We start from the raw sequence: 57671 nt of genomic DNA on the forward strand, positions 1-57671 counted from the left end.
TATTTTTTTTCATGTTTTCAAATCGGAAACATGTATTTGGCCTGCTTTTTTGTCTGAAAAAGCTGAGTAGTTACAAACTATTTTTAAAAGATTGTCAACAATAATTTTATCTCGCTATTTGTGGGCAGTAAAACTCCTACCTCAAAATTCGGCCGGAGCAAAGAAGTTAGATGGAAGCTTTACTGTCCGTAAACGTCCGATTAGTGAGGGCTGATTAAAGTTTCACTTTATTTCACTTCTAAATCAACATTTAAATTAGATGTATTTCCAGCTGCATCAGTTGCTACAATATGAATAGTATTTTTTCCTTCTTGTAATTGGTTACGATCGAAATAAATGTCGTAACTTTTCTCCCAAGGATTCAGGAACGCACTTTCCCACACACCATTGCCGTTAATTTCATATTGCATTCTCACTGGAATACCAGGTGCAACCCAACCAGATTCTGTCATCCAATCTAGTAGGATATCGTCAACTTTCCCTCTAATAACAAGATTTTCTTGATCAATTTCGTGTGTTAACTTAGGGGCTGTTCGGTCGATAAATACAGCTCCTGTTTGCTTTGTTTCTCCACCCGAGGTAGAAGCGACAGCTTCGATTTGGTATAAGCCATCAGGTAGAGGAGATCCATCAGTTTTTGTACCATTCCATTTGAAAGATTTATAACCTGGTGTTTCGTTTTTACCTTGATATACCGTACCTTGATATGTCACACGGTCTTTCGTGATTAAATTGGCATGAAACGCTATATCTTCAACTGGTGTAACTAAATAGTAATTGATTAGGTTGTCATCTAATATTTTGTCATTATTTGGACTGAAAGTAGAATTAACGATTTCAAGGCCATCAATACGCTTGTATTCTTTCGGATCGATACTAAATGTAAATGGAATACGCATTTCTTCAGTTTTCCCTTGCTCTTTTACATACAGATTCCCTGTATATACGCCTTGCGGTAAGGAGCTATCTACAGTAATAGTAAAAGGTTTTTCAATATTACTATTCGGTTTCATACTAATAGAAGAAGGGAAAGAAGTTTGGATTTTTGTTTTTGTATCTAGTAATTCAATACGAGTTGAAAAGTTTTTCTTTTTGTTAGAAAGATTTTGTAACGTAATATTTTGTGTTAGTTTCACTTTGCCGCTATTCGGTTTAATAAGACCGAAACTTACATTGTTCGGTTTTACTAACGCATCCGTTTGAGCTGCTTTCGGAATGTTAATTAAACCTGATCCTTGTGCCATAACAGGATATGTATTTTCATTGACATCTTTTAATGTTTTTGCAGTGTTGGCAAGAGCAGATTTCAATTGTTCTGTCGTCCAATCAGGATGCATTTGACGTAGTAAGGCAACAGCTCCTGCTACTTGTGGCGCAGCCATACTTGTTCCGTTGTGAGATTCATAGCCACCCCTTGGTACCGTACTAGTAATTTGTACGCCAGGTGCAACAACATCAGGTTTTATGAGCCAACTTCCTTGTGATGGTCCTCTTGAGCTGAAGTTACCAATAAGTTCTGTTTTGTTCGGTTGTCCAATCTTTATATTTTTCTTTCTTTTTGTAATTAAATTTTTCAATTCTTCGCCATTTGTACTTGATAGTTGCATAACTGGAAGAGCTATCTCTTCACGGCCAAAATATTCAGGCATAATATTAATTTTTTTTTCATTAGAAATTAGTAGCACCCCGATAGCTCCAGCTTGTTTCGCTTGTTCTGCCTTTACTAACGTGCTCGAAGTTCCTTGTAAAACAAGGGCGAACTTACCTTTCACATCTTGTTTAGCGTAATCGCTTGAATTACCGTAGCCAACATAGACAAGCTGAGCATCGTTTCCTACTTGGAAATCTGCTTTTGATAACGGTAATCCTTGATAAGATTTATTAGAACCAGCTACTTGGAATGTTGGGAATGGAATAGAAACAGTCGATGCGCCAACAGAGATGACACTACTTGCGTTACCAGGAGCATCAACAGACCAAGGTTTTGGTCCATCATTTCCATTTGAAACGACTGGAGTAACACCAAGTTTTGCTGCGCGTTCTAACGTCATTGTTACAGGTTGATCAGGGACATTCAAATCTTGACCGAGAGATAGATTTAAAACATCTGCACCATCTTGAATAGCGCGCTCAATACCTTGAAGAATATCTTCGGTCGTACCAGTACCGCTATCATTCATTACACGATAGGCTAGAATAGACGCATTTGGAGCAACGCCTTTAATTTTTCCGTTACCAGCAATAATACCAGCTACATGAGTACCGTGTACGTTACCATCCATCGGATCGTTATCTTCATCGACTGTATCATATCCACCGATATAGTTTGCTTGTAAGTCGGGGTGTGTATAGTCTACGCCAGAATCAATAATAGCGACTTTCATACCTTTTCCATCAAGCGGTTTGCCAGATGGATCTTTTAAATTCCATGCTTCAGGTGCACCGATTGTCGGTCCGCCAATATTTGGCGCTTCTTCTTTAGTAGCGCTTTTTGCTGTTTCATGCAATTTATATGTTAAGTTCGGATAAACAGCTTTTACTTCGGGTAAAGAAGCTAAAGCAGCAACTTGATCTCCTGGGATAGAAATAGAGAATCCAGAAAATAACGTGCTATACGTTTCTTTTATCTTTGCTTTTGGTGCTTTTTCTTTAATTTTCTTTGTTGTATCCTCTTGCGCCTTTTTTAGTTGTGCATGGTATGATTGCACATTTCCATTTTTTAAATCTGGAGCATGCTGAATGTTACTTTGTGAAGCGAGCGGAGCATGTTGCAATTCTACAATGACTGAAATTTCTTTTGATGTTTTTGTTTCAACATTTTGCGCGATTTTGTTTTCTCCCCATTGCTCAATATTCGCTTTTAACTGTGGACTAAATTGCTTCTCCTTTTGCAGCGATTCAGCATGCGCGCTTAAAGCTCCAAAACTAGAAAAGACAAGCGCCATACTTAATAGTGCAGATGTAGTTTTTTTCATTGAAACTCCCCCTAGTAAAAAGTGCTAATATTCCGAAAAGTTATCTTACATTTTTGTTCTGAAATATGAAATCGAATGTTGGCTAAACTATACTTTCGACATAATTCATACCAATCCTCTTTGAATTAAAAATTTCTTGGGAAATTTTTTGGAATTATGTCGAATGGCTCATACACAGTGGGGGGAAGCACATCCTTACTGAGTATAAATCCACAACAATTGTGCAATTAATATGGAGCGAAATTAGCATATAGTAAGCGGAATATGAGGAATGCTATAAGAAAAATGGAGGGACGTATGAAAAAAATTATCGTGAGTAGTAGTGTGGTTTTGTTTATTTTTTTATCTTCAATTTTTAGTACTAGTGCGGAACATAATGGGGTGAAGGTTGCTTTTATTCGTCATCATGACCTTTGGATTAAAATTGATGGGAAAGAAAAACAAATAACAAAAGGTGAGTACATAACAGGGCCAAAATGGTCCCATGATGGAGAATGGCTTGCCTATGCTAAAGGAAAGAAGCAAAACACCTTGGAGTTGTACCAACTGGAAGATGGAAAGAAAGTTAGGCCATTGCAATCTGAAGTATCGAATTATCAATGGTCACCGAAAGAGAATATAATTGCATTTGTATTTATGAATACATTAAATACGTTTGATGTCAAAAATAAGAATACAGATTTTGAAAATGTATCGGCTGGTGTAGGTGATTATGCATGGTATCCTGATGGAAAGAAGTTTCTTGTATCTTCTGAGGCACACTTACTTCCAACAGGATGGACAGGAGCTCAGCTATATGAAGTGCAAAAAGATGCACATATGAATCCTCATAAAATGAAGCATTTGTATGCATTACCAAATGAACATGATGATTTTTTAGCACTAGTTGCAAGTGGGTTTGAGTGGTCGCCAGATCAAAGGTGGATTTCATTTTTAGCGGTACCGACAGCTTCATGGTCAGCTGATAGTAATACGCTTTGCTTAGTTCGAGCAGATGGCAGTCGATTTGAAAAAGTAGATCAAATGTTATTAAACACACAATGGTTCAAATGGGCGCCATCCAAGAATATTTTAGCTTATATTGAAGGAAGCGGAAGAGTTGCGTTAGAGAATAAACATTTAAAAGTAAAAGAGCTGCCGGCACTTCAGCAGAACACCTTTACGCCGAAAGGATATGTCGATTGGGATTTTGCATGGAAGAACGATAAAGTAATGATCGTTTCACGAGCAAAAGAGGCAGGGATAGAAACTCCGCCAGAAAAAAGGCCACTGCCATCCTTATATGAGATCGATAGTACAAGCGATAAACAACAGCAAATCACAAAGCCACCTCATAAGCAAGGTGACTATCATCCCATCTTTATGAAGAAGAACAATCAATTAATATGGATACGCTCAGACCGTAAGAAAGCCAATGTATGGCTGTCCAATAGTGATGGGAAACAGGAAAAGAAGTGGATTGAAAATATAGATGTACCAGAATGGTATTATGAGAGATGGAATTGGGGAAATGTTATCTCGGTGAAAGAAGAATAAAAAAACGTGCCTAAAAGATAATTTTAGGCACGTTTTTTATTGTTATTTATGTGTTTTATTTGGCTTTTTTTTCGCGGGGTTTCCGTTCCCCTGACGCTTTCTATTTTGTTCATCTTTTGCTTGTTTTTCATGTAGTGTATCTAAAAAGTCATTCGAGTTACTCATTTTTATATCGCTCCTTTCATTTCGTCCTAATTACTATAACCATTTAGGAGGATAATCATGAGATAAAAGTTAAGCGCTTAATTTTCTTCGATAGTATACGTAAAATATGCCATACGTAATAAATAGCATAGATAAAATTTGTAACTCTACATTTTCTTTTAAAATAGTTGCGACAGAAGATGGTAAGTAGGCTGATGTATTGCTCGTTCCTACACCTAACCATTTGTTTAAGAGGTTAATGAAACAAAACATAAAAACACCAGACCAGCTTGCAATAATTGCCTTCTGCTTAATTTTTGTTTCACGTTCATCATCTGTAATCCAAGGATTAGCAGTTTTATCACTACTAAAAAATCCATTTATATATCCCCATATAATCATTCCAATTAAGATGGTTATCCATTTCATATTTGTGATTCCCCTCTCTCTCTTGTAAAAAGTATTTTACATATATAATTGTAATATTTTCCAAAATGTTATATCAAATATTTTTTACATATTGATTTTTCATATGGCAGGAATAATGGATGAGATAGGGAAGAAATTATGTTGAAGGATTTCATAGCGAGAGGAGGTTGGGTATGAAACTAGTCTTTGTTCGGCACGGTGAAGGAGAACATACAAAAGATTTACCGTCAAGTTTACAAGTGTTGCATCCACCATTGACGAATGAGGGAAGGAATCAGACTAAATTCATTCAATTCGATGTACCATTGCAAGAAACGGATATATTAATTGCCAGTCCTACACGTAGAACTTTACAAACAGCGGCAATATGGAGTGCGAAAGTAGCTTGTCAAAAAATCGTCCATCCATATGTATCCCCACGTATTTTTCCTTATCGAGAAGGAGCGAAAACATTACCATGTGATTACATAGTAGATCAGGGAATGATAACAGATTTATTTCCACATTTTTCGATAGAGAAAAGTACAAATAAGCAGTTATGGACGGAAGGTATAAATACTATTTCAGAGAATCGTTTTCAGCAAATAGTAGATGAATTTCTTCTTTGGTGCTATGAGCTAGGCGCTGAAAGAATTTGCATTGTATCTCACGACGGGACAATTACAGCGTATAGGCAATATGTACAGAAAGTCGTTTTAACTAGATCTGATTTTTTGCAAGAAACAGGTATATATGAAATGGATGTATCTTTTAAAAGTCTGATTGATGAGATCTAATTATAGGATGGAGGGTGTATGTTGAATGTTGCATTAGTAGTTGGTTTTAATTCGGATTTAGAGGCGCAATCAATCCGAGCATCGCTTGAATATTTTGGGGCAAAAGTTGTAACATACTGGATTGGTAGACCGAGAGAGTTCATTAATATTCTTTCTGGAAAGGGTTTATATAATGATATCAATTATGTTATTTTTTGCTTTCATGGTGAGGAAGGAAAGTTTGTCATGGAAGAGTTAGGTGAAGATATATATGAACAAGATGAACCGAGGGGATACTTTGGTGCAGCAGAAATTTATAAATATGCAAAATTGCATAATACACATATTGTAAATAGCGGGTGTACGTTAGGGGAGCGAAAACTAGCAGAATCTTTCTTACATAGTGGGGCGAAATCGTATATTGGATCGATAGATTATGTAGATGGGAATGCAGCACTTATGTTTACAATACGCTTATTTTATGGGCTTATTAGCCATGAAAAAACGTTAGAAGATGCTTTTCAAGAGGCGAAATTAATCGATGAGGAGACACGTACATTTCAATTCTATAAATAGTGAAAACGCATTTATTCTATATTTGAATAAATGCGTTTCACACTTAACTCACATTTTTTTTACATTTTCTTCAATGAAAATGATTATCACCTATGGTATGATATGTTCAAGTTTTTACAGGTAATAGAAGTTACTATATATTAGTATTTAATGTTTTTTATGTATGTCACAAATTATTCATGATTAACATTTTAAAAATAAGTAACTAATGATATTATATTATCTGTAACTAACTTAATTACAACTTTAGGAGGAAGATATGGTTATTCAATTTTTAAGAGAAAACAAAGCAGTTTCTTTTGTGTTGGCAGTAATTCGAGTGTATCTTGGTTATACATGGTTAATGGCTGGAATCGGTAAACTACAAGGAAAAGGGTTCGATGCAACTGGTTATTTACAAGGTGCAATTGAAAAATCTAAAGGAGCACAACCGGCTGTTCAATCTTGGTGGGCATCATTTTTACAAGATTTCGCAATTCCAAACGTTGATCTATTTAATACACTTGTAACGTGGGGAGAAATTTTAGTCGGAATTGGTTTAATTGTAGGCTGTTTAACAAAAACAGCGGTCTTTTTCGGTCTTGTAATGAACTTTTCCTATATGCTTAGTGGGTCAATTGGTGTAAATCCTGAAATGGTTATCCTATCAATGTTCGTTCTAGTCTCTGGTATGAATGCTGGTAAATTTGGAATAGATGGTTTCGTTATTCCGAAAGTATTAGGATCAAAAACTCAAAAGCGCCAAAAGCAAGCTGCTTAATATATGAAAGCGGGTATCTCAAAATGAGATACCCGCTTATGTTATTTTTCAACTTTATTGTTCTTAAAGAATTCTTTTACATAACCTACAAATTCTTGTGGCTCTTGACGAAATGGTGCATGATAACCTTTTTCGATAATATGGAAAGTACTATTTTTTAAGAATTGATGATACGTTTCTCCTTCTTTCCAAGAAACGCTACTATCATTTCTTCCCCATATAATTAAGGTTGGTTGTTTAATTTCATTTGCATTGATTTGAAGACGTCTAGGCCATAATTTCATTTTATTGTAATGCTCTTCATCATTACGCTTGGATTTAACTTTGTTTTCATCATAATCTGCAATAGTAGAAACAGTATTTAAATCAGTCGACAACTGTGGTTTTGGTGAACCTTGTTTATTAACGAATGTATGAGGACCGCCTGTAGCATCAGTTAAAATAAGGTGGGTAACGGCTTCAGGATATAAATAGGTTAAATTAAGAGAAATTTCTCCGCCCATTGAGTGTCCTAGTATTGCAAACGAATCATAACCTAGTTTTTTCATTAATTTATAATACAAATTTGCATGGGTTGGGAAAGAATAGTAAAAATCCATTGGCTTAGATGAGCGCCCGAATCCTAAAGCATCTACAGAAATAATTGTATGATCTTTTGCTAAGTCTGAGTAAATCTTTTGAAAACCATCTGACGATCCTCCAAATCCATGGATCATAAGTAAAGGTGGTTTTTCATTACCAATCTTTTTAAAGTAAATGGTTTGACCATCTATTTCTACCATTTTTTCCTCGGTAGCTAGTTTCGCTGTAAGTGTATTTTTCACTTGTTTTACTTGCTCTACTGGCTTTTCTGCTGCACTACATCCTACTAATAGTGTAAGAGTAAGACAACCTACCATAAAATAGCTAAATCGCTTCAATTAGGTGTCCCCTTTCTAACATAACGCTGTGTCTATCATAGCAAATAGCATATTACGATTTCCAGGAAGTTGGCTACCATTTTTCATCATAAGAGGTGAAAGGAGCGTTTCTTGGGAATTTTCTGTTTGAAGAAATTTACGAAATGAAAATTGTGAATGTGGGACATCAATTCTTACTGTGCCATTCCAACATTCACAGATTCTCTTGAATAATTGAATAGCATCCTTCTCTTGTTTTGCGATAAGTGGAGTGACGCATAATATATTACCTTTTTGTATACATAAGGAAAAAGCTTCTATACAGTTATTTCTCTCAATTTTAAAAGAGTGTATAGCTCTTGGTAATAGCGATGAGTAAAGTAAGGAACGATTAGCTCCAGTTGTAATTTGATCGAGAAAAATAAGTGAGACAAGATCTTGTTCTTTTACTTGTTGTGTATGAGCAATATGTGTCTTAGTAGTTTGTTTTTCAAAACGATGAATCGTCGTTACTGTTTGAAATTCGCATGATGTATAAAGAGGCTCGCCAGCTTTTGTTGCAATAAGTACAATTGGTTGTTTTGGATGAGTGTGTTCTAAGCAACAATTTAGCAAAATACGTCCGATGCCTTGGCCTTGAAAATTAGGATGGACGATTAACATGCCAATAGTAGAAAAACTATCTTTAAAAGGAAATACTCCTCCAGCTGCAATCAGTTTATTTTCATGCATATAACCGATAAGTGTGCCGAGAGAAAGATACATTTCGAATTGTTTTTTCATAAATTCTTTATCTTGTAACCATCCAATAGCTTTACAAAGGTCGAGTAAATCAAAAATAAAAGATTCATCTAGCTTTATTGTTTTCATAAATAGGCCCCACATTTCTATTAATTTTCATAAAAGTAGATTGAAAATGTTAAATAAGAGATTTACGTTACATGAAATCCAACTTGTTTATATTTTAATTGTAAAGGGGAAGAAGGTTGATACGAACAGACAAACTTATACAAATTATAACTGATATTTACATAAGTTAACAAAAAATTTACATATAACTAATTTTCTCTTAATAGTCTTCTATTAAATTTGATAGTGGGAAATGAATAACCTAATTAGGGGGACAAGACAGTGAAAAAGTTTGTGAAAAAAGCATGGCCATTTGCAGTTGTGGCGTCGTTAGCAGTTACTTCGGTGGCAACATGGAATTTTACACGTTCTAGTGAAGTGAATGCAGATGAGAGCGGAAGCAATGCAAAGATTAAAAATGTTATTGTGTTAATTGGAGATGGTATGGGTCCTTCATACATGACGGCTCATCGTTATATGAAAGATAATCCAAAAACATTCGAGATGGAATCTACAGAGTTTGATAAGCATCTTGTAGGAACACAAAAAACATATCCGGAAGATGAACATGAAAATATCACAGACTCTGCATCAGCAGCAACAGCTATGTCAGCGGGAATTAAAACATATAACGCGGCAATTGCAGTTGATAATGATAAAGCAGAAGTGAAAACTGTTCTTGAACAAGCGAAAGAAAAAGGGAAATCAACGGGACTCGTTGCTACTTCTGAAATTACACATGCAACACCAGCTGCTTTCGGTGCGCATGACATTAGTCGTAAAAATATGGATGCAATTGCAAATGATTATTTTGATGAAAAAATTAAAGGGAAGCATAAAGTAGATGTTATGCTTGGCGGCGGTGTAAAAAACTTTGTTAGAAAAGATCGCAATCTTACAGAAGAGTTTAAGAAATCTGGTTATAGCTACGTAACAGATCGAGATCAATTGTTAAATGATAAAAACGATCAAATTTTAGGTTTATTTGCACCAGGCGGTTTAGATAAAATGATTGACCGTAATGAGAAGACACCTTCATTAGAAGAAATGACAAATGCAGCAATTGAGCGTTTGAACAAAAATAAAAATGGTTTCTTCTTAATGGTTGAAGGAAGTCAAATCGACTGGGCTGGACACGATAATGATATCGTAGGTGCAATGAGTGAAATGGAAGACTTTGAAGAAGCATTTAAAGCAGCGATTGAGTTTGCGAAAAAAGATAAAAATACGTTAGTCGTTGCAACGGCAGACCACGCTACTGGCGGATTATCTTTAGGTGCGAATGGTGAGTATAACTTTAAAGTAGATCCAATTAAAGCTGCAAAACGCACACCAGACTTCATGGCAAATGAGATTGCAAAAGGTGCAAATGTAGAAGAGACATTAAAAAAATATATTGATTTACAATTAACACCAGAAGAAATTAAAGCGGTAAATGATATTGCTCCTTCAAAAGATGTAACAAAGATTGATAATGCGATTGAGGATATTTTCAATAAGCGTTCGGTTACAGGATGGACAACAGGTGGACATACGGGGGAAGATGTAAACGTATATGCATTTGGCCCTGGTAAATACTTGTTCTCTGGCGTTCAAGAGAATACAAATATCGCTAAACGTGTCTTTGATATTGTTGGCGGTGGCGATCCGAATAAAGGAAGACGCTAATTATCAAGAAAAGTGAGGCGAAATGCCTCACTTTTCTTTTTAGGAGATGGGAAAGATGAGGACTTTTTTCAGAGGGATAGGAGCCCTTCTAATAGGTGTATTATTGCTAGTTGGATGTCAATCCAAGGAGAATTATATAGAACAAAAATCTACTACTAAAAAAATTGAGGAGAAGGTACAAATAACGAAAGAAGAAGAAAAATCGATTCAAGATGTTATGGAGAAATTTGTACGGACGACAAATGAAAAAAATCTTGCTGAACATATGGAGTTATTCTCAAAGAAGCTGCCTAGTGCTGAAGACTTAAAAACACAAAAAGAAGCCGCTTTTCAAAAGGGAAATAAGAAAATTAAATTGGAACATATAGACATGAAAGCTAGTAAAGCAGGGTATGTTGTAGTTGAAACAAAGGAAAAGGAAATAGATGGGGAGGTCACTCTTCAGAAAAATGTACAGTATGCGCTTGGAAAAGAAGAAGATGGCTGGAAAATTGAAGAGGTTCGCACGATAGGGAAGAAATAAAGTGAAACTTTAATCAGGGAGTCTTACTGCCCGTAAATAGCGAAATAAAAAAGGTTCTCATTGGAGAGAACCTTTTTATAGTGGTAATAGAATTTGATTTGAACATGCTTCGATATCATCAATATCTTGGCGAATTGTTGCCATTTTATTATCAAGATCTTCAGCCTTCATTGCCGCATCATGTAGTTCATCTTTTAAATACTCAGGTATTTTCCCTTCATATTTATAATAAAGTTTATGTTCTAAACTTGCCCAAAAGTCCATAGCAAGTGTACGTAACTGGATTTCTGCAAATACATCTTTTGTACCAGAATTCAGTGATAAAGGATACTTAATGATCATGTGTAAACTTTTATATCCGTTTCCCTTTGGATTAGCGATATAATCTTTTACTTCTATGATTTCCATATCCTCACGCTTTTGAATGACTTCTTTTAAATGATAAATATCTTCTACGAAGCAACATGTAATACGAATGCCGATGATATCTTGTAAATGTGTTTGCGCATTCTCAACTGTCGGTAATAAATTTTTACGTTCAAGCTTTTTAATAATACTTTCAGGTTGTTTTAATCTTGTTTTTATATGTTCAAACGGGTTGTAATCCTCTAAAAATTGAGCTTCCCGGTTCATAATTTCAAATTTAGTTTTTAACTCTTCTAAAGCAAATGTATATGGTAGTACAAAAGCTTTCCAGTAGTTAACTGTTGATTGATTATATTCCATTTATATACACACCTTTTCCTATTTACAAGTGAGGTTGTTATTATACTAAATACCAAAGCATATAAGCGCAAGCAGCAAATGAGGAGATCATAAAACGATATTTAGTTTTCATATTTTCAACTCCTTTCGAGTAAGATTCTATATGAATAAACGTGATTGTTAATAAATTCACTATGTACAATTCTTATAGTAATAGATTCGTGTGAATTTCGTATGAACTAATTGTTTCAGATTTTTGTCTTTTTTTTGTAATTGACAAATAGAATAAACTTATATAACATATAAATCGTAATCATTACGTTTTAGTTTGCGATCTTTGAAAGAAAGGAGAATTACATATGCGTGTAAATATTACATTGGCTTGTACAGAGTGCGGTGATCGTAATTATATTTCTAAAAAAAATAAACGAAACAATCCAGAGCGCATCGAACTAAAAAAATATTGTCCACGATTAAAGCGAGTAACGCTACATCGTGAGACGAAGTAGAAGACTAGAGATATCTCTAGTCTTTTTTGTTTATAGCCATTTAGTTTTATTTGTTATAATTACCTTAAATTGTAATGAAGGAGAGGTATGATGAATCAAAAAGATAAAGAAGGAAAAGGGCAAGTGGCTCATATTATTGACATTTCAGATGATTATAGGCTTGTCGTAGATGATCAAGAAGGTGTGGATGACCCATATCATCTATTATGGTGGGAACATAAAGAGGATGAGGAGAGAACGATACAAATTACGCTGAATAGACATACTGGTAATTTAATCGAATTTAGTATAGATGATAAAAAATATTTTTCGAGTTCGAGTGGTAAGGAAGCGATAGGAGAGAATAAAGCAAGAGAGATTGCAAATGCATTCTTAAAAAAATATACAAAAGAAGGATATGAATTTTATACATATGTAACGGTTAAGGACGACAGGCGTGGTCGGAAAGAAGTAAATTATATGCAAGAAGTAAATGGCTATCCATTGCCGAATACAGGGTGTGTTGTGCGAGTTCATCCTTCAGGGAATGTTGTGCATTTTCGTTATAATGGACAAAAAGCTATCGAGAAAAAACCGTTATGGCCAAGTGAATTTGTTGAGGAGAACGTCGTTTTAGAGAATTTAAAAGCTAGACAAGATATGAGACTTGTATTTGTAGATTTAACACATTCTTCATGTGAGTATGAAAATGGAGAAGAAGTAACAGGGAATCATCTTGTATATGAACCAGAACCTAGTCATACGTTTATTAATGCAAGTACAGGTAAAGATTTATTTGGGCCCGATCATTATAAATTGCCTTCAACTGTAGCTGTTGAAAAACCGAAAAAAGGTAGCCGGCCAGACGATATATTCGATTTGTTTGAATGGAATAAAGAAAATTTTACAAAAGTAGCTGAGACGGAAAATGATGATGAAATAAGAATGAAATTTGTTCCGAAAGAGGAATTACAAAAACAGAAAGAAGAAAAGAATCCATATTTAATGAATGAATTCTTTAAAAAGCATTTACCGATGTTAAAATATAATAATTTAATTGGCATTACGGTTGATAAATCTACCAATGAATTAACTGGTTTTATAAAACTGACAGACGATAAAGAAGTAAAGCAAATATTTCCTAGAGAGGAATGTTTACAAAAAGCACTTCAATTTTTGGAACAAGTTATTCCAGATGTCACACAATATCTACGTCTTTGGGAAGAACGTGAAGAAGCAGAAGATGGGATTGAAAGATTTACCTTTTCCGTATATGTGAATGGCATTCCGGCAGAGTATAAGCAATTTATGGTTAATATCAATGCGGGAAATGGGGCTGTGGTGCATTATTCCGGAGAGTCTAGCAACCTTATAAAAGAATTACTTACATACGAAACAACACCAAAAGTAAAAAAGGAAAAAGCGTTAGCAATATACAGAGGGGCCATGCGAGTTAATTTAGAATGGTTTTTAGAAAATGACGTAGAGGAAACGAACTACGAACTACTGTATAAACAAACGACGGATGAAAATTATAAAGAATCCTTTGATTGTAGTCGAGAAATTCGTTATATTGATGCGCATACGGGGGAAAAGATTTGGAGTGAATAGTTTTATGAAAAGCCAATCGAGAATCTCGATTGGCTTTTAGTTATATGAATAAGAGATATTAGTGGATTTTAAGTACGCCTTTTTGAGCTTCATACCAATCATATATATTTCCATCCGAACCTACTGCAAAGTTGTAAACGCGTTGGCGCTCGCCCTCTCCACGTGCATAGAAAACATCGTATAGTTTAATTCCGTTGATTATTCCGATAGGTTCAGTTGTGGCGCCATAGTGTAGTTGAGCTGTTTGAGGTCCCATCGTTTTTTCTAAGATTTTTATGGCATCCTCACTTGTGAATGTAGTAATATCGGCGGGTTTGTTTATTGGTTCATTCGATTGTTTCCCAGTTTGTTTATTAACTTGTTGATTTTCTTGTGTATTTTTAAATTCTGATTCAGTTAATGTGCTACCGTCACTCCCATTAACAATAATTTCTCCTGTTTGTTTATGAACAGAAAAGGTGAAATCAGCACGATAATTATCAAATTGAGGCGTGAAAGTATAGTAATCAGTACCCAGTTTATTATTAATTTTATTTTTTGCCGAGCTTTCACTAGGTAGAAGATTGTATGTAACTTCATTTTTATCTAATGTTCCGAATTTTCGGATGAGGATTTCTTTAGCCTTGCTTGCTGTTATGTTTATATTTGCAGCGTTGTCTTGTTTTTCTTTAATTTTTGTCTGTTCTTCAGGTTTTACTGGATCTTCAGGCATTGCTTGGTTTTTAGTTTTTGTTTGATTTTTAGCTTTTTCCTGTTCTTCGGGTTTGTTCTTGTTTTCGGTGTTTGTATTATCTTTTGTTGTCACAGTTTCCTTTTTGTTGTTATCAGTTTGTGTATTTGTATTTTGTTGTTCACAGGCTGAAAGTAGGAAGAGTGATAAAATGAGTACGATAGAGTTTCTGATTTTTACAGTTGAGTATGGCATGAAAACACCTCTTTCTAATTTTTCGCACTTTGTAAATTATAATATAATGAAAATATAATTCAATCGATAGGGTTCATTTAGTTCTCCAATAAGTTAAGGGTTCCATATTTGCTTAGTACAGACACAAACAACCTCACGCCCACATACACATAGTAAAGACCACTATTTTGGCGGAGGTGAAAGGTTTGAGTCTATTCGCCGCAATTGGATATATGGTTCGAGAAGTGTTTGTCTTTGTTTCTTATGTGAAGAATAATGCGTTTCCGCAGCCGTTATCATCAGACGATGAGAGAAAGTACTTAGAGTTAATGGAGCAAGGTGATGCTCAAGCGAGAAATCTGTTAATTGAACATAATTTACGGCTTGTAGCTCATATCGTTAAAAAATTTGAAAACACAGGGGAAGATGCAGAAGATTTAATTTCAATTGGTACAATTGGGCTCATTAAAGCGATCGAGAGCTATTCGGCAGGAAAAGGCACAAAACTTGCGACGTATGCAGCACGCTGTATTGAAAATGAAATTTTAATGCATTTACGTGTACTGAAAAAAACGAAAAAAGACGTTTCACTTCATGATCCAATCGGGCAAGATAAAGAGGGGAATGAAATATCGCTTATCGATATATTAAAATCAGAGTCTGAAGATGTAATTGATATGATTCAGCTTAGTATGGAGTTAGAAAAGATTAAAGAGTATATCGATATTTTAGACGAACGAGAGAAAGAAGTAATCGTGAAGCGTTTTGGACTGGGGCTTGATAAGGAGAAAACGCAACGAGAGATTGCGAAGGCACTTGGTATTTCCAGAAGCTACGTATCAAGAATTGAAAAGCGCGCTTTAATGAAAATGTTCCATGAATTTGTAAGAGCTGAGAAAGAGAAAAAAGCGAAAGAATAATGTACATTGCAAGCAGCCATATTTTAAAATGGGCTGCTTTTCTTTTTGTAAATAAGGAAAGAAAAAGAGTTGTGTTCAGAAGAAATCTATGTTCACTGTTGAAAATGACGGATTCTATCTGTAATATTAGAGGGTGCTAAACAATTTAAGAATAATACCATACTTAGTTTTCCGCATGTATAATGAGACAGTTCTATATGATATGTGGGAATAAGAACCAATTTTACATATGATATAGAAGGAAAAGAAGGGGAAGCTAAAGTTATAGACTGATTAGGAGGTTTCGCAATTTGCGACGTACATTATATCGACTTATGATCGAACTTACAAATGGTCGTTTTACTTCTTATATATTACGTAAATTTGCACAATCTCGTTTGAGCTCTATCATTATTCCATCGTATGCGAAAGTTTTTCAAATTAACCAAGATGAGATGGAAAAGGGTTTGAAGGAATATAGAACATTGCATGAATTATTTACGCGTAAGCTAAAAGAAGGAAAGCGTAGTGTTGATACAGATGCATCGAGTATCGTTAGTCCTGTTGATGGTGTTTTTGCTGATCACGGTCCTATTGAGGACACAAAAACATTTGATATTAAAGGTAAGCGTTATTCAATCGTGGGTATGCTAGGTAATGAAGAACGTGCAAAGCGATATGCAGGTGGTACATACATGGTTATTTATTTAAGCCCAAGTCATTATCATCGTATTCATAGTCCGCTTTCTGGTTCTGTGACTGAAAGGTTTGTACTTGGTAGAAAGTCATATCCGGTAAATGCAGCTGGTATGGAATATGGGAAAGAGCCATTGTCAAAAAATTATCGCTCTGTTACAGAAGTAAATAGTGACGGTGAGCATATGGCACTTGTAAAAGTAGGAGCTATGTTTGTTAATAGTATTGAGCTGTTGCATGAAAGAGACACTGTTCAAAAAGGTGAAGAAATGGCATACTTTACATTTGGCTCAACAGTTGTGTTATTGTTTGAAAAAGATATGATAGAAGTAGTGCAGGAATTGAAGAGTGGACAAGAGCTTCGTCTTGGTGAAAAAATTGCTACTCGTTCGGCTCATAAGTAAAGAAAACATTTTATAACTGTAAGCAAGAGTTATGGACAAAGATGCTTAATGATGAAATTCCCTAGATGGGAGTACTTGTTTATTCGAGAGCCATCGCAGGATGGCTCTTTTTACAAGTTAGCTCATTAAAATTTCACTTTATATGTAATCAAGACGATTTGACAAGCTTGTCCTCTAATGAGCGTCTAATCATTTCTTGTTTTATAAGTAAAATGAAGTCGGGATTTAATTTTAGTTCTTTTGCTTTATAATAAGACTCAGTGAGTAACTCAGTAGACAACTGTTCCATATATTTTGTTTTCAAGGTGAGTCACCTCCTAATAATTTAAGGATTGATTCGTTGTTGCATTTAATGTACCAAAAAAATATGACAGTCACAAACGAGTGGTTATCCACATACCTAGGTGGATAAAATGTGTATAGATTGTTAGTAAATTCCAAATTAGCTGAAAAATTAATGTGGAAAATGTGTACAATTTTATCCACAGGTCATATATCGAAATATGTTGTCGAAAAATTTTTATGAAAACTCCTCAAAGAGGTGAAAGAAATTGAAGCTATTTTTACCAAATGAATATGTGAAAAATGTATATCATGTTCAACCAGAAGATTTGAAAAAACGTGGAATTAAAGGTGTCATTACTGATTTAGATAACACGTTAATTGAATGGGATCGTCCAAATGCAACGCCACAACTTGAAGAATGGTTTTTGAAAATGAAAGAGCAAGGTATTCAAGTAACGGTCGTTTCAAATAATAATGAGCAACGTGTGAAAGACTTTGCTGATCCATTAGGTATTCCATTTATTCATAGTGCGCGTAAACCATTTGTTCGCGCGTTTAAGCGTGCGATACAAGAGATGCGTTTACAACCAGATGAAGTTGTAGTAATTGGAGATCAGTTACTAACGGATGTTTTAGGTGGAAACCGAGTGGGACTTCATACAATTTTAGTTGTACCGGTAGCACAAACGGACGGATTAGTAACGCGCTTTAATCGAAAAATTGAACGAAGAATTATGAGAAATATGAAGAAAAAAGGTTTAATTAACTGGGAGGAATAAAGTTTGACTGAAACAATTAAATGTATTGGTTGCGGTGTAGAAATTCAAACAGAAGATAAAAACGAAGTGGGATATGCTCCTACCTCATCTTTAGAGAAAGAACAAGTAATTTGTCAACGCTGTTTTCGCTTGAAACATTATAACGAAATTCAAGATGTATCATTAACAGATGATGACTTCCTACGTATTCTAAATGGAATTGGAAAATCGGATGCGCTAGTAGTTAAAATTGTAGATATTTTTGATTTTAATGGTAGCTGGTTACCTGGCCTACATCGTTTCGTGGGAAATAATAAAGTATTACTTGTTGGAAATAAAGCTGATTTAATTCCTAAGTCAGTAAAACATGATAAAGTAAAGCATTGGATGCGCTATAGTGCAAAGCAGCTAGGATTAAAGCCAGAAGATGTCTTTTTAATTAGTGCAGCGAAAGGGCAAGGGATTGCTGAGCTGGCAGATGCTATTGAGTATTACCGCGGCGGAAAAGATGTTTACGTTGTTGGATGTACGAATGTAGGAAAATCAACATTTATTAATCGTATGATTAAAGAATTTAGTGATGAGACTGAAAATGTAATTACAACATCTCATTTCCCAGGAACAACACTTGATTTAATTGATATTCCGTTAGACGAAGAATCTTCTTTATATGATACGCCAGGTATTATTAACCACCATCAAATGGCTCATTATGTTGGAAAAGAAAGCTTAAAGCTTATTACACCAACAAAAGAAATTAAGCCAATGGTGTTCCAATTAAATGAAGAACAAACATTATTCTTCAGTGGATTGGCACGTTTTGATTATGTAAGTGGTGGTCGTCGTGCATTTACTTGTCACTTCTCGAATCGTTTAACAATCCATCGTACAAAGCTTGAGAAAGCAGATGAATTGTATAAAAATCATGCTGGGGATTTACTAAGCCCGCCAACACCAGAAGAATTAGAAAATATGCCAGAGTTAGTGAAATACGAATTTAATATTCGTGAACCAAAAACGGATGTTGTATTCTCTGGATTAGGATGGGTTACTGTGAACGAACCGGGAGCAAAAATTGTTGCACACGTACCAAAAGGAGTAAGTGTTTCGCTACGTAAATCTTTAATTTAATATGGAGAGGGATTTATGAAACAATTATATGGTGTAATCGGAAATCCAATTGGACATTCATTATCGCCTGTTATGCATAACGATGCATTTGAACACTTGAATATGGATGCCCATTATCATGCATTTCTTGTTAAAGAGGAAGTGCTAGGGGAAGCAGTAAGAGGTTTAAAAGCATTAGGTATTTCAGGATTTAATGTAACAACGCCGCACAAAGTTGCTATTATGGATTATTTGGATGAGATTGACCCGCTAGCAAAACAAATTGGTGCAGTAAATACAGTGGTTCATAAGGATGGAAAATTGATTGGCTACAATACAGATGGAATTGGTTTTGTCCGAGCGCTGCAGTCAATTAGTAGTGAACCACTTCAGGAGAAACGTATTTTATTGCTTGGCGCAGGTGGTGCTAGTCGAGCTATTTATTTTTCTCTTGCTGATGTAGGTGTGAAAGAGATTGATGTGGCTAATCGTACAGCAGATAAGGCGAAAGAACTTATTGCTGCATGTACGGCTACTGTTAATTCTGTTGCTTTATCGTTAGAAAAAGCAACAGAAGAACAAGGAAATTATGATATTATCATTCAGACGACAACAATAGGTATGCATCCACGCGTCGAATATACGCCATTACAAATTTCTTCGTTAAAAAAAGGGACGATTGTATCAGATATAATTTATAATCCATTTGAAACGAAAATTTTATGTGAGGCAAAAGAGCAAGGTGCAATGATTCAAAATGGTATTGATATGTTTGTTTATCAAGGTGCGCTTGCATTTGAAATGTGGACAGGGCGTGTACCGAATATCGATAGAATGAAACAATTAGTTATAAGAAAGCTTGGAGGCTAACATATATGTTAACAGGAAAACAAAAAAGATTTTTACGTGCACAAGCACATCATTTAACACCTATTTTTCAAGTAGGAAAAGGCGGAGTAAATGAAAATATGATTAAACAAATCGCAGATACTTTAGAAGTTCGTGAACTATTTAAAGTAAGTGTGCTACAAAACTGTGAATTCGATCGTCGTGAAGTTGCAGAAGAACTTGCAAAAGGCGCACGTGCTGAAATCGTTCAAGTAATTGGAAGTACAATCGTTTTATACAAAGAATCTAGAGAAAATAAACAAATTAAACTTCCGCGATCAAAAGAATAGCATATGCTATTTTTTAACGTTAGTGCGTAATGATGTAGAGAGCGAAACCAATTGAACTTTTATTAACAGTGAACTCTCTTCGGATAGGAATGAAGAGAGTTACTGTAGGTAAAAGGAAGGGGCGTTTCTTTTGAGAAAAATTGGCATCATTGGCGGTACATTTGATCCGCCACATTATGGGCATTTGCTAATTGCAAATGAAGTATATCACGCTTTGAATTTAGAAGAAGTATGGTTCTTACCGAACCAAATTCCACCGCATAAACAAGGGCGGAATATTACAAGTGTAGAAAATCGCTTACAAATGTTAGAGTTTGCGACTGAGGCAGAGGAACATTTTTCTATTTGTTTAGAAGAGCTAAGCAGGAAGGGCCCATCGTATACGTATGACACTATGTTACAATTGACGAAGAAGTATCCGGATGTGCAGTTTCACTTTATTATTGGTGGAGATATGGTTGAGTATTTACCGAAGTGGTATAACATTGAAGCGTTACTCGATCTTGTGACGTTTGTTGGGGTTGCAAGACCTGGTTATACATTGCGTACGCCTTATCCTATCACCACTGTGGAAATTCCGGAGTTTGCAGTTTCTTCATCTTTATTGCGTGAGAGATATAAAGAGAAGCGAACATGTAAATATTTACTTCCTGAAAAAGTACAGGTGTATATCGAGAGGAATGGGTTGTATGAATCGTGAGAAAGCACTTCATATTGTCAAACAACAAATGCATGAAAAACGTTATATACACACAATAGGTGTAATGGAGACAGCAATTGAACTTGCTAAGTTATACGGTGTGGATGAAAAAAAGGCTGAAGTTGCAGCTATATTCCATGATTATGCGAAGTGTAGAGCGATTTCTGAGATGGAAGAGATTATTAAAAGTGAAGATTTGCCGAAAGATTTACTTTGTTATAACAAAGAGTTATGGCATGCACCTGTTGGGGCATACTTAGTAGAAAAAGAAGTAGGCATTACGGATCCTGAAATCCTGCAAGCTATTACATATCATACAAGTGGTCATGAGAAAATGACGATGTTAGATAAAGTAATTTATGTAGCTGATTACATTGAGCCTGGGCGAAAGTTTCCAGGGGTGGAGGAAGCTCGTAAACTCGCATATACGGATATAAATCAAGCTTTATTATTTGCGTTAAAGCGAACAATTCAATTTTTAATGGAAAAAAATCAAACGATTTATCCATTAACATTCCAAACATACAACGCAGTTATCAAGGAGGAAATTAGTAAATGAAAGATAAAGAGTTATTAGTATTAGCAGCAAAAGCAGCTGATGATAAGAGAGCAGAAGATATGGTTGTCCTAAATATGCAAGGTATTTCACCAATTGCAGATTATTTCATTATTTGTCACGGTAACTCAGATAAGCAAGTGCAAGCAATTGCGCGTGAAATTAAATCAAAAGCACATGAGTTCCAAATCGACGTACAACGTATGGAAGGTTTTGACGAAGCACGCTGGGTACTAGTTGACCTTGGAGATGTAGTTGCTCATGTATTCCATAAAGATGAGCGTAATCACTATAATTTAGAGCGTCTTTGGGGCGATGTGCCACGTGAGGATATTACAGACGAGCTAGACCAATGAAATACGAACAATTTGCATTGTTGTACGACGAACTAATGAATGATGTTCCTTATGATAAATGGGTGGAATTTACAGAGGAGAGTTTACAGCAAGCGGATATGAAAGAGGCGAAGATTCTTGATGTAGCATGCGGTACTGGTAATGTAACACTTCCGCTTGTACAAAAGGGTTACGATTTAATCGGTGTCGATCTTTCAGAAGAGATGTTAACGGTCGCTCAGCAAAAACTAGGCGGAGAAGGATACTTTATTCCTTTTTACCAACAAGACATGCGAGAGCTTGACGTTCCAGGTGAGTTTGACTGTGTAACGATCTTTTGTGATTCATTAAACTATGTATTGCAAGAAGATGGAGTGCAAGAAACATTTCGAAGAGTGTTTCACCATTTACGTCAAGATGGTTTATTTTTATTTGATGTACATTCTTTATATAAAATACATCATGTATTTCAAAATGAAACATACACAGTGAATGGAGAAGAAATATCTCTTATTTGGAATTGCTTCCCTGGTGAAGAATCAAATAGTGTAGAACATGATTTAACATTCTTTGTTCAAGACCCAGAAGAAGATGTGTACCATCGTTTTGACGAATGTCACGTGCAACGTGCATATCAGGTCGAAGAGTTAACGAAATGGCTTGAAGAAGCTGGTTTTACCGTGCTTTGCGTCACTGGTGACTTTGAGCGACTTGAAGTTACAGAACAAACAGAGCGTATTTTCTTCATGGCGAAGAAAAACGGGTAAAACAAAAGCAACCGAGAAGGTTGCTTTTGTTTTGTAAAGAAGTTGTAATTTTAGTTCTAGCATAATAAGAAGATGATATACGTGAAGTGTGAAAATACTAGTTTAAGTGAAAATGTAATGTAAAAAAGTAAGTATTTATAAAAAGGATTTGGAATGACGATGACGTATTTATTATGTGTGTTTATTGAATTGCTGATCGACGCATTTTAAATCTTCATCAAATTTCTCGTGTGTCCGCTCAATTAATTTATGAAACATATCCCCAACATGTTCTTCTAAAACACGAATGCCTTCTCCTGTAACGCCGCCTTTAACACATACTTTTTCTTGTAAAGTAGGCAATGTGAAAATCTCTTTTTCAAGTAGTTTCCCCATTCCAACGACCATTTCACTTACTAAAGTAGTGGCTTCTTCATGTGTAATATTTGTTTTATCTACAGCAGCGTTAATGAAACATTGTAATAAATAACTAAAGAATGCAGGGCCGCAGCTTGCTATATCAGATGAAACGCGCGTTATATCTTCTTCTATCATAAGAGGAGTAGAAATGTTTTTGAATAGGCGAAATAGCTTTTGTTGCCACTCTTCAGAGCATTTACTTCCAAATGTAAATAGTGATGCGCCAGACAGGGCGCGGTTTGTAATGCTCGGAATGATACGTGCAATGTGGCAAGGTACAAGCGTCTCTAATTGTGACGGAGATATTGGACTTGTGATAGAAACTAAGCACTTTTCATCAGAAAAATATTCAGCGTATTTTTGTAGGATCGGGTATATATCTATCGGCTTTACGCAAATAAAAATAAGATGTGATCGTTCGATTACCTCATCGATAGTTTTGGCTATATGAACAGAAGGGTGTTTTTCCTTTATATGATATGCTTTGGCGGGCGTTCGATTAATCATTGTAAGGCACGAAGGTTTGACAGCACGGGTTTCTAAAAATGCGTCGATTAGTATATTCCCCATGTTCCCTGTCCCTATAATTCCTATGTTCAATGTTTCATCCCTCCTTCGTAACAGCTTTCTCCTAAACAATATGAATGATGTTATAAATTTATGATTAGAGGTGTAAAATGATGTGGGATTTTCCAAAGAAATGGTTAGGATTAGTAGCTATTATTGGAACTGTACTTTTTCTTCTTTTTTGGAAAACGAACCAGCATACAGAGCGAACGGTCATTGCAACGGATGTTCAAGCGAAAGAGCTAGAGAAGAAAAGTAAACCAAAAATATCGGATGCAAAGCAGCAGAAAAAAATAATTGTAATTGATATGAAAGGGGCTGTTGTTAAAGAGGGGGTGTATGAAATGAAAGAAGGGGACCGGGTCAAGGATGCTATTGAAAAGGCAGGTGGTTTTTTACCCGAGGCAGATAGGAAGAAGGTGAATTTAGCACAAATGGTACAAGACCAAATGATCCTTTATGTACCGAATGAAAACGAACAAGTGCAAGAGGTAGCTGCTATTTCAAAGGGGGAGGGGAAAGTTCAAATAAATGCGGCTTCTAAAGAACAACTTGAAAAAATTACAGGCATTGGTTCTCGGAAAGCAGAAAGTATTTTGAAATATCGAGAAGAACATGGTCCTTTTCAGAAAATAGAAGATTTGTTAGAGATTGATGGGATCGGTGTGAAGTCATTGGAAAAAATAAAAGATCAAATTATTATTCCGTAAAAGATTGACGAAGTTTTTCTTCATTCGCTACACTACAAGTAGACAAAAAAGTAGGTGAAAAATATGGAACGAATTTCATGGGATCAATATTTTATGACGCAAAGCCATCTGCTATCTTTACGTAGTACATGTACAAGGCTTGCAGTAGGAGCGACAATCGTTCGTGATAAACGAATTATTGCTGGTGGATATAATGGTTCAATTAAAGGTGGCGTACATTGTATAGATGATGGATGCTACGTTATTGATAATCATTGTGTTCGTACAATTCACGCAGAAATGAATGCTTTATTACAGTGTGCAAAATTCGGTGTGAAAACGGAGGAAGCGGAAATTTATGTTACGCATTTCCCTTGTTTACAATGCTGTAAGGCGATTATTCAAAGTGGTATTACAGCAGTTTATTATGCGCAGGATTATAAAAATCATCCATATGCCGTAGAGTTATTTGAAAAAGCGAATGTAACAGTGAAACACGTTCCGCTAGAATATAATATTGCAGCATTAGAGGATCAAAAGCGTCATATGGAGTTAAAAGAACTATTTGCATCTTTAGAAAAAGAAAACTTATCAATGGAAGAATTACAGCATGTATTCACGAAAGCAAAAATGATGCTATAAGGAGTGAGTATAGTTGTATGGACAATGGGGTTATGTTGCAATCTCATTTATCATAGGGATTGCAATTGCCTTTTCCACTTCAGTTTTACTGCTGACTTGTTGTCTCGTTTTGTATGTTTTCTATTGTTTATACCGTACTTCGCGTAAAACCTTCTTTTTTTGTATGTTAGCGTGTTTTAGTGGCGCTATGTACACTACGTATATTCAAGGACAAAACAAGCCTCTAGGAGAGTCTTACGAAGTTACAAGGGGGCTAATACAAAATACACCTCTTATTAACGGGGATCGCCTAACATTTCAAGTTGAAGATCACAATAAAAATATAGTGCAGTTAAGTTACAAAATTAAATCGGCCTTGGAAAAGAAACAACTGCGACAATTACATGCAGGAGTATCATGTGTATTCGAAGGTGAGAGGAAAGAACCACCAATAGCTCGGAACTTTCATGGTTTTAATTATCGTGATTATTTGTATAAGCAAAATATTCATTTCATATTGGAGGCTACATATATTTCTGAATGCCAAAAAACATCGTTGTCACTCGTGCAATGGATTCTTCTTTTGAGACAGCAAGCAATCTCGGGCGTTACAGAAATGTTTCCGGAGCAATCAGGTGCTTTTATGAATGCATTAGTATTTGGTGATAGACAACAAATGACATTTGAAGTTGAAGAGCAATATCAGCAATTTGGTCTTGTACATTTGTTGGCGATTTCAGGATCGCATATCGTATTGTTAATGGTGATTGTGTATTTTATTTTGCTAAGAAGTGGTGTGACGAGGGAGATAGCGACAGTATGTCTTATCTTTTGCATTCCTCTATATATGATTTTAGCAGGAGCATCACCGTCTGTTATAAGAGCTTCTATAACAGGAGTGTTGATGTTGATTGCTTTCATATGTTCTATTCGTTTATCTAGCTTAGATGCTTTAAGCGTTACAGCTATATGTATGCTTATATTTGATCCGTATCTTGTCTTTAATATTGGCTTTCAGTTTTCGTTCGTTGGTAGTTTCGCCTTGCTTTTGTCAGCCCCGCTTTTACTAGATAGTAGTAATGGAGTAATCGGAAATTCCATTTATATTTCTTTTATTTCACAACTCGTTAGTACTCCGATTTTGTTATATCACTTCGGTTATTTTTCTCCATATAGTATTTTTCTTAATATCCTATACGTTCCGTTTCTATCTCTTATTGTATTGCCGTGTAGTATTATCGTTTTGGTATGTATACCGATCGTCCCGTTTCTTGCGAAAGGACTTGCGAATGTACTATCAATAGGTTTGAATCTTTCTAATGATTTTCTAAGTTATTGTGAAAATTTACCGTTTATCCGCCTTGTTTTCGGGCAAACATCTATACTTCTTGTAGCTCTATATTACGCGAGTATTGTTAGTATATTGATGGTTTGGGAAAGGCGGGTGTCGAAGAAAATTATGTTCGTAGCTTCGGGTATATTTCTTTTCGTTTGTACATGTCATTATGTATATCCGTATTTTCGAGAAAGTGGGAGTGTTACATTTCTTGATGTTGGACAGGGAGACGCAATTTTAATTCGCCTCCCGTACGATAAAGAGATTTACCTCATTGATACCGGTGGCACAATGCGTGCAAATAAGGAAGAATGGCAACGGAAAAAGCATGAATTTTCTGTTGGAAATGATATTTTAATCCCTTATTTACAAAAGGAAGGGATTAAAACAATTGATAAATTAATTGTAACGCATGGAGATGCGGATCATATAGGTGCTGCGCAAGAGTTATTATCAAATATAACCGTAAAAGAAGTTGTATTTGGCCGAAAAGAACAAGATGCGGTATTAGAAAAAGTATTAAAGAAACAGGCATTAGAAAAGGAAGTGAAAATAAGTGAAGTGGGGGAAGGAGAGAGTTGGAGCGTAAATGAAGCGGAATTTTTTGTGTTAGCTCCAACAGGAAAAGCGAGAAGTGAAAATAATGCTTCAATTGTAATATGGGCAAAATTAGGAGGGGCAACGTGGCTGTTTACAGGTGATTTAGAAGAAGAAGGAGAGAAATTTTTAATAGCTACGTATCCAGATTTACGGGCGGATGTTTTAAAGGTTGCTCATCATGGGAGTAATACGTCATCTATAGTGCCTTTTTTGAGCGCTGTACAGCCTGATGTAGCGATTATTTCTGTCGGTGAGCGTAATAGGTATGGGCATCCTCATAAGGAAGTGATAGAGCGTTTGGAGAAGATGGGGATTGAAATATGGCGTACGGATAAGCAAGGCGCTATTTCCTATGTTTTTAAAGTGGAACACGGAACCTTTCGTAGCAAAATCACATATGATGAAACACATGATAGATAAAAAAGAAGACTGCCAGTAAGCAGCAGTCTTTAAGAACCGATAAATTTAATAACAGTTGCAATGATGAAAAGTGTTGCGAAAAAACCAAATGAGACGATAAATCCTACCCCTGAATCAATAGCGTCATTGCGTTTACTTTGAACGTTCTGTTCAAAATCATTCATTTAGAATCCCTCCCCAACATTCCACTTTAGTATAAAATATTGTCAGAAAAAAATCTACAATTTCCATATGAAGAGAAATCGAGCGTTTTTACTACTTTAGATCATTAAGGAACGCGAGTTTTTTGTTTCCAAGCATGTTAACAGTTGGCACTTATACTCGAATTTTTATTGTGAATAATAAAGGGAAGGTGATTACCGCACACCAATAAGAAACCCGGGGCTTATTGCGTGGCGTTTAATATAAATAAAGGAACGGGTCATAAAGCCTGTTCCTTTGTACTTGTAAAACGAAAGCTAGGGCATTAGTATAAATATATATTGCCAAGTTAGGGAGTAGGAAAAAGTATGAGTGATATACATAAAAAGATTAAAAAGAAGCAGTTTGCTCCAGTGTATTTACTGTATGGAACGGAAGCGTTTTTTATAAATGAAACGATAAAGCTTATTACAACAGAAGCGCTTGAAGAGGAAGATCGCGAGTTTAATGTTGTGACATATGATTTAGAAGAAGCGTATTTAGAAGATGTGGTTGAGGATGCACGTACACTTCCTTTTTTCGGGGAACGTAAAGTGATATTAATAAAATCACCACTATTTTTAACTTCACAAAAAGAAAAATTAGAGCAAAATATAAAAATTTTAGAAGAATATATTGGGGAGCCTTCTCCATTTTCTATTCTTGTTTTTGTTGCGCCTTACGAAAAACTTGATGAACGAAAAAAAATTACAAAACTATTAAAGAAAACAACGGATGTAGTAGAAGCGAATGCGATGCAAGTGCAGGATGTTCAGAAGTGGATTGTTGCTCGTGCAGATGAAGTGCATGTGCATATAGATAATGCAGCTGTTAGTTTGTTGTTAGAGCTTGTGGGAAGTAATGTAACGATGTTGGCGAAGGAAATGGACAAGTTAACGTTATACGTCGGTATGGGCGGAGAGATTACACCGAAACTCGTTGGGGAGCTTGTGCCAAAATCGGTTGAACAAAATGTGTTTGCTTTGACAGAAAAAGTGGTAAAAAAAGATATCGCGGGTGCGATGCAAATTTTGGATGGATTATTTACGCAGCAAGAGGAACCAATTAAACTGCTTGCGTTATTAGTAAGTCAATTCCGCTTGCTCTATCAAGTGAAAGAGTTACAGCAACGTGGTTATGGACAAAATCAAATTGCGTCTCATATTGGTGTGCATCCATATCGTGTAAAGTTAGCGATGAATCAAACGAAGTTTTTCTCTTTTGAAGAATTAAAAAAAGTGATTATAGAATTAGCGGAAGCTGATTATAGTATGAAGACTGGAAAAATGGATAAGAAACTTGTACTTGAGTTTTTCTTAATGCGGTTAAATCATATGTGATGAAACAAAAAGTTCACGTGCTTAGCACGTGAACTTTTTGTATATAAAAAAACGATCCAAATGGATCGTTTTTTAAACGCCTTACGCGTTTACTTGTTTCGCTAAGCGAGATTTTTGACGAGCTGAAGCGTTTTGGTGGATAAGACCTTTACGAGCTGCTTTGTCAAGTTTTTTAGAAGCAGTTTTGAAAGCTTCTTTAGCATTTTCAAGATCGTTATTAGTAACTAAAGCTTCTACAGTTTTAACAGCAGAACGCATGTCAGACTTGATAGAAGCGTTATGTGAACGACGCTCTTCGCTAAGTTTAGCGCGTTTGATAGCAGATTTGATGTTTGCCATACTTTTCACCTCCCTGGTGCAATCGAATGACTCGATTCTTAACATAGAACAAGTGATATTCTATCAAACGGTGAAGAGAATTGCAATAGTATATCAATGAAATTTCACGTAAAGGAAAGAATGACCTTATATAACTTTGGGAAATCTAACGATATTTACTATGAATTACGGAGGAGATACGATGAAAGAACCATTAGATTTAAGTAAATATAGTGTTAGAACGGACCTTGCTGTAGAGGCACATGAAATGCTGCAAGAGAGTCAAGAAGAGCAAAAAGGGATACAAGGAGTTATTGTCAAAGAGAGGGAAGAAGAAGGTATTACCATTACAAAAGTAACGATTGATGAAATTGCCTCTGAATCGATGGGTAAAAAACCTGGGAGTTATTTAACGCTTGAAGTACAAGGCATACGTCAACAAGATACGGAACTGCAACAAAAAGTAGAGCGCATTTTTGCAAAAGAATTTTCTTATTTCTTAGAAGAGGTTGGCGTTACGAAAGAAGCGAGTTGTTTAATTGTTGGTCTTGGGAATTGGAATGTAACGCCAGATGCGCTTGGACCAATCGTTGTAGAAAATGTATTGGTAACGAGACATTTGTTTCAATTGCAGCCTGAAAGTGTAGAAGAAGGGTTTAGGCCTGTTAGTGCAATTCGGCCGGGGGTAATGGGAATTACAGGAATCGAAACGAGCGATGTCATTTATGGAATCATTGAGAAGACGAAGCCAGACTTTGTCATTGCAATTGATGCATTAGCTGCCCGCTCTATTGAACGAGTAAATAGTACGATACAAATTTCTGATACGGGAATTCATCCTGGATCGGGTGTTGGGAATAAGCGTAAGGAACTTAGTAAAGAAACATTGGGTATTCCTGTTATCGCGATTGGTGTTCCGACTGTGGTTGATGCAGTTTCGATTACAAGCGATACAATTGATTTTATTTTGAAACATTTTGGACGGGAGATGAAAGAAGGAAACAAACCTTCCCGTTCTTTGTTGCCAGCCGGTTTTACATTTGGAGAAAAGAAAAAATTAACAGAAGAAGATATGCCGGATGAAAAGAGTCGGAATATGTTTTTAGGTGCTGTAGGTACACTGGAAGATGAAGAGAAGAGAAAATTAATTTATGAAGTGTTATCTCCTCTTGGTCATAATTTAATGGTGACTCCGAAAGAAGTGGATGCTTTCATAGAGGATATGGCGAATGTAATAGCGAGTGGTTTAAATGCAGCCTTGCATCATCAAATTGACCAAGATAATACAGGAGCATATACACATTGATGGGAAGAGACGATAATCGTTTAAGCCGTTTTTCGCTTTTATGTATATGTAGTGCGGCCTTATGTTTACTTATGATAATAGCAGGGGTGGCACTTGCTAATCATGGTTTGAAAAGTATGAAAGGTTATCAGCAAATGTCGTATGAACAAATCGCTCATATGACAGGAACAGAGGGTGCGGGTGCTGAATCAGAAATTTTGGGAAGTTCGTTTTCCGTTGCTGAAAAACAAAAACAATTAGAAAGCTTAAAAAGCTTTAATGTTGTAGAAGGAATTGGTATGGCAATAGCAAGTGCTACTTATGAAGTAACAAAGTTTGGAACGGATATAGTTGTTGGGAAAGTGAGAGAGATTTTTAGTTAAGGGTAGCAGGAAGAACGGTTGTCTTACCATTTTGTACGACAGCCGTTTTTAAATTTGAAAAAAGTTTGTCTCTTATGGTTTGTTCGCATAAGATATAGATAGAATGATTTGTATTGTAAGCAGCACGAGTTTTCATTGAATCTTTGCTGCTCTATTGATATAATCAGTGCTAGTGTATATTGGCGAGACTATTAGGAGTTGAGAACATAGATGAACAAAGAAGAAAGAGCAAAAAGACAGTCCAAAATCCGTAATTTCTCTATCATTGCTCATATTGACCACGGAAAATCAACGTTAGCAGACCGTATTTTAGAGAAAACAAACGCGTTAACACAACGTGAAATGAAAGCTCAATTGCTTGACTCTATGGATTTAGAGCGTGAGCGCGGTATTACAATTAAATTAAATGCAGTACAACTAACGTATAAAGCGAAAGACGGTGAAGAGTATATTCTTCACTTAATCGATACTCCAGGACACGTCGACTTTACGTACGAAGTATCTCGTAGTTTAGCGGCTTGTGAAGGTGCGATTCTTGTTGTGGATGCAGCACAAGGGATTGAGGCGCAAACATTAGCGAACGTATATTTAGCGCTTGATAATAATTTAGAAATATTACCAGTTATTAATAAGATTGACTTACCAAGTGCGGACCCAGAACGTGTACGTCAAGAGGTAGAAGATGTAATTGGTTTAGATGCATCGGAAGCTGTACTTGCTTCAGCGAAAGCTGGTATTGGTATTGAAGATATTTTAGAACAAATCGTTGAAAAGGTACCAGCTCCAACAGGGGATTCAGAAGAGCCTTTACAATGTATGATTTTCGATTCTTTATATGACCCGTACCGCGGTGTAATTGCATATATCCGTGTTGTAAATGGAACGGTAAAAGTTGGCGATAAAGTACGTATGATGGCAACTGGAAAAGAATTTGAAGTAACAGAAGTAGGTGTGTTTACACCGAAAACAACGCAACGTGACGAGTTAACAGTAGGTGATGTAGGTTTCTTAGCAGCATCTATTAAAAACGTAGGTGATACACGCGTAGGTGATACAATCACACATGCAAAACGTCCGGCTGCAGAGGCGTTAGCAGGTTATCGTAAATTAAACCCAATGGTATTCTGTGGTTTATATCCAATCGATTCTGCACGTTACAACGACTTACGTGATGCGTTAGAAAAATTAGAGTTAAACGATTCTGCTCTTGAGTTTGAACCAGAAACATCTCAAGCGCTAGGATTTGGTTTCCGTTGTGGTTTCTTAGGACTTCTTCACATGGAAATCATTCAAGAACGTATTGAACGTGAATTTAAAATCGATTTAATTACAACAGCACCAAGCGTTATTTATAAAGTTTATTTAACGAACGGTGAAGATGTTATTGTTGATAATCCATCTAATATGCCAGATCCACAGTCTATTGATCGTGTAGAAGAGCCGTTTGTGAAGGCTTCAATTATGGTTCCGAATGACTATGTTGGAGCTGTAATGGAAATTTGCCAAGGTAAACGTGGAACGTTTATTGATATGCAATATTTAGATGAAACACGTGTTACACTAACATACGAAATCCCGTTATCAGAAATCGTATATGACTTCTTCGATCAGTTGAAATCAAATACGAAAGGATATGCATCGTTTGACTACGAGTTAATTGGCTACAAACCATCGAAACTTGTGAAAATGGATATTCTTTTAAATAACGAACAAGTCGATGCTCTATCATTTATCGTACACCGTGATTCAGCGTATGATCGTGGTAAAGTAATCGTAGAGAAATTAAAAGAATTAATTCCAAGACAACAGTTCGAAGTACCAATTCAGGCGACTATCGGAAACAAGGTTGTAGCACGTTCTACAATTAAGGCGATGCGTAAAAACGTACTTGCGAAATGTTACGGTGGTGACATTTCTCGTAAGCGTAAACTTCTTGATAAGCAAAAAGAAGGTAAAAAACGTATGAAGTCTGTTGGTTCTGTAGAAGTACCGCAAGAAGCATTCATGGCTGTACTGAAAATGGATGACAACTAATAATTGATTGTTATTTCATGCGGATTGAGATAAAAAAGAAGTCGTTTATACGGCTTCTTTTTTATGTAAAATTACTTTTTAGACAACGTAGCTTCTCTCATTTACAATAGTGAGGTGGCTATATTTATGAATGATTGATATAGAGTTAGGAGACTATTAATGTCCGAAAATATTCGAAAAGATATTCACGAAAAAATACAAAATGGCAATTTTAATTGTGAAAAGGAATTGACGCTTTCTATTATTAGCGGGAAGTGGAAAGTTGTGATACTGTGGCATCTTGGTGTGGAAGGGCCTCATCGTTTTAGTGAATTACAACGATTATTCCCAAGCATTTCTCATAAAGTTTTGTCGAACCAATTAAAAGAGTTAATGGAAGATGGGATTGTTGACCGAACGGTATACCCAGAAATTCCTCCGCGAGTAGAGTATTATATGACGGAATTAGGCATGTCGCTTTTACCGATCGTTGAAATGATGTATGATTGGGGGAAAATGCGAATGGAACAAATTCGTAATACGTTAGAGAAGTGAAGATTCCTCCGGAGTGCGGAGGTTTTCTTTTTAGAAAGGTAGGAGTTATATTTGGTTCAAGCTGCATATATTCATATTCCATTTTGTCAGCATATTTGTCACTATTGTGATTTTAATAAAGTGTTTATTGAACGCCAACCGGTCGATCAATATTTAGAGTATTTAGAGAAAGAAATAATAAATACAGTTCAAAAAGTACCGTTTGATAGTATGAAAACGATTTTTGTTGGTGGAGGAACTCCGACAGCGTTAAATATGGAACAGACAAAAAAGTTACTAGATATTATAAACCGTCGCTTACGTCCGTTTGCTCCAAATTGTGAATTAACATTTGAAGCGAATCCAGGTGATTTACCAAAAGAGAAGTTAAATGTATTGCTAGAAGGTGGAGTGAACCGAATTAGTTTTGGTGTGCAAACATTTCGGGATGAGTTGCTTGAGAAAATTGGGCGTAAGCATACGAGGGAAGATGCATTTGTAGCAATTAGAGAAGCGCAGGAAGTGGGCTTTAAAAATATAAATGTAGATATTATTTATGCTCTGCCAGGGCAGACGATAGAAGATGTAAAAGAAACATTAGACATTGCTTTTACGCTTGGTGTACAACATTTCTCAGCATATTCATTAATTGTGGAACCGAAAACTGTGTTTTATAACTTAATGAATAAAGGGAAATTAAGACTTCCAGGTGAAGATCATGAAGCAAAAATGTATGAAATGGTAATGGATGAAATGGAGAAACACGGCTATAGCCAGTATGAAATTAGCAATTTCTCAAAAGGTGATAATGAAAGTAGACACAATCTCACATACTGGAATAATGAGGAGTATTATGGATTTGGAGCTGGAGCGCATAGTTATGTAAATGGAGAACGTATCCAAAATGTAGGGCCGCTCAAGCAATATTTCAATAAAATCGATGAAACTGGATTTCCGTATTTAGATGTTCACGCGGTGACGGAGAAAGAAAGAATGGAAGAAGAGTTGTTCTTAGGACTTCGAAAAACACAAGGTGTATCTAAAATATTGTTTCAAAAGAAATTTAATATGGAGATGAATCAAGTTTTCGCGAAGCAGTTGCAAAAAAATCAAGAACAAGGATTGCTTGAAGAGAAAGATGGATATGTTCGTTTAACGCGAAAAGGAAAATTATTAGGGAATGAAGTATTCCAATCATTTTTGATTGACTAATTAAATGTTCCATAAACGTGAAAAAATTTCATTATTTCGTGACGTTTCCGTTGACAATTGAATGTCAATTTTGGTAAGTTATTAATAGATTTAGCACTCGAAGACAAAGAGTGCTAACAGAGGTGATGATGAGATGCTTACGGAACGTCAGCTCTTAATTTTACAAACAATTATTGATGACTTTATTGGATCAGCGCAACCTGTTGGATCGAGGACGTTGGCTAAGAAAGATGAAATTACGTTTAGTTCAGCTACTATTCGGAATGAAATGGCTGATTTAGAGGAACTAGGATTTATTGAGAAAACGCATAGTTCTTCAGGACGTGTTCCTTCTGAAAAAGGATATCGTTTTTATGTAGACCATCTTTTAGCGCCGCAAAACTTACCGAACGATGAAATTGTACAAATTAAAGATTTATTTGCTGAAAGAATTTTTGAAGCGGAAAAGATTGCACAGCAATCTGCTCAAATTTTATCAGAGCTTACGAATTATACGGCCATTGTTCTTGGACCGAAGTTAAGCACAAATAAACTTAAAAACGTACAAATTGTACCGCTTGATCGTCAAACTGCAGTCGCTATTATTGTAACTGATACAGGGCATGTACAAAGCAAAACGATTACCGTTCCGGAATCTGTTGATTTATCAGATTTAGAAAAAATGGTTAATATTTTAAATGAAAAGCTGTCGGGTGTACCAATGGCAGAACTGCATAACAAAATCTTTAAAGAGATTGTTACAGTTTTACGTGGATATGTTCATAATTACGATAGTGCAATAAAAATGTTAGATGGTACATTTCAAGTTCCTTTATCGGAAAAGATATACTTTGGAGGCAAAGCAAATATGCTTTCGCAACCAGAGTTCCATGACATTCACAAAGTAAGATCCTTGCTGACGATGATTGATAATGAAGCCGAGTTTTATGACATTTTGCGTCATAAACAAGTAGGTATTCAAGTGAACATTGGTAGGGAAAACTCTGCGACGGCCATGGAAGATTGCAGTTTAATTTCTGCAACATATTCGATTGGAGAAGAACAGCTTGGAACAATTGCTATTTTAGGTCCGACAAGAATGCAATACTCTCGGGTAATTAGTTTGTTACAGTTATTTACGAGACAATTTACTGATGGACTTAAAAAGTAAATGAGAGTAATACATTCGCTCAAGTAATGAAATTTTCATTGCTGTGTGTAATATATAATGCTTAAGGAATTGTGTTCAGCATAATACCTAATACCTTTTAAGGAGGTGAATATTGTGGAAGAGCGTAACGAACAAGTGGTAGAAGAAGTAAAAGAAGCGCAAGTTGAAGAAGCTGTCACGACAGAAAACAGTGAAAAAACTGTAGAAGAAAAAAGTGAGGCTGCTCTTTTACAAGAAAAAGTAGATGAGTTACAAGCGAAGCTAACGGAAACGGAAGGTCGCACATTACGTCTACAAGCTGATTTTGAAAATTATAAGCGTCGTGTCCAAATGGATAAACAGGCTGCTGAAAAATATAGAGCACAAAGTCTAGTTTCAGATATTTTGCCAGCTCTTGATAATTTTGAGAGAGCGATGCAAGTGGAAGCAACTGATGAGCAAACGAAATCCTTGTTACAAGGTATGGAAATGGTGCATCGTCAATTGCTAGAAGCGTTGACTAAAGAAGGCGTTGAAGCGATTGAAGCTGTTGGTAAACAGTTTGATCCTAATGAACACCAAGCTATTATGCAAGTGGAAGATAGTGAATTTGAATCAAACGCGGTAGTTGAAGAATTCCAAAAAGGTTATAAACTAAAAGACCGTGTGATTCGCCCATCAATGGTAAAAGTAAATCAATAATTTACATAAAAGTAGGAGGATTCGCCATGAGTAAAATTATCGGTATTGACTTAGGTACAACAAACTCTTGTGTAGCTGTTATGGAAGGTGGAGAACCAAAGGTTATCCCAAATCCAGAAGGAAACCGTACAACACCTTCTGTTGTAGCTTTCAAAAATGAAGAGCGTCAAGTTGGGGAAGTTGCAAAGCGTCAAGCAATTACAAACCCAAATACAATCATGTCTGTTAAACGTCATATGGGTACAGACTACAAAGTAGAAGTTGAAGGTAAAGATTATACACCTCAAGAAATTTCTGCAATCATTTTACAAAACTTAAAAGCTTCTGCTGAAGCATACTTAGGTGAAACAGTAACGAAAGCTGTTATTACAGTACCTGCATACTTCAACGATGCAGAACGTCAAGCAACAAAAGATGCTGGTCGTATCGCTGGTTTAGAAGTTGAGCGTATCATTAACGAACCAACAGCAGCAGCGCTTGCTTACGGTTTAGAAAAACAAGATGAAGAGCAAAAAATCTTAGTATATGACTTAGGTGGCGGTACATTTGACGTATCTATCCTTGAATTAGCAGATGGAACATTCGAAGTTATTTCAACTGCTGGTGACAACCGTCTTGGTGGAGATGACTTTGACCAAGTTATTATTGACCACTTAGTAGCTGAGTTCAAAAAAGAAAATAACATTGATTTAAGCCAAGATAAAATGGCACTTCAACGTTTGAAAGATGCAGCTGAAAAAGCGAAAAAAGATCTTTCTGGCGTAACACAAACACAAATTTCATTACCATTCATTAGTGCTGGAGCTGCTGGTCCATTACACTTAGAATTAACGTTAACAAGAGCGAAATTCGAAGAGATTTCAGCAGGTCTTGTTGAAAGAACGTTAGAGCCAACTCGTCGTGCATTAAAAGACGCTGGTTTTGCTCCAAGCGAATTAGATAAAGTTATCCTTGTTGGTGGATCTACTCGTATCCCAGCTGTACAAGAAGCTATTAAACGTGAAACTGGTAAAGAACCATATAAAGGTGTAAACCCTGATGAAGTTGTAGCATTAGGTGCTGCAGTTCAAGGTGGCGTACTTACTGGTGATGTAGAAGGCGTACTATTATTAGACGTAACTCCACTTTCTTTAGGTATTGAAACTATGGGTGGGGTGTTCACGAAATTAATCGAGCGTAACACTACAATTCCAACAAGTAAGTCACAAGTATTCTCAACAGCTGCTGATAACCAACCGGCAGTAGACATTCACGTATTACAAGGTGAGCGTCCAATGTCAGCTGACAACAAAACATTAGGTCGTTTCCAATTAACAGACCTTCCACCAGCACCACGTGGTATTCCACAAATCGAAGTAACATTCGATATTGATGCGAACGGTATCGTTAACGTACGTGCAAAAGACTTAGGAACAAGCAAAGAGCAAACTATTACAATCCAATCTTCTTCAGGTCTTTCTGATGAAGAAGTAGATCGTATGGTACAAGAAGCGGAAGCAAATGCTGACGCTGACCAAAAACGTAAGGAAGAAGTTGAACTTCGTAACGAAGCTGACCAACTTGTATTCCAAACGGATAAAGTTGTAAAAGATTTAGAAGGTAAAGTGGATGCGGCTGAAGTTGCAAAAGCAACAGAAGCGAAAGAAGCATTACAAGCTGCGATCGAGAAGAACGAGCTTGAGGAAATCCGTGCGAAAAAAGACGCTTTACAAGAAATCGTACAACAATTAACTGTTAAATTATACGAGCAAGCTCAAGCAGCTGCAGGGCAAGCAGAAGGTGCACAAGGAGCACAAGATGCTGGCGCGAAGAAAGACAATGTAGTAGACGCTGAGTTCGAAGAAGTAAAAGAAGATAAGTAATATAAATAAGTAAGATGACAAAAAGTCAAAGTCAAGCGTGCCTTGACTTTGGCTTTTTTCACGAATGAAAAGAAAAGTGTGAGGTTCTTAAGTTTTTTACTTTGCATACTGTAAGTGAGGAAACTTTGTTGCAAAGCACTTTCTTTCGGTGTTAAAATTACGTTTATGTGAAAGATTCGGGGGTTGTAAATTTATGAGTAAACGAGACTATTATGAGGTCCTTGGACTTAGCCAGGGTGCTTCAAACGATGAAATAAAAAAAGCGTATCGTCGTTTGGCTAAAAAATACCATCCAGACGTAAGTAAAGAAGAAAATGCAATTGAAAAGTTTAAAGAAGTACAAGAAGCATACGAAGTATTAAGCGACGATCAAAAGCGCGCGCAATATGATCAATTTGGTCATGCTGGTGCAAATCAAGGTTTCGGTGGCTTTGGCGGCGGAGGAGACTTCGGCGGTGGCTTCGGTTTCGAAGATATCTTTAGTTCGTTCTTTGGCGGCGGTGGCGGTAGACGTCGTGATCCAAATGCTCCGCGTCAAGGTGCTGACTTACAATATCAAGTTACTTTAGAGTTTGAGGAAGCTATTTTTGGTAAAGAATTAAATGTTGAGATTCCAGTAGAAGATCCATGTGATACTTGTAAAGGTAGCGGAGCGAAACCAGGAACTTCAAAAGAAACATGTAAACATTGTTCAGGATCAGGGCAAGTAAGTGTAGAACAAAATACACCATTTGGTCGTATCGTAAACCGTCAAGCTTGTGGTCATTGTTCAGGAACTGGTCAAATGATTAAAGAAAAATGTACGACATGTCACGGTTCTGGTAAAGTACGTAAACGTAAAAAAATCAATGTTAAAATTCCAGCAGGTATTGATAATGGTCAACAAATTCGTGTATCTGGAAAAGGTGAAGCGGGCGTAAATGGCGGACCGGCAGGAGATTTATATGTTGTTGTTCATGTGAGAAATCATGAATTCTTTGAGCGTGAAGGAGATCACATTATTTGTGAAATGCCATTAACATTTGCGCAAATGGCACTTGGTGCTGAAGTGGAAGTTCCTACTGTTCATGGGAAAGTGAAGCTAAAAATTCCAGCAGGAACACAAACCGGAACAGAATTCCGCTTAAAAGGAAAAGGTGCTCCGAACGTACGTGGATACGGTCAAGGAGATCAATATGTAGTCGTTCGTGTTGTTGTACCGACGAAATTAACTTCACATCAAAAAGAGTTATTACGTGAATTTGCGGGACAAGAAGAGCAGGATGATAGTTTATTTGGAAAGCTTAAACGTGCTTTCAAAGGGGAATAATGGAAATAAAAAATGGAGTTGGTAAATTGTGAAATGGTCAGAAGTTAGTATTCATACAACAGAAGAAGCAGTAGAAGCTGTCTCTCATATTTTACATGAAGCTGGTGCTAGTGGAGTTGCGATTGAGGATCCAGCGGAGTTGACGAAAGAGCGCGAGCAACAATATGGTGAAATTTATGCATTGAACCCAGATGAATATCCGGCGGAAGGTGTATTAATAAAAGCATATTTCCCACAAACGGATTCTTTACAGGAAACGATTGCGGGTGTAAAATCATCTATTGATATGCTTCCATCTTACGACATCGAAATTGGTACTGGAAATATTACCGTTAACGAAGTCAATGAAGAAGATTGGGCTACTGCTTGGAAAAAATATTACCATCCAGTACAAATTTCTGATACATTCACAATTGTGCCGACGTGGGAAGAATATACACCAGCTTCTCCGGAAGAAAAAATTATTGAATTAGATCCAGGTATGGCGTTTGGGACAGGAACTCATCCGACAACAACGATGTGTATTCGTGCTTTAGAAAAAACAGTTCAGCCAGGTGATACTGTCATTGATGTAGGAACAGGTTCTGGTGTACTTAGTATTGCAGCGGCAAAATTAGGTGCGTCTTCTGTTCAAGCGTATGATTTAGATCCGGTTGCAGTGGAAAGTGCAGAAATGAATGTACGTTTAAATAAAACAGATGATATCGTGTCTGTTGGGCAAAATAGTCTTTTAGAAGGTATTGAAGGTCCTGTTGATCTAATCGTAGCTAACTTATTAGCAGAAATTATTCTTTTATTCCCTGAGGATGCAGCAAGAGTTGTGAAGTCGGGCGGATTATTTATTACATCGGGCATTATTGCAGCGAAGGAAAAGATAATTTCTGAAGCGCTAGAAAAAGCTGGATTTACAATTGAAGAAGTATTACGAATGGAAGATTGGGTAGCAATTATTGCACGAAATGCGTAATATAGATTTTAGTTTATAATGAAAAGGGGAGTCTCTCACTATAAGGTGAGGGACTTGCCGTTTGTTATATGAAAAAATGATAACGTTTCGTTCTTTTCGTAAGTGTTGACTTACGAAAGGAACGAAACTCTACTAAGGTGATTATATGCAACGTTATTTTGTAGAAGAGAAATATGTAAATGAGACAAGTATTCGCATTGTAGGTGATGACGTACATCATATCACAAGAGTGATGCGTATGTCAGCTGGTGATCACATTTATTGCTGTGTAAACGGAAAAACAGCAGTATGTTCAATTGATGAAATTACCAGTGAATTTATTAATACGGCTATTGTAGAATGGGTAGAGGCGTCAAGTGAACTTCCTGTTTTCGTGACGATTGCAAGTGGACTGCCAAAAGGAGACAAGCTAGAGTTAATTTTCCAAAAAGGAACTGAGCTTGGGGCGGCCGCATTTTTACCATTTCAAGCATCTCGCTCTATTGTAAAATGGGATGCGAAAAAAGCTGATAAAAAAGTTGAGCGTTTAAGAAAAATTGTGAAAGAAGCTGCGGAACAATCGCATAGAAGCGAAATTCCAGAAGTGCATGCTCCGGCATCATTTAAGCAATTGCTTTCAATGAGCAATGAGTATGATGTATGTCTTGTTGCGTACGAAGAGGAAGCAAAACAAGGTGAGAAATCCAATTTTGCTAAAGCTTTAACGACGATGAAACCAGGCCAAAAACTATTGATTGTATTTGGACCAGAAGGTGGTTTAGCGAAGGAAGAGATTACTACGCTTCGTGAACATAAATTTGTACCATGTAGTTTAGGACCAAGAATTTTAAGAACAGAAACGGCGCCGTTATATGCGTTAAGTGCTGCTTCGTATCATTTTGAATTGATGGGGTGATGATCAATGTCAACTGTTGCGTTCCATACGTTAGGTTGTAAAGTAAACCACTATGAAACAGAGGCCATTTGGCAATTGTTTAAACAAGGTGGATATGAAAGAACTGAATATGAAAAGAAAGCTGATGTATATGTTATTAATACGTGTACAGTAACGAATACGGGGGATAAGAAAAGCCGTCAAGTTATTAGACGTGCTGTTCGTCAAAATCCGGATGCGGTTATTTGTGTAACGGGATGTTATGCACAAACATCTCCAGCGGAAATTATGGCGATTCCAGGTGTAGATATTGTAGTTGGTACACAGGATCGTGAAAAGATGTTAGGATACATTGAAGAATTCCGCAAAGAGCGTCAACCAATTAATGCGGTCCGCAACATTATGAAAACACGTGTATACGAAGAACTGGATGTACCTTATTTCACGGATCGTACACGTGCATCTTTAAAAATACAAGAAGGTTGTAATAATTTCTGTACATTCTGTATTATTCCTTGGGCACGTGGTTTAATGCGTTCTCGTGATGGAAAAGAAGTTATTAAACAAGCGCAGCAATTAGTAGATGCAGGTTATAAAGAAATCGTATTAACAGGTATTCATACAGGTGGGTACGGTGAAGATATTAAAGATTATAACTTAGCTGGATTACTTCGTGATATGGAAGCGGAAGTAGGCGGATTAAAACGTCTTCGTATTTCTTCTATTGAAGCGAGTCAGATTTCAGATGAAGTAATTGAAGTGTTAGATAAGTCTGAAGTAGTTGTACGCCACTTGCACATTCCATTGCAATCTGGATCTAATACTGTATTAAAGCGTATGCGTCGTAAGTATACGATGGAATTTTTCCAAGAGCGTTTAGATCGATTGAAAGAAGCGTTACCAGGCCTTGCGATTACATCGGATGTAATTGTTGGTTTCCCAGGTGAAACAGAAGAAGAATTTATGGAAACATACAATTTCATTAAAGAGAATCGCTTCTCTGAGTTACACGTATTCCCTTACTCAAAGCGTACAGGAACACCCGCAGCGCGTATGGAAGATCAAGTTCCTGAAGATGTGAAGAATGATCGTGTTCATCGTTTAATTGAATTATCTAACCAATTAGCGAAAGAGTATGCGTCACAGTTTGAAGGGGAAGTGCTTGAGATCATTCCGGAAGAGCAATTTAAAGAGGGCGACCGTAAAGGGTTATATGTAGGCTATACGGATAACTACTTAAAAATTGTATTTGAAGGATCAGAAGAGTTAATTGGTAAGCTAGTGAAAGTGAAAATTACGAAAGCTGGTTATCCATATAACGAAGCGCAATTTGTTCGTGTTCTTGAAGATGATGTAAAAAAAGAATCAGCAAGCGCATAAAATGAAACTTTAATCAGTGGGGTTTTTGTTCCTCCCCACTAATTATCAGCCGGATTCCTACCTAAGTTCTTTGCTTGTGCTGAATTTTGAGGTGGGGGGGGCTTACTGCCCGGCAAATAGCGGAATAAAAAAGCATGCAAACGGAAACGATTTGCATGCTTTCTTTTTTTCGTGGAGAAGTTAAGTACTGAAAAAGGCAGGTACGTCGAATGAGTAGTTGTTTCGTACATTCCTGCATTAAAGAAGATGTAATGATAAAAATATAGTTGTCTTCAGGGGAAATGGATAATAGCTATCTACGTAGCTTTTGAACAGGAAAGGGCATCTATTCTTCTTTTATTCTGCCAAATAGTTGACCTGAAGTGATAAAATGTATTATAATCGTAAAAGACATGCTGAAGAAGGGTTTCTTTTTGCATGCTGAAATTAGTATGTAAGTGTGATGTTTCGGAGGGAGGGAAAGAGAATGTCAAAAACAGTCGTTCGTAAAAACGAGTCTTTGGAGGATGCACTTCGCCGTTTTAAAAGATCGGTTTCTAAAACTGGTACACTTGCTGAAGCAAGAAAGCGCGAGTTTTATGAAAAACCAAGTGTAAAACGTAAGAAGAAATCTGAAGCGGCAAGAAAGCGTAAATTCTAAGAGAGGGTGTAAGTGATGAGTCTTCTCGGTCGTTTAAACGATGATATGAAACAAGCGATGAAGAATAAACAAAAAGAAAAATTAACCGTTATTCGTATGGTTAAGGCTGCTTTACAAAATGAAGGTATTAAACTGCAACATACTCTTACTGAAGAAGAGGAATTAACAGTTTTAGCTCGTGAAGTAAAACAGTATAAGGACTCCCTCCTTGAATTTAAAAAAGCTGGTCGTGAAGACCTTGTTAATAAACTGCAAAGTGAAATTCAGATTTTAAGCGCATATTTGCCGGAGCAATTAACAGAAGAAGAACTAGCGAATGTAATTAAGCAAGTTATTTCTGAAGTTGGTGCAACTTCTAAAGCAGATATGGGTAAGGTGATGACTGCTGTTATGCCGAAAGTAAAAGGTAAAACAGACGGATCACTTGTGAATAAGTTGGTTATCCAGCTATTAGCATAAAAAAACGTCTCATTTCGTATGAGACGTTTTTTTATGCTTTTTTTCAGTTTGGACGTGATATTACAAGCTCTTTTTTCATACATATGGGATGAGAGGGGGTCTTTTGAGATGAAAAAATTAGAACAAATGAAGAATTGGTTAACAAAGCAAATAGACCTGCCAGTGGATGTGCTAATGGATCTACCTCGGATCACGCTTGTTGGGCAAGTGCATATCTATATAGAAAATCATCGGGGTTTATTAGTGTTTTCAGATAAAGAAGTAAGATTGTTATTAAAGCACGGTCAATTATTAATTAAAGGGCAATCCTTTATTATTAAAACAATCCTTCCAGAAGAACTTTTGCTTGAAGGAATAATTGAGCAAGTGACATTTTTAGAAAACGAAAAAAAAGAGGAGTGAGGGAAACTTCCATATGTGAAGTTTTTCTTCGTTATTTTCGTGATTCGACCTTACTATTCAGTTTATCTCGCTATTTATGGGTGGTAGAACTCTTTATTTCATTTTCGTACGAGCTATTTTGCTAATTAAAGTGAAAAAAGTAGTGTGTATACTTTTGGAAAGGTAGTGGAGATAGTAGATGAAAAATAAATGGTTTATAAAGTGGCTTGGATATGTAAAAGTACGAATTGAAGGTAGAGGTGCAGAACGGTTCGTTAACGAATGTGTACGTAGAAAATTATTAGTTTGGGATGTTAAGAAAATTGCTGATGAAACGTTAGTTTTTTGTATGTTATTACGAGATGTGAAGAAAATAAAACCAATTTATAGAAAAAATGAATGTAAATTATATTTTATTGGGCGTTACGGTTTTCCTTTTTTGAATAAGCGTTTAATTAAAAATAGTGGATTCTTAATTGGTTTTTTAATTTTCTTTTTTGGCATGATTGCATTATCCAATATGGTTTGGAAAATTGAAATTACAGGAGCGAAACCTGAAACAGAATATATATTGATGAAAGAATTGGACAAAATGGGTATTAAAAAAGGAAAATTACAATTCCAAATGCCTAATGTAGAAGATGTACAACGTCATTTGACAGACAATATTAATGCGATTACTTGGGCGGGATTAGAAATAAGAGGAACGACGTACCATTTTAAAATTGTTGAAAAAAACGAGCCGAAAAAAGAAAAGGAACAAAGACCGCAAAATTTAGTTGCAAAAAAAGAAGCGATTGTGACAAAAACATTTGTTGAAGTAGGAAAACCAGTTGTCTTGAAAAATGACCATGTCGAAAAAGGACAGCTTCTCGTATCAGGGATATACGGTAATGAGGAGAGTCCGACGATTGTTTCGGCGAAAGGTATTGTATATGGAGAAACGTGGTACACATCTGAGGTGAGTGTACCACTAAAGACGCAATTTCAAGTATATACTGGCAATGCGTATAATGAGCATTACCTTACATTTGGGAGTGCGAAAATAAAAATATGGGGATTTCAACATGATAAGTATAAACGCTCTCGTACTGAAAGTGTAAAACACGATGTGAAACTATTTGGTTTTACACTGCCGATCGCGTATGAAAAAGATATTGTACGAGAAGAGGAAGAAGCGAATCGGGAATATACAGAAAAACAGGCAATGAAAGTAGCGAAAGAGATGGCTGAAAAAGAACTAAAGAAAAAATTGGATGAACATGCTATGATTGTAAGTGATAAGATTTTGAGTAAAGAGGTTGAGGCGGATCAACTAAAAGTCACATTGCATTATACTGTGATCGAAAATATTGCAGAGCCACAACCAATATCCGAATCCGATATTCAAGGAGACTGAGTAATGGCAGAACAATTAGTAGAAATGAACCAACAATTGGAAAATGCTAACGAAGCAATCGCTCTTTTTGGAGTCAATGATGCTCATTTGAAAGTAATTGAACGGGAATTGAATGTATCGATTGTAACTAGAGGTGAAACTGTTCATGCATCTGGAGCAGTTGAAACTGTGACACTCGTAGAAAAAATCTTACAGCAATTACTTGTTGTTATTCGAAAAGGTATATCAATTACTGAAAGAGATGTTGCGTATGCAATTCAGCTCGCACAACAAGGGAAAATTGCTCAATTTGAAGAGTTATATGAAGAAGAAATCTTTAAAACGGCAAAAGGTAAATCCATTCGTGTAAAAACAATGGGGCAAAGAAGATATATTCATGCAATGAAGAAGAATGATATTGTATTTGGAATGGGACCTGCTGGGACTGGGAAAACATACTTAGCTGTAGTAATGGCTGTGAGAGCTTTAAAGCAAGGGTATGTAAAGAAAATTATTTTAACGAGACCGGCTGTAGAAGCTGGAGAAAGTTTAGGTTTTTTACCAGGAGATTTGAAAGAGAAGGTAGATCCGTATTTACGTCCATTGTATGATGCTTTGCACGATATTCTTGGACAAGAATATACGCAACGTATGATGGAGCGAGGGGTAATTGAAATTGCACCTCTTGCTTATATGAGAGGGCGTACGCTTGATGATTCATTTGTTATTTTAGATGAAGCGCAAAATACAACGGGTGCACAAATAAAAATGTTTTTAACTAGATTAGGTTTTAGTTCTAAAATGGTTATTACGGGGGACCCTTCACAAGTAGACTTACCAAAAGGGGTAAAATCAGGGCTTTCGCTAGCTTCTAACATTTTATCTGGTGTATCAGGTCTTTCATTCATTACATTAGAACAAACGGACGTTGTGAGGCATCCGCTGGTGCAACGTATTATTGAGGCATATGATAAAATGGAATGATCCTATTTGTCAGGATCATTTCTTTTTGTATTAAGGTTGGCGAACGGCATATTTTTTACTATCATAAAAGATAAGAGAAATAAACTATAGGTGCTGGTGTATCAAAATGTTACTTAAAAGTATTGTTGGCTAGAAGAAATGAAAGCTATAAATAGTTTCACTTTATTTCTGGAGAGGAGAAGGTATTGAAATCATGTTAAGATCTGAAGAAATTTCTAAGTGGTTTCGTAATTTACAACATTCGAAAAAACTAAGTTGGATTTCTTACGTTTTATTAGGAGCAGTGCTGTTTTTTGCACTTATGAATAATGTAAAACCAGAGCAATTAGATGTTGATATGTATTCTATTGCAAAAAAAACAATTCATTCTCCTATTAAAATTGAAGATAAGGTTATAACGGACAGAAAAAAACAAGAGGCCGCTCAAAAAGTTGGAGATCAATATACATATAGAAGTGAATATAAACAAAATAGAGTAGATATTGTAAATGATGTTTTTGCTAAGGTAAATGAAGCAATTCAAGAGATGAAAGCTGCTGGACCTGAAGAGCAAAAAAAGATGACCGATGCAAATAAATTAGAAAAATTGAAGAAGAAGTTGCCATCTAATTTAACAAAGGAATTATCTGATGAGAATTTATTATATTTTATTAATGCAGAACCGGATCAATTAGAATTAGCAAAGAACGCGGCTCTAACGTCTATTAGTGTTATTATGGGTGGAAATATTAAAATGTCCGAAGAAATAGCAGCAAAAGAGCGATTTGTTAATGAAATGAAAAGCCTCAATGTGAATAGTGGATTGAAGGAAGCTGTGAACGCGCTAGGATCATATGCGATTACAGCAAATTATTTTTATGATCCGGCTGTAACGAAAGAGAAGAAGAAAGCGGAAGAAGATTTAATTCCACCTGTTTATATTCTTCAAGGACAAGTTATTGTTAGAGAAGGTGAAACAATTTCAAGTGATATGTATAATCAGTTGAAATTAGTCGGTTTATTAGAGAAAGGTAATAGTTTTCAGCCTTATGTTGGATTAGCAGTGCTCATTGGTGTGTTACTGTACTTTATGCATAAGCAGTTTGAAGTATTTTTACAGCGTAAAAGAGAAGATAGACCGTATATTTTAGCGTATATTACAATTTTATCTATCACGATTGTTTTAATGAAAACGATTAGTTTGTTTCAAAAGCTTGAATATGCAGGAATTGCGTATGTTGTCCCGGTTGCGATGGGAACAATACTTGTAAAACTAATGATTGGCGACCGATTTGTATTTTTAACAAGTATGATTTTTTCTGTGTGCGGAAGTATTATGTTTAATGAAGGGGTAACAAGTACACTGAATTATAGTGTAGGTATTTATGTGTTGTTAAGTTCATTATCAGTAAGCATTTTCTTAAGAGAAAAAAATCGTCGTACGATGATTTTGCAAGCTGGTATACTCGTTTCTATCTTAAATGTGGTCGTCTTAGCGGCGTTATTATTATTACGTAATGGGAATTTTTCACCTCTTGAAATTGGAACGCAATTATTGATGGCTTCCGTTTCAGGAATTATCTCATCCGTTTTGGCTATGGGGATATTACCATATTTAGAGAGTGGACTTGGAATTGTATCAAGCATGAAGCTTATGGAACTATCAAGTCCGAATCATCCGCTTTTACGTAGAATTTTGTTAGAAGCGCCAGGAACGTATCACCACAGTGTAATGGTAGCGAATCTTTCTGAGGCAGCGTGTGAAGCGGTTGGAGCAAATGGTGTATTAGCACGTGTAGGGGCGTATTATCATGATGTAGGAAAAACAGTACAACCGCAATTCTTTATTGAAAACCAGATGGGAATTGAAAATCCACATGATAAATTAGATCCTGTGACGAGTAAAGATATTATCATTGCTCATGTAACAGATGGAGTCAGAATGCTCGAAGAATACCATATTCCGCAAGAAATTATCGATATTGCTGGACAACACCATGGTACAACATTACTTAAATATTTTTATTATAAGGCGATTAAAGAAGATAAAGAAAAATATACAGAAGAGATGTTTCGCTATCCAGGATCAAAAGCAACTTCTAAAGAGTCGGCAATTGTTGGTATTGCTGATAGTGTTGAGGCGGCAGTACGTTCTATGAATCACCCAACGCCAGATCAAATTAATAATTTAGTACAAAGTATTATTAAAGATCGCCTGCAAGATGGGCAATTTAGTGAATGTGATTTGACGTTTAAGGAACTACAAATCGTTGGAAAAACGTTATGTGAAACGTTAAATGGTATTTTCCATTCGCGTATTACATATCCGGAACCACCGGAAGAGAAGGAGAAAGAATGAGTTTATTAATTGATTTCATTGATGAAACAGAAGAAGTGAAAGAAGAATATGTGAATTTAATTCGTGAGATATTAGAAAAAGCAGCTCAAATGGAAAAAATAGAGGATGGTGCGGAGTTATCAGTGACATTTGTAGATAACGAACGCATTCGCGAGATTAATCGTGATTACCGAGATAAGGATCAGCCTACTGATGTCATTTCCTTTGCTATGGAAGAAATGGGAGAAGGAGAAATGGAAATTGTAGGTGCAGAGATGCCTCGTATGTTAGGTGACCTTATTATTTCTATTCCGAGAGCGAAAGAACAAGCTGAAGAGTATGGACATTCTTTTGATCGTGAACTTGGCTTTTTAGCGTTACATGGCTTTTTACATTTACTTGGTTATGACCACATGACAGAAGAGGATGAAAAAGAAATGTTTGGAAGACAAAAAGAAATTTTAGAGGCATTTGGATTAGGTCGATGAAAAAAGGAAAACTTATAAATAGTTTTGGATATGCTATAGCAGGTATATTCTTTTGTCTTCGTCATGAACGCAATATGAAAATTCATTATGTAGCCGCAGTCATTGTTATATGCTGCGGCTTTTATTTCCATATTACGAAAGTAGAGTGGATGGTATTACTTATTGTAATAGGAATTGTAATGAGTTTAGAGATGGTAAATACGGCTGTGGAAAAAACAGTAGATTTAGCGACTACCGATATACATCCGTTTGCGAAAATTGCAAAGGATGTCGCAGCCGGATCGGTTTTATTGTTTGCGATAATAGCCGTTATAATTGGTGCTATTATCTTTTTGCCGTATGTGGTATAGTTGCATTCCAAAGCTTTTATGAAGCTTTGAAAGTGCCGTAAAGGCCTTTAATGAGAGAGTGTATCTATTCACAGCTGTGGACAGGAAGGATGCGGGAATATGAATAGTAAACAATTAATTCAAGAAGCAATCGAAGCGCGTAAACAAGCGTACGTACCATATTCTAAATTTCAAGTAGGTGCAGCATTATTAGCACAGGATGGAAAAGTATATCGTGGATGTAATGTTGAGAATGCATCATATGGCTTATGTAACTGTGCAGAAAGAACAGCTTTATTTAAGGCGGTTTCTGAAGGAGATAAAGAGTTTGTAGCTATCGCGATTGTGGCGGATACAAAGCGTCCAGTACCTCCTTGTGGAGCATGTCGACAAGTTATGGTAGAATTATGTAAACAGGATACGAAAGTATACCTATCAAATTTACATGGTGACGTTCAAGAGACGACAGTCGGAGAATTGTTACCAGGAGCATTTTTAGCGGAGGATTTACATGAATAGAAAAGGTTATAAATCAGGTTTTGTCTCTATTATTGGCAGACCGAATGTTGGGAAATCTACATTTTTAAATCGTATTATCGGCCAGAAAATTGCCATTATGAGTGATAAGCCACAAACAACTCGTAATAAAATTCAAGGCGTATATACAGAAAATGATTCACAAGTAATTTTTATTGATACACCAGGAATACATAAACCTAAACATAAATTAGGCGACTTCATGGTGAAGATGGCTCAAACGACATTAAAAGAAGTTGATATTGTTCTGTTTATGGTCAATGCAGTTGAAGGATTTGGTCGCGGTGAGGAATTCATTATTGAGAAATTAAAAGAAACGAAACAACCAGTATTTTTAGTAATTAATAAAATTGACCAACTTCATCCAGAGCAATTATTAGAGTTAATTGATCAATACCGTAAACTATATGAGTTTGCAGAGATTGTACCAATTTCTGCATTAGACGGCAATAATGTGGATGCTTTAATTGGAACAATTAAAAAGTATTTACCAGAAGGACCGCAATACTATCCAGATAATCAAGTAACGGATCATCCAGAGCGATTTATTATTTCAGAGCTTATTCGTGAAAAAGTATTACATTTAACACGTGAAGAAGTGCCGCACTCTGTAGCGGTTGTTATTGATGCAATTCAAAAACGTGAGGGCGGAGCGGTTTATATAAACGCAACGATTGTTGTTGAACGTGCATCACAAAAAGGAATTATTATAGGTAAGCAAGGAAAGATGTTAAAAGAAGTCGGTAAGCGAGCTCGTTTTGACATTGAAGCATTACTTGGTTCTAAAGTATTTTTAGAAGTATGGGTAAAAGTGCAAAAAGATTGGCGTAATAAAATGTCTCAGCTTCGTGACCTTGGTTTCCGCGAAGACGAGTACTAAAATAGAGTAAATCTGTAATCAGCGGATGTTTTGTTCATCCGCTGATTATTGGTTTTTATGAGTTTTGATAAATTAGGAAAAATTTTTCTCACATGAAAATGGACAAAATGGGTCAATTTAATAACAACAAAGGAAATTGGTTTATAGGCTACGCTTATTGAGAAAGGTGGATTCTTATGCTAGATTTTACCTGGAAGTTTTTCTCCAAAACAGGAAGCATTGAAACGTACTTGCTTTTGAAAGAAATGGAAAAAGACGTAAACGATGAGATGGATCAACATGAAGAGGAGCTAGCGCATCTAGACTCTCCAATTTCTTGACCCGTTTTGTTCAAACCTTGGATGGTGACGAACATGTTTCAAAAAGTTGAGGGCATCGTTATCCGTACGACAGATTACGGAGAAACGAACAAGATTGTTACAATATTCTCAAGAGAATTGGGTAAGGTAAGTGCAATGGCAAGAGGAGCGAAAAAACCGAAAAGCCGGTTAGCATCTGTTTCGCAACTTATGACCCATGGTAATTTTCTTATTCAAATGGGATCTGGACTTGGAACTTTGCAACAAGGCGAGATTATTTCAACTATGAAAGAAATTCGCGAGGATATATTTTTAACTGCTTATGCATCATTTATTGTTGAGTTAACTGATAAAGCAACAGAAGATAAAAAACATAATCCATATTTATTTGAAATGTTATATCAAACGTTGCATTATATGTGTGAGGGTGTTGATTCAGAAGTATTATCATTAATTTATCAAACGAAAATGCTTCCGGTATTAGGGATGCGCCCGTACTTTGATACATGTGCGATTTGTCATCAAGAAACAGATTTTGTCGCCTTCTCTGTCCGGGAAGGCGGTTTTCTGTGCTCGCGTCATGCTGAGCAAGACCAGTATCGTATACCAGTGGGGGAAGCTGTTCATAAATTATTACGTCTTTTCTACCACTTCGATTTACATAGACTTGGCAATGTATCGGTGAAGGATAGCACAAAAAAACAAATGCGTTTAGTATTGAATACATATTATGATGAATATTGCGGGATTTATTTGAAGTCAAGACGTTTCTTAGAACAACTTGATAAGTTTCAAATATAATTTGGGGCCGTATACGGTCCTTTTTACATCCTATCTTTTTCAAATAGCATATTTAGTATATAATATTTAAGAGATAGTATAACTTTTTTCGTTGTGCATTAAAGGTGGTGATTATCATAGAGCTGAATAAACGGCAAGAACATATCATTCAGATTGTAAAAGATCACGGTCCTATTACAGGGGAGTCAATTGCTGCGCAATTAGGATTAACACGTGCAACACTAAGACCAGACTTAGCAATTTTAACGATGGCTGGTTATTTAGAAGCGCGTCCACGCGTAGGTTATTTTTATACGGGTAAAACCGGGGGGCAGCTATTATCTGAGGCTGTTAAGAAAATTAAAGTACAAGATTATCAATCTAGACCAGCTGTAATTGATAAAAATGTATCAGTATACGATGCGATTTGTACAATGTTTTTAGAGGACGTAGGTACCTTATTTGTTGTAGATCAGGCGATTCTATTAGTTGGTGTTGTGTCTCGTAAAGATTTATTAAGAGCTAGCCTTGGAAAGCAGGATTTAACCTCTCTTCCGGTTAATATTATCATGACAAGGATGCCAAACATTGCGATGTGTCGTAGAGAGGATTCTTTGTATGATATTGCGATGGAATTAATAGAAAGACAGATTGATGCGATGCCGGTTGTGAAAGATACGAAGCAAGGTTTAGAAGTGATTGGACGAATTACAAAAACAAATATTACACGTGCGTTTGTAAACTTAGTAAATAACGAATAAGTGTAATTTGTTTAAAGTGAGGTAATATAATGGATAATAAAATCGTATATGTCGTATCTGACTCTGTTGGAGAAACGGCTGATTTGGTTGTTCGAGCAGCGATGGGGCAATTCCCATTTGCTCCTGATATTAGACGTGTACCGTATGTAGAAGATACAGGGACATTAAAAGAAGTGATTTCGATTGCTAAGAGCAATCAAGCGCTTATTTGTTTTACGTTAGTAAAGCCTGACATGCGTCAGTATTTAGTGACAGAGGCTGCGAAAGAAGGCGTAGAGGCATATGATATTATCGGGCCTCTTATCGATCAAATTGAAGAAATTACAGGGCAAGTACCAAGATATGAGCCGGGTGTTGTTCGTAGATTAGATGAAGAATACTTTAAAAAGATTGAAGCGATTGAGTTTGCTGTAAAGTATGATGATGGTAGAGACGCGCGTGGTATTTTAAAAGCAGATATCGTGTTGATTGGGATTTCGCGCACATCAAAAACACCACTTTCTCAATATTTAGCTCATAACAAACGTTTGAAAGTTGCTAATGTACCGCTCGTACCAGAAGTAGATCCGCCTGAAGAGTTATATCAAGTGGCTAAAGAAAAATGCTTCGGTTTGAAAATTACGCCAGAGAAGTTGAATCATATTCGAAAAGAGCGATTGAAATCACTTGGACTAAGTGATGGTGCAACATATGCCAATATTAATCGTATTAAAGAAGAAATTGATCACTTTGAGAATGTAGTTGGTAAAATAAATTGTCAAGTAATTGATGTATCGAATAAAGCGATTGAAGAAACAGCCAACATTATTGTGAATGCAGTGCAAAACCAAAAATTGTTTTAGCACATTTACCAAAGGTGAATGTGCTTTTTTCGCTCGTGAGAAACACAATACCTGTTAATTTCGTAATAGATTATAGCGGAGTGGTTATACTTATATTCTTCTGTCTTTTTATTATGCTAAAGGCAGGGTTTCGTTATCCTGAAATAGAAGATGAAAAAATAAAGGGATATGTAGCGTAGTTGAAGAAAATATATTATAATAAAAAATTGTGATAAAAACCTATATTTTACGTTTAGACTTTAATTTTTCAGAATAAACTAGGGATAGGATTTACGAAAAGACATGTAATTACGTTAAATCGACAAAATCTATACAAGAAAACGCACATTATGGAAGGATTCGCAGAAGGGATGTAGAATACAGAAATATGCAAAACATCAATATCGTATTAGTTGATGCAGATGCATAGCCTGTGAATGCTGAAAATTGTGCAAGTTGGAACGAAAGTTCATGTCGAAATTTTGTTTGTCACATCGTATGCTCATCGTTTAAGGAAGTAGCAAGGGAAATTGGATCTACGTAGATACTGAATAAGCTACAGTTGATTTTTTATATGTATCAACATGCAAAAAAAACAGATCTCGTGATCACATAGGATATGGTGCTTGCTAGTCTTCTTGTAAAAAGTGTATATGTATTGTCTCCAGGAGGTACATTTGTAACAGGTGAGCAAATGGATACAATTTTATATAGTAGGTACGTATCTGCGAAATTACGCAGAAAAGGGCCTACAAAATCGTTTGATAACGTGATCGACAACACTTTCTAATAAGTTTAGAAAAAATATTGTCGAATTATAAAGGAATTTTTTAATTTTTATCGAATACAAAATACGACACGGAGATGGATTTATGGGGAACAGAATTCCCGAAGAAGTTGTTGAACAGATTCGGACGTCATCGGATATTGTAGAAGTGATTGGTGAATACGTTCAACTTAGAAAACAGGGGCGTAACTATTTTGGCCTTTGTCCATTTCATGGTGAGAATTCTCCTTCATTCTCTGTTTCATCTGATAAGCAAATTTTTCATTGCTTCGGATGTGGAGAAGGTGGAAATGTATTTTCCTTTCTAATGAAAATGGAAGGATTGGCTTTTACCGAGGCTGTTCAAAAGCTAGGTGAAAGAAATGGAATGGCGGTTGCAGAGTATACATCAGGGCAAGGACAACAAGAAGACATATCTGATGACACTGTCATCATGCAACAGGCTCATGAACTTTTGAAAAAGTACTATCATCATTTATTAGTAAATACAGAAGAAGGAAATGAAGCACTTTCGTATTTGTTAAAACGTGGTATTACGAAAGAGATGATTGAGAAGTTTGAAATTGGTTATGCGTCACCTGCTTGGGATGCAGCAACGAAAATTTTACAAAAAAGAGGTTTATCGCTGTCTAGTATGGAACAAGCTGGTCTTCTCATAAGAAGCGAGAAGGATGGTAGTCATTATGATCGCTTCCGTGGAAGAGTTATGTTTCCAATCTATACGTTACAAGGTAAAGTGATAGCGTTTAGTGGAAGGGCATTAGGAGATGACACTCCAAAATATTTAAATAGCCCTGAAACACCGATTTTTCATAAAAGTAAATTGTTGTATAACTTCCACCAAGCGAGGCCGTTTATTAGAAAGCGTGGGCAAGTGGTCCTTTTTGAAGGGTATGCCGACGTAATGGCTGCGGTAAAAAGTGGTGTGGAAGAAGCTGTCGCGACAATGGGAACAGCTTTAACTGAAGAACAAGCAAAACTTCTGCGACGTAACGTTGAAACTGTTGTTCTTTGCTATGATGGTGATAAAGCAGGGCGAGAAGCAACGATGAAAGCAGGGCAATTATTGCTAAAAGTTGGTTGCCAAGTGAAAGTTACATCCTTGCCAGATAAGCTTGATCCTGATGAATATGTGCAACAATATGGGACAACTGCTTTTGAAAATCTTGTGAAATCAAGTATAAGTTTTGTTGGTTTTAAAATAAATTATTTGCGTTTAGGGAAAAATTTGCAAGATGAGTCTGGCAAAGAAGAATATGTGAAAAGTGTTTTAAAAGAGTTATCGTTGCTACAGGATGCGATGCAGGCAGAATCATATTTGAAGTCATTATCGCAAGAATTTTCGTATTCAATGGAAACTCTTTTGAATCAATTGCACCAATATCGCAAAGAACAAAAGGTACAGCAAAAACAAGTAAAGCTGGTTTCTAAGCCGTCTCAAATTGTTCAAACAAAACCGAAGTTAACAGGTTTTGAAAGGGCAGAAAGAGAAATTATTTATCATATGTTGCAAAGTCCAGAAGTGGCTGTTCGTATGGAATCCCACATAGAAGATTTTCATACAGAAGAACATAAAGGGATTTTATATGAACTATACGCATATTATGAAAAGGGAAATGAATCTTCAGTCGGAACATTTTTAAGTTGGCTCTCTGATGAGAAGTTGAAAAATATTATCACTGATATTTCGACGGATGAATTTATTAATCCAGAATACACAGAAGAAGTGTTACAAGGCCATTTGGAGACGCTCAGCCGTCATCAAGAAAAACTTGAAAAGATGGAAATCATCTTTAAGGTAAAACAAATGGAAAAAACAGATCCTGTAGAGGCTGCTAAATATTATGTAGCATATTTACAAAATCAAAAAGCGAGAAAATAGCTTTTTTGATAAATTTTTAGTATAATGAATGTTTGTATCTCGCGTAAGGAGGGGAACAGATGGCTGACAAACCAGCTCGTTCTAAACAAATTGAAACTGAAATGACCCTTGAGCAAGTGAAAGAACAACTCACTGAGCTCGGAAAAAAACGTGGCGTTCTTACATATGAAGAGATTGCAGAACGCATGAATGGATTTGAAATTGAATCCGATCAAATGGATGAATACTATGAATATTTAGGTGAACAAGGGATTGACTTAGTTGGTGACAATGATAACGACGAAGGTCCTAATAATCGCCAAATTACAAAAGCGGAAGAAGAATTTGACCTTAATGATTTAAGTGTACCACCTGGGGTTAAAATCAATGATCCCGTTCGTATGTATTTAAAAGAAATTGGTCGTGTAGATTTACTATCTGCAGAAGAAGAAATTCGACTTGCAACGCGTATTGAAGAAGGCGATGAAGAAGCGAAACGTCGTCTTGCAGAAGCAAACTTACGTCTTGTAGTAAGTATTGCAAAGCGCTACGTGGGCCGTGGTATGCTTTTCTTAGACTTAATCCAAGAAGGGAATATGGGTCTAATTAAAGCGGTTGAAAAGTTCGATTATCGTAAAGGTTTCAAATTTAGTACGTATGCAACTTGGTGGATTCGCCAAGCGATTACACGTGCGATTGCAGACCAAGCACGAACAATTCGTATCCCAGTTCATATGGTTGAAACGATTAATAAGTTAATTCGTGTACAACGTCAATTACTACAAGATTTAGGACGCGAACCATCTCCTGAAGAGATTGGTGAAGAAATGGATCTTGCTCCAGAAAAAGTACGCGAAATCTTAAAAATTGCACAGGAGCCAGTTTCTCTTGAAACACCGATCGGTGAAGAAGATGACTCCCATTTAGGTGATTTTATTGAAGACCAAGAAGCAACATCGCCTGCGGACCATGCAGCGTATGAATTGCTAAAAGAACAATTAGAAGATGTGTTAGATACACTAACAGATCGTGAAGAAAATGTTCTACGTCTTCGTTTTGGTTTAGATGATGGACGAACTCGTACGCTTGAAGAAGTTGGGAAAGTATTCGGCGTAACGAGAGAACGTATCCGTCAAATTGAAGCAAAAGCACTTCGTAAATTAAGACATCCAAGCCGTAGTAAGCGTCTTAAGGATTTCTTAGAATAGGCTACCTTTAAGTTTACTTCACCTTTGTGAAGTAAACTTTTTTATTTTGTTAACTTTTGTTAAACTTTAGCTATCAGCAACGATTACAATTTCTTGTAATTTATTTTACAGAATTGTCTTTTGATTTGCAA

General features: G+C 36.2%; 61 protein-coding genes and 1 pseudogene. 51 read left to right on the forward strand and 11 right to left on the reverse strand.

What is annotated here, in order from left to right:
* Window positions 1-227: 227 nt before the first annotated feature.
* The gene (locus tag JDS99_RS10120) at window positions 228-2975 is read right to left on the reverse strand and encodes a S8 family serine peptidase (protein WP_199695029.1); all 2748 of its coding nucleotides are present in this window, start codon (window positions 2973-2975) and stop codon (window positions 228-230) included.
* Window positions 2976-3272: 297 nt separating this feature from the next.
* On the opposite strand from JDS99_RS10120, the gene JDS99_RS10125 reads away from it, so the two are divergent.
* The gene (locus JDS99_RS10125) at window positions 3273-4511 is read left to right on the forward strand and encodes a TolB family protein (RefSeq protein ID WP_087985277.1); all 1239 of its coding nucleotides are present in this window, start codon (window positions 3273-3275) and stop codon (window positions 4509-4511) included.
* 42 nt (window positions 4512-4553) lie between these two features.
* Here the strand turns inward: JDS99_RS10125 and JDS99_RS10130 are convergent, their stop codons facing one another.
* Both JDS99_RS10130 and JDS99_RS10135 read right to left on the reverse strand, forming a co-directional pair.
* Window positions 4554-4676: a DUF4023 domain-containing protein gene (locus JDS99_RS10130; RefSeq protein ID WP_000071861.1), complete on the reverse strand. Its 123-nt coding sequence runs from the start codon at window positions 4674-4676 to the stop codon at window positions 4554-4556.
* A gap of 69 nt (window positions 4677-4745) precedes the next feature.
* Window positions 4746-5084, reverse strand: a complete 339-nt coding sequence (locus JDS99_RS10135; RefSeq protein WP_087985276.1) for a phosphoglycerate mutase — start codon at window positions 5082-5084, stop codon at window positions 4746-4748.
* A 70-nt stretch (window positions 5085-5154) separates the two neighbouring features.
* Here JDS99_RS10135 and JDS99_RS10140 point away from each other — a divergent pair.
* From JDS99_RS10140 to JDS99_RS10150, 3 genes and pseudogenes are all read left to right on the forward strand, one after another.
* Window positions 5155-5860 (forward strand): annotated as a pseudogene (locus tag JDS99_RS10140) (histidine phosphatase family protein).
* An 18-nt stretch (window positions 5861-5878) separates the two neighbouring features.
* On the forward strand, window positions 5879-6415 hold the full coding sequence (locus tag JDS99_RS10145; protein ID WP_088064443.1) for a delta-aminolevulinic acid dehydratase: 537 nt from the start codon (window positions 5879-5881) through the stop codon (window positions 6413-6415).
* Window positions 6416-6674: 259 nt separating this feature from the next.
* Window positions 6675-7175, forward strand: a complete 501-nt coding sequence (locus JDS99_RS10150; RefSeq protein ID WP_000236605.1) for a DoxX family protein — start codon at window positions 6675-6677, stop codon at window positions 7173-7175.
* A 41-nt stretch (window positions 7176-7216) separates the two neighbouring features.
* On the opposite strand, the gene JDS99_RS10155 is transcribed toward JDS99_RS10150, so the two are convergent.
* Together JDS99_RS10155 and JDS99_RS10160 are read right to left on the reverse strand one after the other, a co-directional pair.
* Window positions 7217-8095: an alpha/beta fold hydrolase gene (locus JDS99_RS10155; RefSeq protein ID WP_088064441.1), complete on the reverse strand. Its 879-nt coding sequence runs from the start codon at window positions 8093-8095 to the stop codon at window positions 7217-7219.
* Between the two features lie 15 nt (window positions 8096-8110).
* The gene (locus tag JDS99_RS10160; RefSeq protein ID WP_088064440.1) at window positions 8111-8944 is read right to left on the reverse strand and encodes a GNAT family N-acetyltransferase; all 834 of its coding nucleotides are present in this window, start codon (window positions 8942-8944) and stop codon (window positions 8111-8113) included.
* Between the two features lie 261 nt (window positions 8945-9205).
* Between JDS99_RS10160 and JDS99_RS10165 the strand changes: the two genes are divergently transcribed.
* Complete coding sequence (locus JDS99_RS10165) at window positions 9206-10591, forward strand: alkaline phosphatase (RefSeq protein WP_088064439.1); 1386 nt, start codon at window positions 9206-9208, stop codon at window positions 10589-10591.
* A 55-nt stretch (window positions 10592-10646) separates the two neighbouring features.
* Window positions 10647-11114 (forward strand): hypothetical protein, encoded by a 468-nt coding sequence (locus JDS99_RS10170; RefSeq protein WP_199695031.1) that lies wholly within the window; start codon window positions 10647-10649, stop codon window positions 11112-11114.
* A gap of 75 nt (window positions 11115-11189) precedes the next feature.
* Here JDS99_RS10170 and JDS99_RS10175 read toward each other — a convergent pair whose 3' ends face one another.
* Window positions 11190-11840 carry a GTP pyrophosphokinase gene (locus JDS99_RS10175; RefSeq protein ID WP_000456212.1) on the reverse strand — a complete coding sequence of 217 codons (651 nt, stop codon included), beginning with the start codon at window positions 11838-11840 and terminating at the stop codon, window positions 11190-11192.
* 338 nt (window positions 11841-12178) lie between these two features.
* Here JDS99_RS10175 and rpmG point away from each other — a divergent pair, with 338 nt between their 5' ends.
* A complete protein-coding gene (rpmG, locus tag JDS99_RS10180; protein WP_001265617.1) occupies window positions 12179-12328 on the forward strand; it encodes a 50S ribosomal protein L33 in 150 nt (49 codons plus the stop codon).
* Between the two features lie 90 nt (window positions 12329-12418).
* Entirely contained in the window at window positions 12419-13918 is a 1500-nt protein-coding gene (locus JDS99_RS10185) for a YcdB/YcdC domain-containing protein (RefSeq protein WP_088064438.1), read from the forward strand.
* A gap of 58 nt (window positions 13919-13976) precedes the next feature.
* On the opposite strand, the gene JDS99_RS10190 is transcribed toward JDS99_RS10185, so the two are convergent.
* On the reverse strand, window positions 13977-14843 hold the full coding sequence (locus JDS99_RS10190) for a hypothetical protein (RefSeq protein ID WP_088064437.1): 867 nt from the start codon (window positions 14841-14843) through the stop codon (window positions 13977-13979).
* Window positions 14844-15028: 185 nt separating this feature from the next.
* On the opposite strand from JDS99_RS10190, the gene sigK reads away from it, so the two are divergent.
* Complete coding sequence (sigK, locus tag JDS99_RS10195) at window positions 15029-15742, forward strand: RNA polymerase sporulation sigma factor SigK (RefSeq protein ID WP_000051382.1); 714 nt, start codon at window positions 15029-15031, stop codon at window positions 15740-15742.
* A gap of 290 nt (window positions 15743-16032) precedes the next feature.
* Window positions 16033-16821: a phosphatidylserine decarboxylase gene (locus JDS99_RS10200; RefSeq protein WP_199695032.1), complete on the forward strand. Its 789-nt coding sequence runs from the start codon at window positions 16033-16035 to the stop codon at window positions 16819-16821.
* A gap of 148 nt (window positions 16822-16969) precedes the next feature.
* Here the strand turns inward: JDS99_RS10200 and sda are convergent, their stop codons facing one another.
* A complete protein-coding gene (gene sda / locus JDS99_RS10205; RefSeq protein ID WP_000853283.1) occupies window positions 16970-17125 on the reverse strand; it encodes a sporulation histidine kinase inhibitor Sda in 156 nt (51 codons plus the stop codon).
* Between the two features lie 247 nt (window positions 17126-17372).
* On the opposite strand from sda, the gene JDS99_RS10210 reads away from it, so the two are divergent.
* The 8 genes from JDS99_RS10210 (at window position 17373) to JDS99_RS10245 (ending at window position 22510) form a co-directional block, all read left to right on the forward strand.
* Window positions 17373-17885, forward strand: coding sequence for a YqeG family HAD IIIA-type phosphatase (locus tag JDS99_RS10210; RefSeq protein ID WP_000765310.1), 513 nt, complete (start codon window positions 17373-17375; stop codon window positions 17883-17885).
* Between the two features lie 3 nt (window positions 17886-17888).
* A complete protein-coding gene (yqeH, locus tag JDS99_RS10215) occupies window positions 17889-18995 on the forward strand; it encodes a ribosome biogenesis GTPase YqeH (protein WP_048541493.1) in 1107 nt (368 codons plus the stop codon).
* A gap of 15 nt (window positions 18996-19010) precedes the next feature.
* On the forward strand, window positions 19011-19844 hold the full coding sequence (gene aroE, locus JDS99_RS10220; protein WP_000812092.1) for a shikimate dehydrogenase: 834 nt from the start codon (window positions 19011-19013) through the stop codon (window positions 19842-19844).
* Between the two features lie 5 nt (window positions 19845-19849).
* Complete coding sequence (yhbY, locus tag JDS99_RS10225) at window positions 19850-20152, forward strand: ribosome assembly RNA-binding protein YhbY (RefSeq protein ID WP_000955225.1); 303 nt, start codon at window positions 19850-19852, stop codon at window positions 20150-20152.
* A 130-nt stretch (window positions 20153-20282) separates the two neighbouring features.
* Window positions 20283-20852: a nicotinate-nucleotide adenylyltransferase gene (gene nadD / locus JDS99_RS10230; RefSeq protein WP_060488253.1), complete on the forward strand. Its 570-nt coding sequence runs from the start codon at window positions 20283-20285 to the stop codon at window positions 20850-20852.
* On the forward strand, window positions 20842-21411 hold the full coding sequence (gene yqeK, locus JDS99_RS10235; protein ID WP_001078363.1) for a bis(5'-nucleosyl)-tetraphosphatase (symmetrical) YqeK: 570 nt from the start codon (window positions 20842-20844) through the stop codon (window positions 21409-21411). The genes nadD and yqeK overlap by 11 nt, the downstream gene beginning before the upstream one ends.
* The gene (rsfS, locus tag JDS99_RS10240) at window positions 21408-21764 is read left to right on the forward strand and encodes a ribosome silencing factor (protein WP_000653210.1); all 357 of its coding nucleotides are present in this window, start codon (window positions 21408-21410) and stop codon (window positions 21762-21764) included. The genes yqeK and rsfS overlap by 4 nt, the downstream gene beginning before the upstream one ends.
* Window positions 21761-22510: a class I SAM-dependent DNA methyltransferase gene (locus JDS99_RS10245; protein ID WP_199695033.1), complete on the forward strand. Its 750-nt coding sequence runs from the start codon at window positions 21761-21763 to the stop codon at window positions 22508-22510. Before rsfS ends, JDS99_RS10245 begins: the two co-directional genes overlap by 4 nt.
* 171 nt (window positions 22511-22681) lie before the next feature.
* Here JDS99_RS10245 and comER read toward each other — a convergent pair whose 3' ends face one another.
* Window positions 22682-23509: a late competence protein ComER gene (comER, locus tag JDS99_RS10250; protein WP_087985265.1), complete on the reverse strand. Its 828-nt coding sequence runs from the start codon at window positions 23507-23509 to the stop codon at window positions 22682-22684.
* A 77-nt stretch (window positions 23510-23586) separates the two neighbouring features.
* Here comER and JDS99_RS10255 point away from each other — a divergent pair, with 77 nt between their 5' ends.
* From JDS99_RS10255 to JDS99_RS10265, 3 genes are all read left to right on the forward strand, one after another.
* Complete coding sequence (locus JDS99_RS10255) at window positions 23587-24186, forward strand: helix-hairpin-helix domain-containing protein (RefSeq protein ID WP_060488256.1); 600 nt, start codon at window positions 23587-23589, stop codon at window positions 24184-24186.
* A 63-nt stretch (window positions 24187-24249) separates the two neighbouring features.
* Window positions 24250-24807 (forward strand): ComE operon protein 2, encoded by a 558-nt coding sequence (locus tag JDS99_RS10260; RefSeq protein ID WP_000439786.1) that lies wholly within the window; start codon window positions 24250-24252, stop codon window positions 24805-24807.
* Between the two features lie 13 nt (window positions 24808-24820).
* The gene (locus JDS99_RS10265) at window positions 24821-27142 is read left to right on the forward strand and encodes a DNA internalization-related competence protein ComEC/Rec2 (protein WP_199695034.1); all 2322 of its coding nucleotides are present in this window, start codon (window positions 24821-24823) and stop codon (window positions 27140-27142) included.
* Between the two features lie 29 nt (window positions 27143-27171).
* Here JDS99_RS10265 and JDS99_RS10270 read toward each other — a convergent pair whose 3' ends face one another.
* Window positions 27172-27306 (reverse strand): YqzM family protein, encoded by a 135-nt coding sequence (locus JDS99_RS10270; protein WP_000997609.1) that lies wholly within the window; start codon window positions 27304-27306, stop codon window positions 27172-27174.
* A gap of 345 nt (window positions 27307-27651) precedes the next feature.
* Here JDS99_RS10270 and holA point away from each other — a divergent pair, with 345 nt between their 5' ends.
* Window positions 27652-28662: a DNA polymerase III subunit delta gene (gene holA, locus JDS99_RS10275; protein WP_199695035.1), complete on the forward strand. Its 1011-nt coding sequence runs from the start codon at window positions 27652-27654 to the stop codon at window positions 28660-28662.
* Window positions 28663-28743: 81 nt separating this feature from the next.
* Here holA and rpsT read toward each other — a convergent pair whose 3' ends face one another.
* Window positions 28744-29001: a 30S ribosomal protein S20 gene (rpsT, locus tag JDS99_RS10280; protein ID WP_199695036.1), complete on the reverse strand. Its 258-nt coding sequence runs from the start codon at window positions 28999-29001 to the stop codon at window positions 28744-28746.
* Window positions 29002-29182: 181 nt separating this feature from the next.
* On the opposite strand from rpsT, the gene gpr reads away from it, so the two are divergent.
* From gpr to rpoD, 29 genes are all read left to right on the forward strand, one after another.
* Window positions 29183-30286 carry a GPR endopeptidase gene (gpr, locus tag JDS99_RS10285; RefSeq protein WP_000662625.1) on the forward strand — a complete coding sequence of 368 codons (1104 nt, stop codon included), beginning with the start codon at window positions 29183-29185 and terminating at the stop codon, window positions 30284-30286.
* Window positions 30283-30648, forward strand: coding sequence for a YqxA family protein (locus JDS99_RS10290; protein WP_002107663.1), 366 nt, complete (start codon window positions 30283-30285; stop codon window positions 30646-30648). Before gpr ends, JDS99_RS10290 begins: the two co-directional genes overlap by 4 nt.
* A gap of 210 nt (window positions 30649-30858) precedes the next feature.
* Window positions 30859-32682, forward strand: a complete 1824-nt coding sequence (lepA, locus tag JDS99_RS10295; protein WP_001030960.1) for an elongation factor 4 — start codon at window positions 30859-30861, stop codon at window positions 32680-32682.
* A 159-nt stretch (window positions 32683-32841) separates the two neighbouring features.
* A complete protein-coding gene (locus JDS99_RS10300) occupies window positions 32842-33216 on the forward strand; it encodes a winged helix-turn-helix transcriptional regulator (protein WP_001293536.1) in 375 nt (124 codons plus the stop codon).
* Between the two features lie 51 nt (window positions 33217-33267).
* Window positions 33268-34407, forward strand: a complete 1140-nt coding sequence (gene hemW / locus JDS99_RS10305; protein ID WP_000249446.1) for a radical SAM family heme chaperone HemW — start codon at window positions 33268-33270, stop codon at window positions 34405-34407.
* 133 nt (window positions 34408-34540) lie between these two features.
* Window positions 34541-35557 (forward strand): heat-inducible transcriptional repressor HrcA, encoded by a 1017-nt coding sequence (hrcA, locus tag JDS99_RS10310; RefSeq protein WP_000954947.1) that lies wholly within the window; start codon window positions 34541-34543, stop codon window positions 35555-35557.
* 114 nt (window positions 35558-35671) lie between these two features.
* Window positions 35672-36238: a nucleotide exchange factor GrpE gene (gene grpE / locus JDS99_RS10315; protein ID WP_000392716.1), complete on the forward strand. Its 567-nt coding sequence runs from the start codon at window positions 35672-35674 to the stop codon at window positions 36236-36238.
* Between the two features lie 26 nt (window positions 36239-36264).
* A complete protein-coding gene (gene dnaK, locus JDS99_RS10320; protein ID WP_000034697.1) occupies window positions 36265-38100 on the forward strand; it encodes a chaperone protein DnaK in 1836 nt (611 codons plus the stop codon).
* Between the two features lie 193 nt (window positions 38101-38293).
* Window positions 38294-39409, forward strand: coding sequence for a chaperone protein DnaJ (gene dnaJ, locus JDS99_RS10325; protein WP_199695037.1), 1116 nt, complete (start codon window positions 38294-38296; stop codon window positions 39407-39409).
* Between the two features lie 28 nt (window positions 39410-39437).
* Window positions 39438-40376, forward strand: a complete 939-nt coding sequence (prmA, locus tag JDS99_RS10330; protein ID WP_000872122.1) for a 50S ribosomal protein L11 methyltransferase — start codon at window positions 39438-39440, stop codon at window positions 40374-40376.
* A gap of 145 nt (window positions 40377-40521) precedes the next feature.
* Window positions 40522-41271: a 16S rRNA (uracil(1498)-N(3))-methyltransferase gene (locus tag JDS99_RS10335; protein WP_199695038.1), complete on the forward strand. Its 750-nt coding sequence runs from the start codon at window positions 40522-40524 to the stop codon at window positions 41269-41271.
* 6 nt (window positions 41272-41277) lie between these two features.
* Complete coding sequence (mtaB, locus tag JDS99_RS10340; RefSeq protein WP_000108688.1) at window positions 41278-42630, forward strand: tRNA (N(6)-L-threonylcarbamoyladenosine(37)-C(2))-methylthiotransferase MtaB; 1353 nt, start codon at window positions 41278-41280, stop codon at window positions 42628-42630.
* 466 nt (window positions 42631-43096) lie between these two features.
* Entirely contained in the window at window positions 43097-43270 is a 174-nt protein-coding gene (gene rpsU / locus JDS99_RS10345; RefSeq protein ID WP_000048061.1) for a 30S ribosomal protein S21, read from the forward strand.
* Window positions 43271-43285: 15 nt separating this feature from the next.
* Complete coding sequence (locus tag JDS99_RS10350; protein WP_000054579.1) at window positions 43286-43729, forward strand: GatB/YqeY domain-containing protein; 444 nt, start codon at window positions 43286-43288, stop codon at window positions 43727-43729.
* Window positions 43730-43837: 108 nt separating this feature from the next.
* Window positions 43838-44131, forward strand: a complete 294-nt coding sequence (yqfC, locus tag JDS99_RS10355; protein WP_000732264.1) for a sporulation protein YqfC — start codon at window positions 43838-43840, stop codon at window positions 44129-44131.
* A gap of 178 nt (window positions 44132-44309) precedes the next feature.
* Window positions 44310-45509 (forward strand): sporulation protein YqfD, encoded by a 1200-nt coding sequence (yqfD, locus tag JDS99_RS10360; RefSeq protein WP_000792473.1) that lies wholly within the window; start codon window positions 44310-44312, stop codon window positions 45507-45509.
* Between the two features lie 3 nt (window positions 45510-45512).
* A complete protein-coding gene (locus JDS99_RS10365; RefSeq protein ID WP_000840500.1) occupies window positions 45513-46472 on the forward strand; it encodes a PhoH family protein in 960 nt (319 codons plus the stop codon).
* A 193-nt stretch (window positions 46473-46665) separates the two neighbouring features.
* Window positions 46666-48810, forward strand: a complete 2145-nt coding sequence (locus tag JDS99_RS10370) for an HD family phosphohydrolase (protein WP_048541521.1) — start codon at window positions 46666-46668, stop codon at window positions 48808-48810.
* Entirely contained in the window at window positions 48807-49277 is a 471-nt protein-coding gene (gene ybeY / locus JDS99_RS10375) for an rRNA maturation RNase YbeY (RefSeq protein ID WP_000054689.1), read from the forward strand. The genes JDS99_RS10370 and ybeY overlap by 4 nt, the downstream gene beginning before the upstream one ends.
* Window positions 49274-49627 carry a diacylglycerol kinase family protein gene (locus JDS99_RS10380; protein ID WP_000715485.1) on the forward strand — a complete coding sequence of 118 codons (354 nt, stop codon included), beginning with the start codon at window positions 49274-49276 and terminating at the stop codon, window positions 49625-49627. The genes ybeY and JDS99_RS10380 overlap by 4 nt, the downstream gene beginning before the upstream one ends.
* Window positions 49628-49726: 99 nt before the next feature.
* Entirely contained in the window at window positions 49727-50125 is a 399-nt protein-coding gene (locus JDS99_RS10385; RefSeq protein WP_199695039.1) for a cytidine deaminase, read from the forward strand.
* A complete protein-coding gene (gene era, locus JDS99_RS10390; protein ID WP_001080239.1) occupies window positions 50118-51023 on the forward strand; it encodes a GTPase Era in 906 nt (301 codons plus the stop codon). Before JDS99_RS10385 ends, era begins: the two co-directional genes overlap by 8 nt.
* A gap of 176 nt (window positions 51024-51199) precedes the next feature.
* Complete coding sequence (locus JDS99_RS10395) at window positions 51200-51343, forward strand: YqzL family protein (protein ID WP_000883924.1); 144 nt, start codon at window positions 51200-51202, stop codon at window positions 51341-51343.
* A gap of 33 nt (window positions 51344-51376) precedes the next feature.
* Window positions 51377-52123 carry a DNA repair protein RecO gene (recO, locus tag JDS99_RS10400; protein WP_000487012.1) on the forward strand — a complete coding sequence of 249 codons (747 nt, stop codon included), beginning with the start codon at window positions 51377-51379 and terminating at the stop codon, window positions 52121-52123.
* A gap of 107 nt (window positions 52124-52230) precedes the next feature.
* Window positions 52231-52863 (forward strand): transcriptional regulator CcpN, encoded by a 633-nt coding sequence (locus JDS99_RS10405; RefSeq protein ID WP_002077328.1) that lies wholly within the window; start codon window positions 52231-52233, stop codon window positions 52861-52863.
* Window positions 52864-52892: 29 nt separating this feature from the next.
* Complete coding sequence (locus JDS99_RS10410; protein ID WP_000368941.1) at window positions 52893-53705, forward strand: pyruvate, water dikinase regulatory protein; 813 nt, start codon at window positions 52893-52895, stop codon at window positions 53703-53705.
* 598 nt (window positions 53706-54303) lie between these two features.
* Complete coding sequence (locus tag JDS99_RS32750) at window positions 54304-54474, forward strand: DUF188 domain-containing protein (RefSeq protein ID WP_179862445.1); 171 nt, start codon at window positions 54304-54306, stop codon at window positions 54472-54474.
* Window positions 54475-54556: 82 nt separating this feature from the next.
* On the forward strand, window positions 54557-56353 hold the full coding sequence (dnaG, locus tag JDS99_RS10415; protein ID WP_199695040.1) for a DNA primase: 1797 nt from the start codon (window positions 54557-54559) through the stop codon (window positions 56351-56353).
* Window positions 56354-56412: 59 nt separating this feature from the next.
* Window positions 56413-57540, forward strand: coding sequence for an RNA polymerase sigma factor RpoD (gene rpoD / locus JDS99_RS10420; protein WP_000764061.1), 1128 nt, complete (start codon window positions 56413-56415; stop codon window positions 57538-57540).
* The last annotated feature ends 131 nt before the right edge of the window (window positions 57541-57671 follow it).

Source organism: Bacillus cereus group sp. N6 (assembly GCF_016483705.1).
GTDB classification, from domain to species: domain Bacteria; phylum Bacillota; class Bacilli; order Bacillales; family Bacillaceae_G; genus Bacillus_A; species Bacillus_A wiedmannii.

Excerpts from the sequence above, each read along its gene's own strand:
- JDS99_RS10120 (WP_199695029.1), bottom strand. The coding sequence starts at position 2,975 with ATGAAAAAAACTACATCTGCACTATTAAGTATGGCGCTTGTCTTTTCT.
- JDS99_RS10125 (WP_087985277.1), top strand. The coding sequence starts at position 3,273 with ATGAAAAAAATTATCGTGAGTAGTAGTGTGGTTTTGTTTATTTTTTTA.
- JDS99_RS10130 (WP_000071861.1), bottom strand. The coding sequence starts at position 4,676 with ATGAGTAACTCGAATGACTTTTTAGATACACTACATGAAAAACAAGCA.
- JDS99_RS10135 (WP_087985276.1), bottom strand. The coding sequence starts at position 5,084 with ATGAAATGGATAACCATCTTAATTGGAATGATTATATGGGGATATATA.
- JDS99_RS10145 (WP_088064443.1), top strand. The coding sequence starts at position 5,879 with ATGTTGAATGTTGCATTAGTAGTTGGTTTTAATTCGGATTTAGAGGCG.
- JDS99_RS10150 (WP_000236605.1), top strand. The coding sequence starts at position 6,675 with ATGGTTATTCAATTTTTAAGAGAAAACAAAGCAGTTTCTTTTGTGTTG.
- JDS99_RS10160 (WP_088064440.1), bottom strand. The coding sequence starts at position 8,944 with ATGAAAACAATAAAGCTAGATGAATCTTTTATTTTTGATTTACTCGAC.
- JDS99_RS10170 (WP_199695031.1), top strand. The coding sequence starts at position 10,647 with ATGAGGACTTTTTTCAGAGGGATAGGAGCCCTTCTAATAGGTGTATTA.
- JDS99_RS10175 (WP_000456212.1), bottom strand. The coding sequence starts at position 11,840 with ATGGAATATAATCAATCAACAGTTAACTACTGGAAAGCTTTTGTACTA.
- rpmG (WP_001265617.1), top strand. The coding sequence starts at position 12,179 with ATGCGTGTAAATATTACATTGGCTTGTACAGAGTGCGGTGATCGTAAT.
- JDS99_RS10185 (WP_088064438.1), top strand. The coding sequence starts at position 12,419 with ATGAATCAAAAAGATAAAGAAGGAAAAGGGCAAGTGGCTCATATTATT.
- JDS99_RS10190 (WP_088064437.1), bottom strand. The coding sequence starts at position 14,843 with ATGCCATACTCAACTGTAAAAATCAGAAACTCTATCGTACTCATTTTA.
- aroE (WP_000812092.1), top strand. The coding sequence starts at position 19,011 with ATGAAACAATTATATGGTGTAATCGGAAATCCAATTGGACATTCATTA.
- yhbY (WP_000955225.1), top strand. The coding sequence starts at position 19,850 with ATGTTAACAGGAAAACAAAAAAGATTTTTACGTGCACAAGCACATCAT.
- yqeK (WP_001078363.1), top strand. The coding sequence starts at position 20,842 with ATGAATCGTGAGAAAGCACTTCATATTGTCAAACAACAAATGCATGAA.
- rsfS (WP_000653210.1), top strand. The coding sequence starts at position 21,408 with ATGAAAGATAAAGAGTTATTAGTATTAGCAGCAAAAGCAGCTGATGAT.
- JDS99_RS10245 (WP_199695033.1), top strand. The coding sequence starts at position 21,761 with ATGAAATACGAACAATTTGCATTGTTGTACGACGAACTAATGAATGAT.
- JDS99_RS10255 (WP_060488256.1), top strand. The coding sequence starts at position 23,587 with ATGATGTGGGATTTTCCAAAGAAATGGTTAGGATTAGTAGCTATTATT.
- JDS99_RS10260 (WP_000439786.1), top strand. The coding sequence starts at position 24,250 with ATGGAACGAATTTCATGGGATCAATATTTTATGACGCAAAGCCATCTG.
- JDS99_RS10270 (WP_000997609.1), bottom strand. The coding sequence starts at position 27,306 with ATGAATGATTTTGAACAGAACGTTCAAAGTAAACGCAATGACGCTATT.
- holA (WP_199695035.1), top strand. The coding sequence starts at position 27,652 with ATGAGTGATATACATAAAAAGATTAAAAAGAAGCAGTTTGCTCCAGTG.
- rpsT (WP_199695036.1), bottom strand. The coding sequence starts at position 29,001 with ATGGCAAACATCAAATCTGCTATCAAACGCGCTAAACTTAGCGAAGAG.
- gpr (WP_000662625.1), top strand. The coding sequence starts at position 29,183 with ATGAAAGAACCATTAGATTTAAGTAAATATAGTGTTAGAACGGACCTT.
- lepA (WP_001030960.1), top strand. The coding sequence starts at position 30,859 with ATGAACAAAGAAGAAAGAGCAAAAAGACAGTCCAAAATCCGTAATTTC.
- JDS99_RS10300 (WP_001293536.1), top strand. The coding sequence starts at position 32,842 with ATGTCCGAAAATATTCGAAAAGATATTCACGAAAAAATACAAAATGGC.
- hrcA (WP_000954947.1), top strand. The coding sequence starts at position 34,541 with ATGCTTACGGAACGTCAGCTCTTAATTTTACAAACAATTATTGATGAC.
- dnaK (WP_000034697.1), top strand. The coding sequence starts at position 36,265 with ATGAGTAAAATTATCGGTATTGACTTAGGTACAACAAACTCTTGTGTA.
- dnaJ (WP_199695037.1), top strand. The coding sequence starts at position 38,294 with ATGAGTAAACGAGACTATTATGAGGTCCTTGGACTTAGCCAGGGTGCT.
- JDS99_RS10335 (WP_199695038.1), top strand. The coding sequence starts at position 40,522 with ATGCAACGTTATTTTGTAGAAGAGAAATATGTAAATGAGACAAGTATT.
- mtaB (WP_000108688.1), top strand. The coding sequence starts at position 41,278 with ATGTCAACTGTTGCGTTCCATACGTTAGGTTGTAAAGTAAACCACTAT.
- rpsU (WP_000048061.1), top strand. The coding sequence starts at position 43,097 with ATGTCAAAAACAGTCGTTCGTAAAAACGAGTCTTTGGAGGATGCACTT.
- JDS99_RS10350 (WP_000054579.1), top strand. The coding sequence starts at position 43,286 with ATGAGTCTTCTCGGTCGTTTAAACGATGATATGAAACAAGCGATGAAG.
- yqfC (WP_000732264.1), top strand. The coding sequence starts at position 43,838 with ATGAAAAAATTAGAACAAATGAAGAATTGGTTAACAAAGCAAATAGAC.
- yqfD (WP_000792473.1), top strand. The coding sequence starts at position 44,310 with ATGAAAAATAAATGGTTTATAAAGTGGCTTGGATATGTAAAAGTACGA.
- JDS99_RS10365 (WP_000840500.1), top strand. The coding sequence starts at position 45,513 with ATGGCAGAACAATTAGTAGAAATGAACCAACAATTGGAAAATGCTAAC.
- JDS99_RS10370 (WP_048541521.1), top strand. The coding sequence starts at position 46,666 with ATGTTAAGATCTGAAGAAATTTCTAAGTGGTTTCGTAATTTACAACAT.
- ybeY (WP_000054689.1), top strand. The coding sequence starts at position 48,807 with ATGAGTTTATTAATTGATTTCATTGATGAAACAGAAGAAGTGAAAGAA.
- JDS99_RS10380 (WP_000715485.1), top strand. The coding sequence starts at position 49,274 with ATGAAAAAAGGAAAACTTATAAATAGTTTTGGATATGCTATAGCAGGT.
- JDS99_RS10385 (WP_199695039.1), top strand. The coding sequence starts at position 49,727 with ATGAATAGTAAACAATTAATTCAAGAAGCAATCGAAGCGCGTAAACAA.
- era (WP_001080239.1), top strand. The coding sequence starts at position 50,118 with ATGAATAGAAAAGGTTATAAATCAGGTTTTGTCTCTATTATTGGCAGA.
- JDS99_RS10395 (WP_000883924.1), top strand. The coding sequence starts at position 51,200 with ATGCTAGATTTTACCTGGAAGTTTTTCTCCAAAACAGGAAGCATTGAA.
- recO (WP_000487012.1), top strand. The coding sequence starts at position 51,377 with ATGTTTCAAAAAGTTGAGGGCATCGTTATCCGTACGACAGATTACGGA.
- JDS99_RS10410 (WP_000368941.1), top strand. The coding sequence starts at position 52,893 with ATGGATAATAAAATCGTATATGTCGTATCTGACTCTGTTGGAGAAACG.
- JDS99_RS32750 (WP_179862445.1), top strand. The coding sequence starts at position 54,304 with ATGGTGCTTGCTAGTCTTCTTGTAAAAAGTGTATATGTATTGTCTCCA.
- dnaG (WP_199695040.1), top strand. The coding sequence starts at position 54,557 with ATGGGGAACAGAATTCCCGAAGAAGTTGTTGAACAGATTCGGACGTCA.
- rpoD (WP_000764061.1), top strand. The coding sequence starts at position 56,413 with ATGGCTGACAAACCAGCTCGTTCTAAACAAATTGAAACTGAAATGACC.